At 62.9% G+C, this 56467-nt stretch carries 51 protein-coding genes, 2 pseudogenes and 1 riboswitch (2 of these 54 cut by a window edge); of the genes and pseudogenes, 30 read left to right on the top strand and 23 right to left on the bottom strand.

The features are described from left to right. Positions 1–1209 carry the 5' portion of an MFS transporter gene (locus M1D44_RS21235; protein ID WP_316852371.1) on the bottom strand. The gene continues 48 nt to the left of window position 1, outside the view, so only the first 1209 of its 1257 coding nucleotides appear in the window; the start codon lies at positions 1207–1209; the stop codon falls past the left edge of the window. Continuing rightward, positions 1206–2540: a lysine N(6)-hydroxylase/L-ornithine N(5)-oxygenase family protein gene (locus M1D44_RS21230; protein ID WP_316852370.1), complete on the bottom strand. Its 1335-nt coding sequence runs from the start codon at positions 2538–2540 to the stop codon at positions 1206–1208. Before M1D44_RS21230 ends, M1D44_RS21235 begins: the two co-directional genes overlap by 4 nt. Before the next feature lie 529 nt (positions 2541–3069). Here M1D44_RS21230 and M1D44_RS21225 point away from each other — a divergent pair. Then, positions 3070–3400, top strand: a pseudogene (locus M1D44_RS21225) (IS3 family transposase); the annotation flags it as partial. A 172-nt stretch (positions 3401–3572) separates the two neighbouring features. On the opposite strand, the gene M1D44_RS21220 reads toward M1D44_RS21225, so the two are convergent. Continuing rightward, positions 3573–4070: a hypothetical protein gene (locus M1D44_RS21220; protein ID WP_024978813.1), complete on the bottom strand. Its 498-nt coding sequence runs from the start codon at positions 4068–4070 to the stop codon at positions 3573–3575. 315 nt (positions 4071–4385) lie between these two features. On the opposite strand from M1D44_RS21220, the gene M1D44_RS21215 reads away from it, so the two are divergent. The 5 genes from M1D44_RS21215 to M1D44_RS21195 are packed head-to-tail and all read left to right on the top strand — an operon-like array spanning position 4386 to position 8025. Next, positions 4386–6695 (top strand): heavy metal translocating P-type ATPase, encoded by a 2310-nt coding sequence (locus tag M1D44_RS21215; protein ID WP_461241630.1) that lies wholly within the window; start codon positions 4386–4388, stop codon positions 6693–6695. Then, positions 6692–6931 carry a hypothetical protein gene (locus M1D44_RS21210; protein ID WP_316852368.1) on the top strand — a complete coding sequence of 80 codons (240 nt, stop codon included), beginning with the start codon at positions 6692–6694 and terminating at the stop codon, positions 6929–6931. Before M1D44_RS21215 ends, M1D44_RS21210 begins: the two co-directional genes overlap by 4 nt. Further along, a complete protein-coding gene (locus tag M1D44_RS21205) occupies positions 6928–7230 on the top strand; it encodes a YHS domain-containing protein (protein WP_024978816.1) in 303 nt (100 codons plus the stop codon). The genes M1D44_RS21210 and M1D44_RS21205 overlap by 4 nt, the downstream gene beginning before the upstream one ends. Then, positions 7214–7360 carry a DUF2933 domain-containing protein gene (locus M1D44_RS21200; protein WP_428984629.1) on the top strand — a complete coding sequence of 49 codons (147 nt, stop codon included), beginning with the start codon at positions 7214–7216 and terminating at the stop codon, positions 7358–7360. The genes M1D44_RS21205 and M1D44_RS21200 overlap by 17 nt, the downstream gene beginning before the upstream one ends. Before the next feature lie 2 nt (positions 7361–7362). Next, positions 7363–8025 (top strand): methyltransferase family protein, encoded by a 663-nt coding sequence (locus M1D44_RS21195; protein ID WP_316852367.1) that lies wholly within the window; start codon positions 7363–7365, stop codon positions 8023–8025. Positions 8026–8447: 422 nt separating this feature from the next. Here the strand turns inward: M1D44_RS21195 and M1D44_RS21190 are convergent, their stop codons facing one another. Both M1D44_RS21190 and M1D44_RS21185 read right to left on the bottom strand, forming a co-directional pair. Further along, positions 8448–8690, bottom strand: a complete 243-nt coding sequence (locus M1D44_RS21190) for a hypothetical protein (protein ID WP_024978818.1) — start codon at positions 8688–8690, stop codon at positions 8448–8450. A gap of 161 nt (positions 8691–8851) precedes the next feature. Next, complete coding sequence (locus M1D44_RS21185) at positions 8852–9457, bottom strand: YqaA family protein (RefSeq protein ID WP_316852366.1); 606 nt, start codon at positions 9455–9457, stop codon at positions 8852–8854. Between the two features lie 397 nt (positions 9458–9854). Here M1D44_RS21185 and M1D44_RS21180 point away from each other — a divergent pair, with 397 nt between their 5' ends. From M1D44_RS21180 to M1D44_RS21155, 6 genes are all read left to right on the top strand, one after another. Then, positions 9855–10070, top strand: coding sequence for a hypothetical protein (locus tag M1D44_RS21180; protein WP_037032338.1), 216 nt, complete (start codon positions 9855–9857; stop codon positions 10068–10070). Beyond that, positions 10043–10861, top strand: a complete 819-nt coding sequence (locus M1D44_RS21175; RefSeq protein ID WP_316852365.1) for an outer membrane lipoprotein-sorting protein — start codon at positions 10043–10045, stop codon at positions 10859–10861. Before M1D44_RS21180 ends, M1D44_RS21175 begins: the two co-directional genes overlap by 28 nt. Continuing rightward, a complete protein-coding gene (locus M1D44_RS21170) occupies positions 10858–11559 on the top strand; it encodes an ABC transporter ATP-binding protein (protein WP_316852364.1) in 702 nt (233 codons plus the stop codon). Before M1D44_RS21175 ends, M1D44_RS21170 begins: the two co-directional genes overlap by 4 nt. Next, positions 11556–14045 carry an ABC transporter permease gene (locus M1D44_RS21165; protein ID WP_316852363.1) on the top strand — a complete coding sequence of 830 codons (2490 nt, stop codon included), beginning with the start codon at positions 11556–11558 and terminating at the stop codon, positions 14043–14045. Before M1D44_RS21170 ends, M1D44_RS21165 begins: the two co-directional genes overlap by 4 nt. Further along, positions 14038–15189 (top strand): DUF1302 domain-containing protein, encoded by a 1152-nt coding sequence (locus M1D44_RS21160; RefSeq protein WP_316852362.1) that lies wholly within the window; start codon positions 14038–14040, stop codon positions 15187–15189. The genes M1D44_RS21165 and M1D44_RS21160 overlap by 8 nt, the downstream gene beginning before the upstream one ends. A gap of 83 nt (positions 15190–15272) precedes the next feature. Then, a complete protein-coding gene (locus M1D44_RS21155; protein WP_316852361.1) occupies positions 15273–16979 on the top strand; it encodes an ABC1 kinase family protein in 1707 nt (568 codons plus the stop codon). 21 nt (positions 16980–17000) lie between these two features. Here M1D44_RS21155 and M1D44_RS21150 read toward each other — a convergent pair whose 3' ends face one another. Further along, complete coding sequence (locus tag M1D44_RS21150) at positions 17001–18182, bottom strand: methionine adenosyltransferase (protein ID WP_316852360.1); 1182 nt, start codon at positions 18180–18182, stop codon at positions 17001–17003. 226 nt (positions 18183–18408) lie between these two features. Here M1D44_RS21150 and M1D44_RS21145 point away from each other — a divergent pair, with 226 nt between their 5' ends. The 4 genes from M1D44_RS21145 to M1D44_RS21130 all read left to right on the top strand — a co-directional run bounded on the left by M1D44_RS21145 (position 18409) and on the right by M1D44_RS21130 (position 20845). Continuing rightward, a complete protein-coding gene (locus M1D44_RS21145) occupies positions 18409–19029 on the top strand; it encodes a LemA family protein (RefSeq protein ID WP_024978827.1) in 621 nt (206 codons plus the stop codon). Beyond that, positions 19026–19865, top strand: coding sequence for a TPM domain-containing protein (locus M1D44_RS21140; protein ID WP_024978828.1), 840 nt, complete (start codon positions 19026–19028; stop codon positions 19863–19865). Before M1D44_RS21145 ends, M1D44_RS21140 begins: the two co-directional genes overlap by 4 nt. Continuing rightward, positions 19859–20365: a TPM domain-containing protein gene (locus M1D44_RS21135; protein ID WP_316852359.1), complete on the top strand. Its 507-nt coding sequence runs from the start codon at positions 19859–19861 to the stop codon at positions 20363–20365. The genes M1D44_RS21140 and M1D44_RS21135 overlap by 7 nt, the downstream gene beginning before the upstream one ends. A gap of 198 nt (positions 20366–20563) precedes the next feature. After that, positions 20564–20845, top strand: a complete 282-nt coding sequence (locus M1D44_RS21130) for a hypothetical protein (protein ID WP_316852358.1) — start codon at positions 20564–20566, stop codon at positions 20843–20845. Between the two features lie 131 nt (positions 20846–20976). Here the strand turns inward: M1D44_RS21130 and M1D44_RS21125 are convergent, their stop codons facing one another. From M1D44_RS21125 to M1D44_RS21070, 12 genes are all read right to left on the bottom strand, one after another. Next, the gene (locus M1D44_RS21125; protein ID WP_316852357.1) at positions 20977–22290 is read right to left on the bottom strand and encodes an MFS transporter; all 1314 of its coding nucleotides are present in this window, start codon (positions 22288–22290) and stop codon (positions 20977–20979) included. Between the two features lie 5 nt (positions 22291–22295). Further along, on the bottom strand, positions 22296–24683 hold the full coding sequence (locus tag M1D44_RS21120) for a heavy metal translocating P-type ATPase (protein ID WP_316852356.1): 2388 nt from the start codon (positions 24681–24683) through the stop codon (positions 22296–22298). Next, positions 24680–25330, bottom strand: coding sequence for a DUF6629 family protein (locus M1D44_RS21115; RefSeq protein WP_024978833.1), 651 nt, complete (start codon positions 25328–25330; stop codon positions 24680–24682). Before M1D44_RS21115 ends, M1D44_RS21120 begins: the two co-directional genes overlap by 4 nt. Before the next feature lie 5 nt (positions 25331–25335). After that, positions 25336–26688 (bottom strand): cyclopropane-fatty-acyl-phospholipid synthase family protein, encoded by a 1353-nt coding sequence (locus M1D44_RS21110; RefSeq protein WP_316852693.1) that lies wholly within the window; start codon positions 26686–26688, stop codon positions 25336–25338. Continuing rightward, the gene (locus tag M1D44_RS21105; RefSeq protein ID WP_024978835.1) at positions 26688–26972 is read right to left on the bottom strand and encodes a hypothetical protein; all 285 of its coding nucleotides are present in this window, start codon (positions 26970–26972) and stop codon (positions 26688–26690) included. Before M1D44_RS21105 ends, M1D44_RS21110 begins: the two co-directional genes overlap by 1 nt. Positions 26973–27053: 81 nt before the next feature. After that, positions 27054–28565 (bottom strand): thymidine phosphorylase family protein, encoded by a 1512-nt coding sequence (locus M1D44_RS21100; RefSeq protein WP_316852355.1) that lies wholly within the window; start codon positions 28563–28565, stop codon positions 27054–27056. Further along, positions 28562–29926, bottom strand: a complete 1365-nt coding sequence (locus M1D44_RS21095; protein WP_024978837.1) for an MBL fold metallo-hydrolase — start codon at positions 29924–29926, stop codon at positions 28562–28564. Before M1D44_RS21095 ends, M1D44_RS21100 begins: the two co-directional genes overlap by 4 nt. A gap of 13 nt (positions 29927–29939) precedes the next feature. Further along, complete coding sequence (locus M1D44_RS21090; RefSeq protein ID WP_316852354.1) at positions 29940–30608, bottom strand: methyltransferase family protein; 669 nt, start codon at positions 30606–30608, stop codon at positions 29940–29942. Positions 30609–30629: 21 nt separating this feature from the next. After that, positions 30630–30929 (bottom strand): DUF2933 domain-containing protein, encoded by a 300-nt coding sequence (locus M1D44_RS21085; RefSeq protein WP_316852353.1) that lies wholly within the window; start codon positions 30927–30929, stop codon positions 30630–30632. A 272-nt stretch (positions 30930–31201) separates the two neighbouring features. Then, the gene (locus M1D44_RS21080; RefSeq protein ID WP_316852352.1) at positions 31202–32797 is read right to left on the bottom strand and encodes an oleate hydratase; all 1596 of its coding nucleotides are present in this window, start codon (positions 32795–32797) and stop codon (positions 31202–31204) included. A 477-nt stretch (positions 32798–33274) separates the two neighbouring features. Continuing rightward, positions 33275–34672, bottom strand: coding sequence for a heavy metal sensor histidine kinase (locus M1D44_RS21075; protein ID WP_316852351.1), 1398 nt, complete (start codon positions 34670–34672; stop codon positions 33275–33277). After that, positions 34672–35358, bottom strand: coding sequence for a heavy metal response regulator transcription factor (locus M1D44_RS21070; protein WP_024978843.1), 687 nt, complete (start codon positions 35356–35358; stop codon positions 34672–34674). The genes M1D44_RS21075 and M1D44_RS21070 overlap by 1 nt, the downstream gene beginning before the upstream one ends. A gap of 174 nt (positions 35359–35532) precedes the next feature. Here M1D44_RS21070 and M1D44_RS21065 point away from each other — a divergent pair, with 174 nt between their 5' ends. From M1D44_RS21065 to M1D44_RS21040, 6 genes are all read left to right on the top strand, one after another. Then, positions 35533–37356: a copper resistance system multicopper oxidase gene (locus M1D44_RS21065; protein WP_316852350.1), complete on the top strand. Its 1824-nt coding sequence runs from the start codon at positions 35533–35535 to the stop codon at positions 37354–37356. Beyond that, on the top strand, positions 37356–38429 hold the full coding sequence (locus M1D44_RS21060) for a copper resistance protein B (RefSeq protein ID WP_439004452.1): 1074 nt from the start codon (positions 37356–37358) through the stop codon (positions 38427–38429). The genes M1D44_RS21065 and M1D44_RS21060 overlap by 1 nt, the downstream gene beginning before the upstream one ends. 38 nt (positions 38430–38467) lie before the next feature. Then, positions 38468–38854, top strand: a complete 387-nt coding sequence (gene copC, locus M1D44_RS21055; RefSeq protein ID WP_024978846.1) for a copper homeostasis periplasmic binding protein CopC — start codon at positions 38468–38470, stop codon at positions 38852–38854. 4 nt (positions 38855–38858) lie between these two features. Beyond that, positions 38859–39788: a copper homeostasis membrane protein CopD gene (gene copD, locus M1D44_RS21050; protein ID WP_024978847.1), complete on the top strand. Its 930-nt coding sequence runs from the start codon at positions 38859–38861 to the stop codon at positions 39786–39788. A 22-nt stretch (positions 39789–39810) separates the two neighbouring features. Beyond that, complete coding sequence (locus M1D44_RS21045; RefSeq protein ID WP_316852692.1) at positions 39811–40299, top strand: DUF411 domain-containing protein; 489 nt, start codon at positions 39811–39813, stop codon at positions 40297–40299. An 87-nt stretch (positions 40300–40386) separates the two neighbouring features. Beyond that, the gene (locus tag M1D44_RS21040) at positions 40387–40572 is read left to right on the top strand and encodes a hypothetical protein (RefSeq protein ID WP_316852348.1); all 186 of its coding nucleotides are present in this window, start codon (positions 40387–40389) and stop codon (positions 40570–40572) included. A gap of 591 nt (positions 40573–41163) precedes the next feature. Here M1D44_RS21040 and M1D44_RS21035 read toward each other — a convergent pair. The 5 genes from M1D44_RS21035 to M1D44_RS21015 all read right to left on the bottom strand — a co-directional run bounded on the left by M1D44_RS21035 (position 41164) and on the right by M1D44_RS21015 (position 45689). Beyond that, complete coding sequence (locus tag M1D44_RS21035) at positions 41164–41640, bottom strand: hypothetical protein (protein ID WP_112187918.1); 477 nt, start codon at positions 41638–41640, stop codon at positions 41164–41166. 18 nt (positions 41641–41658) lie between these two features. Then, positions 41659–42354: an FAD:protein FMN transferase gene (locus M1D44_RS21030; protein ID WP_239498072.1), complete on the bottom strand. Its 696-nt coding sequence runs from the start codon at positions 42352–42354 to the stop codon at positions 41659–41661. Positions 42355–42437: 83 nt separating this feature from the next. Continuing rightward, positions 42438–42998 (bottom strand): FMN-binding protein, encoded by a 561-nt coding sequence (locus tag M1D44_RS21025; RefSeq protein ID WP_112187914.1) that lies wholly within the window; start codon positions 42996–42998, stop codon positions 42438–42440. A gap of 35 nt (positions 42999–43033) precedes the next feature. Then, positions 43034–44410 carry a porin gene (locus M1D44_RS21020; RefSeq protein WP_316852347.1) on the bottom strand — a complete coding sequence of 459 codons (1377 nt, stop codon included), beginning with the start codon at positions 44408–44410 and terminating at the stop codon, positions 43034–43036. 37 nt (positions 44411–44447) lie between these two features. Next, positions 44448–45689 (bottom strand): cytochrome-c peroxidase, encoded by a 1242-nt coding sequence (locus tag M1D44_RS21015; protein WP_428984641.1) that lies wholly within the window; start codon positions 45687–45689, stop codon positions 44448–44450. A gap of 395 nt (positions 45690–46084) precedes the next feature. Here M1D44_RS21015 and M1D44_RS21010 point away from each other — a divergent pair. From M1D44_RS21010 to M1D44_RS20975, 8 genes and pseudogenes are all read left to right on the top strand, one after another. Continuing rightward, positions 46085–46969, top strand: a pseudogene (locus M1D44_RS21010) (tyrosine-type recombinase/integrase); the annotation flags it as partial. Positions 46970–47539: 570 nt separating this feature from the next. Continuing rightward, positions 47540–47719 (top strand): hypothetical protein, encoded by a 180-nt coding sequence (locus M1D44_RS21005; protein WP_316852345.1) that lies wholly within the window; start codon positions 47540–47542, stop codon positions 47717–47719. 172 nt (positions 47720–47891) lie between these two features. Next, a riboswitch (cobalamin riboswitch) is annotated at positions 47892–48070 on the top strand. A 96-nt stretch (positions 48071–48166) separates the two neighbouring features. After that, the gene (locus M1D44_RS21000) at positions 48167–49231 is read left to right on the top strand and encodes a HoxN/HupN/NixA family nickel/cobalt transporter (protein WP_316852344.1); all 1065 of its coding nucleotides are present in this window, start codon (positions 48167–48169) and stop codon (positions 49229–49231) included. Continuing rightward, on the top strand, positions 49228–49557 hold the full coding sequence (locus tag M1D44_RS20995) for a (2Fe-2S) ferredoxin domain-containing protein (RefSeq protein WP_024978861.1): 330 nt from the start codon (positions 49228–49230) through the stop codon (positions 49555–49557). The genes M1D44_RS21000 and M1D44_RS20995 overlap by 4 nt, the downstream gene beginning before the upstream one ends. After that, positions 49554–53663 (top strand): cobaltochelatase subunit CobN, encoded by a 4110-nt coding sequence (locus M1D44_RS20990; RefSeq protein ID WP_316852343.1) that lies wholly within the window; start codon positions 49554–49556, stop codon positions 53661–53663. The genes M1D44_RS20995 and M1D44_RS20990 overlap by 4 nt, the downstream gene beginning before the upstream one ends. Then, positions 53660–55603, top strand: a complete 1944-nt coding sequence (locus M1D44_RS20985) for a putative cobaltochelatase (RefSeq protein ID WP_316852342.1) — start codon at positions 53660–53662, stop codon at positions 55601–55603. Before M1D44_RS20990 ends, M1D44_RS20985 begins: the two co-directional genes overlap by 4 nt. Next, the gene (gene cobA / locus M1D44_RS20980; protein WP_112187901.1) at positions 55600–56361 is read left to right on the top strand and encodes a uroporphyrinogen-III C-methyltransferase; all 762 of its coding nucleotides are present in this window, start codon (positions 55600–55602) and stop codon (positions 56359–56361) included. The genes M1D44_RS20985 and cobA overlap by 4 nt, the downstream gene beginning before the upstream one ends. After that, on the top strand, positions 56358–56467 hold the 5' portion of the coding sequence (locus M1D44_RS20975) for a cobalt-precorrin-7 (C(5))-methyltransferase (protein ID WP_316852341.1). The gene runs 598 nt beyond the window's last position; 110 of the gene's 708 nt are visible here — the first part of the coding sequence; it begins with the start codon at positions 56358–56360; its stop codon lies beyond the right edge, outside the window. Before cobA ends, M1D44_RS20975 begins: the two co-directional genes overlap by 4 nt.

The raw sequence follows: 56467 nt of genomic DNA, 5'->3' as shown, positions 1-56467 counted from the left end.
CACGACATTGATGGCCACCGCCCCCAGTAGCGCGAGCAGCATGGCGTTGGGGCCCGAGCGGCGGATCAGATGCCCTCCGATGAACGGAAACCCGAACAGCCCGATGAAGTACGCCAGCGTGAAGATCTGCGAGGTGACGGGCACCGACACGCCCTGTTCGCCAGCCAGGTTGACCGCCATGCCGTTGAGCGTGGAATAGCTCAGCCCGTAGCCCGTGGCGAAGACCACCGTGGCCGCCACGTACAGCAGCGTGTTGCCTGTGTTGGCGATGAACAGCGCCAGCGATGCGGCCGTCGCCACGAACAGCACCAGGGCCAACCGCTGCACCGGCATGCGCCCCATCACGCGTGCCAGCGAGAAACGCAGCGCCACGCTGGTTGCCGTGAAGGCCAGGAAGAACAGATCGGGCCGCAGGTGGCGTGATTCGGCATACACGCTCTGGTAGGTCGACAGCCCCGCAAACACGCACGCGGCAAACACGATCATGGCGATGGGCGCGGCGGTGCGCTCGCTAAGGAGCGCCAGCGTTTCACGCGCGGTGATGGCCACACGCGTCATCGGCAGGCCGGGCGCATGGGCCATAGCACGCCGGGCGGCTTCCACGCAGATCGCCGCCGCAACGCAGGCCGCCGCAAACATCACGTAGACGACCGCCACCGAGCCGGTGTACTGCGCCAGCAGGCGGCTGAGCGGCGTGGCCAGCCCTAGCCCCGCCATCTGCGCGCCCGACACGATGGTCAGATACTGGATGCGCGCGGCTGGCCGCAAGTGGTGGATGATCTGCAGTGGCGCCAGGATGAAGAACACCGACCAGCCCACGCCCAACAGCATGCCGCCCACGTATGCCGCACGCGCATCGACTGCCACACCGGCAAAGCCCAGCATGGCGAGCGCCATGGCCAGCGATGCAACAGCGATGGTCGGCATCACGCCGATGCGCTGGGCCACCCATCCCGCCAGGCAGCAGCACACGATGGTGGCAACCATGCCGCTGGAGATGATGGCACCCGCTGCGGCGCTGTTCATGCCGTGCGCCTTTAGGTAGTCCGGTAACAGGAAGCTGGTGCCATAGGCGGCCGCAATCACGATCGATGCGATCAGGAACGGCACGAAGGCGCGCAGCTCCAGCGTGTCGGGCAGCAGGTCAGCATGTGGAGGCACTGTGATGCCAGGCCGGTTGTGGACAGCAGAGAGCGAAGCAGCGGTCATGCGATGGCGGCGTGGCGGCGCGGGTGGGGGATGGCGTCAAAGCTGAGGCTAAGGTCAACCTCAGCGGCGTCCTCGGCGTGGTCAAGGACGCCGAGCATTTGCTGGTCCGGTACGTCTGGATAGAACGCATGCCCGAGCAGGCTGTTGATGATGCGGCTGTTGCGATACGCCACCAGTGATAGGTTGACGCTTTGCAGCCCGTGCTGCACGCGGCCCTGGTTTTGCAGATAGACCGGTCCGGGCATGCCCTGCTCGAAACGCACGGCGTAGTCGTCGCCGAGGTCGGGCAGGCCGTCCTCCAAGCAGGCACCGGCCAGCAAAGTTTGCAGGAAGGGCGGCGTGCGCGGCTGGAAGCCGGTTGCCAGCACGATGCGGTCGGCCTGGATGCGGCAGCGGTGTGGCGTGGTGAGCGCGGTCAGCCCCACCTGCCAGCGTTCGTCGCGGCGGGTGATGTCTTCCATCACCACGCCTGGCAGCAGGCGGAAACTGCCGGCTAGCGTGCCGGCCACGCTGCGTTCGTACAGTACGTCGTACAGACGGTTGCACAGCTCGGCCGAGATGCCGTCGCTGGTGAGTTTCTCCGCCTCGACAATGGCGCGGCGCTGGCGGATCGGCAGGGCGTGGAAGCGCCGGTTGTAGCCAGGCATGTAGGCTTCGTTGACGAAGGCGTTGTCGTCCATCGCAAACAGGTTGGCCCGCGAGGTGACCCACGTGATGCGCGCCGTCGGCGCCTGCTCGAGCATATGTTCGACCACCTCGGCGCCGCTTTGGCCGCCGCCTACCACCAGCACCTCCTCGCCCGCGCGTAGCGGTGGGCAATCGAGGTAGTTGGCCACGTGATAGACGGTGTCGCCCAGCCATGCGCGGGCGCTGGCCGGGATCTTCGGCTCCACGCCCACGCCCATCACGATGGCTCGCCCATGGAAGGTGCCGGCGTGCGTGCTGACGCGATAGCCGCCAGCCACGGGCGCTATGTCGATCACCTCCTCACCAAAGCGCAGCGTACCGAGCTGTTGCGCAACCCACTGGTAGTAGTCGGTGAACTCTCGCCGCGAGGTGGAGGCGCTGCGCTTGTTGACGAAGCTGTAGAGCCGCCGGTGCACCGCCAGGTAGTTGAGGAACGAGTAGGGGCTGGTCGGGTCGACCAGCGTGACGCAGTCCTTGAGCGGCGAGACCTGTAGCCGACCGTTAGGCAGCATCAGCCCTGGGTGCCAGCAGAAAGCGTTGCGCTTTTCCAGGAACAGTGCCCGCAGCGGTGTGGGCGCAATCAGTGCTGCTAGGCTGAGGTTGAACGGGCCGATCCCGATACCAATTACGTCCAGCATGTCCATGTGGGGCTTCCTGCGGGTCTGGGGATGAGCGACGCCATCGTTGCGCCGCTGCGAGGCGCAGCGGCGCAACGATGGCGGGCGAAAGACGAGATGCGCGGTGCGGTGACGGTGTGTCGAGCGTTCAGGCCGGAGCACATCGGCCGCCGTGCGGCGGCAGGTTGGTCATGACGGCCGCCGAATCAAGCCGCGCTGGATGCGAGGCGCCGCCGGAGGGGTTTAAGGACTTCATGGGGATACTCACCTGTCGGGTGCGCTGCTTGAGGGACAACCGCCTCTGTTCGTGCGCGCAGTTCTTGCGCATCGCTTTTTTTTTTGAACTGCCGCAAAAGTAGAAAACGCGTAAGCCGTCCGCAAGGCGCCGGCACTATGAAGTTTTTTTTCGGCAGAAAAAAATGACGCGCAGCTCCATTGTTCGGTCTACACAGGACGGACAGGGTGTGCATGTGAGGTGACACCGCACCAAGAGACAGTACCGCTGGGACGTGGAGAATTCGGCATGATTCTCACGATTTGGGTTGGAAGACATGCTATGAAGACGAGCAAGTTCACTGAGGCGCAGATAGCGTTCGCGCTCAAGCACGGGGGCGTCGGTACTTCGGAGCTGCGCCGGATGCGTCAGCTCGAGGGGGGAACGCCAAGCTCAAGTGGCTGGTGGCGGACCTAAGCCTGGACTAGGCGATGCTGCAGGACGTGCTGTCAAAAAAGCTCTAAAGCCTTCCCGCAAACGCACGCTGGCTGACGAGTTGCGCGACCGTTATCGCGTGAGCCTGACCAAGGCTTGCGCGCTGTTTCACATGTTGCGCCCGTTATATGGGTATCGCTCGGTTGCCCGCGAAGCGTCCGCACTGCTTGCGCGCATCTGACACGGTTGATCTGCCGCAAATACGGTATGGCCGGCGCCCGCTCGTCGAGCACGACGCCGCCGCTGTCGCGTGCCATTACGGCGTTTGCATGAAGTTCCGCACACGTCTCTTTACGTGGGATTCGGTTGGCGTTGCATCGAGACAGAAACGCCTTCCTCACGTGGGAAGGTTAAGGATTCTTGGGGCTCTCCTGCTGTTTGAGCATTTGCTCCATCATCATCTGCATCATGTCCATGCGGTTTTCCATCATGTTCATGCGCTGATCCGGAGTCATGCCCGGTCCACCCATTCCGGGGGCTCCGGCACCCCCCATCATCCCTTGGCCCCCCATCATCTCCATCATCATCGGGCCGCCCATGCCGTGCATGGATTGCATCGTCTCGCGCATGGTCTGCATGTGCTCGCCCATCAGACGTTGCCGTTCCTTGGGGTCCTTGGTTTGATGGATCTTGTCCATTTGGGCCAGCATCTTCTTCATCTGTTGGCGCGCCTGCTCGAAACGCTTCTCGGTGTCGGCGGGTTTTGCCGTTGTGGCCGGCGGATTCTTTGTTGTTGGCGCGGCAGCAACATCACTGGCTGTTTCAGGGTGATGTGCATCCACCGCCAGTGCCGGCATGCTGCCAATCACGAGAGCGCTTGCGACGAGAGTACCGATACGTTTGACCATGATGATGACTCCTCGAATTGGGAATTTCATTGTGGGATGCATGCGGCACTGCTCGATTGACTTGGCGCAATGAGTCGCATTCGCTTGACCGGTATCAACCTCTGCATTTTGGCAAGGCACACACTGAAATTGTCTACGCCGCCAATGTAGACGCAAGCGTACAAAGCGCAGAAAGAAGAGGCCGGCATGCCAAGCGAATCCATCGAACACCAGCACGGCGCACATGCTAGTGACGGAGCGCACGAACGCGGTTCACTGGCTGCCACCGAGTTGGCGTCGCTCTCGGGGGATTTCGTGCGCGACCCCGTGTGCGGCATGGACATTTCCCCTGCTCAGGCAGCCGGCAGCGAGGAATTCGGCAATAGGCGCTATTGGTTCTGCTCATCGCACTGTCAAGCGTCGTTTCACGCCGACCCCCAACGCTACAGCACTGCTGCGGATTCACGCGCAGGGCCGCTGACGCGGGCGGCTTCAAGTACTGCCGGCACCAAGCAACTTGCCAAGGACCCGATCTGCGGAATGATGGTGGACAAGGCCACAGCCATGTCCACCGAGCGGGGTGGCCGCAAGTATTACTTTTGCAGCGAGAGCTGTCTGCGCACGTTTGAATCGCCGGAAACGGAATTGAAGGCGATGAAGACCCGCGTGACCATTGCCTTGACGGGCGTGCTCGCGCTGGCGGTGCTCCGTGCGGGCGCCTTCCTCGCGCTGGCGGCAGGCGCGACCCTGCTGACATGGGCCCCGATTCCCGCGCTGCCCTGGTTCACCTGGGGCGTGTGGCTCTTTCTGCTGGTGACCCCGGTGCAGTTCATCGGCGGCTGGAGCTTCTACAAAGGCGCGTGGAACGCGATCCGCACGCGCAACATCAACATGGATTTCCTGATCGCGCTCGGCACGTCAGTCGCTTATTTCTATAGCGTGGCGGTGCTGTTCTTCCCGTCGTGGCTGCCGGTGAAGGTGGCCGAGCGGGATGTGTACTTCGAGGTCTCCGCGGTCATCATCGCCTTCGTGCTGCTGGGCAAGTACATGGAGGAGATCATCAAGAAGAAGTCCTCCGCAGCCGTGCGTCGCCTGCTTGACCTCAAGCCTGCCGTGGCCCACGTGATCCGCGACGGCAAGGAGGTCGAGATCCCGGCTGAGAGCATCATGGTGTCGGAGCTGGTGGTGGTCCGGCCTGGCGAGAAGATTCCAACGGATGGCAAGGTGACCGAAGGGCAGTCGAGCGTCGATGAGTCGATGTTGACCGGAGAGTCGATGCCGGTCGAAAAGGCCCCCGGCGCACAAGTGATCGGCGGCACGCTCAACCGTTCCGGGGCCTTCACATTTCAAGCGACCCGAATCGGTGCCGACACCGCGCTTGCGCAGATCATCAAGATGGTGGAAGAGGCCCAGGCCAGTTCCGCGCAAATCCAGCGGCTGGCCGATCAGGTCACCGGCTATTTCGTGCCTGCGGTGGTTGCAGTGGCGCTGCTGGCTGTGGTCGGTTGGACGCTGGCGGGGCATTTCCCACAGGGCTTGCTGGCCTTTATCGCGGTGCTGATCATTTCATGCCCGTGCGCACTCGGCGTTGCGACACCCGCAGCGTTGATGGTCGGCGTGGGTAAGGGTGCGGATTCCGGCATCCTGATTCGCGGCGGCGAAGTCCTCGAGCGCGCCGAGAAGCTCACCACCGTTGTCTTCGACAAGACCGGCACGATCACGCGCGGCGAGCCGACCGTGACGGACATCCTTCCATTCGGGTCGCATCAGGAGGCGGAGCTGCTGACCATTGCGGCAGCGGTGGAGTCAGGCTCGGAGCATCCGCTTGGTGAGGCGATCGTCCGGGCCGCGCAGCATCGCACGCTCGCCATACCGAAGGCCGGCGCAATCGAGGCGTTGTCCGGGATGGGCATCCGGGGCGAGGTGGACGGCCGCAGGGTCTGGCTCGGCAACCGGCGTTTATTCGCCCAGCAAGCCATCGCTACCGATGCGGTTGAGCCTGCGCTGACCAGCCTGGAAGCGGATGGCAAGACCGCCATGCTGGTTGGGGTAGAGGGCGAGTTGATTGGCATCGTTGCGGTTGCCGACACCGTGAAGCCCGAAGCGACCGAGGCGGTCACCACGCTCAAGGCAAGGCGAATCAAGGTCGTGCTGCTCAGCGGCGACAATCGCCGTACGGCGCAAGCCATTGGGCGACAGGTTGGCATCGACCGCGTGATCGCTGAAGTGCTGCCCGACGACAAGGTTCAGCATATCCGCGCCCTCCAGCAAGAGGGCGAAGTCGTCGCCATGGTGGGTGACGGTGTCAACGATGCGCCGGCTTTGGCCGCGGCAGATATTGGTATCGCCATCGGTTCGGGCTCGGATGTGGCCAAGGAGACCGGCAGCATCATTCTGATCCGCAATGACGTGCGGGATGTCGCGGCTTCCATCGAACTGTCGCGCGCCACGATGCGCAAGATCAAGCAGAACCTGTTCTGGGCATTCATCTACAACACCATCGGTATCCCGATCGCAGCGTTCGGGCTGCTCAACCCCATTCTTGCGGCAGCCGCGATGTCGCTGTCGTCGCTGAGCGTGGTGGCCAATTCAGCGCTGCTCAAGCGTGTACGTCTTAGAACAACCGAACGCGAGGTGGCGACATGAAGCGCGCAGCCGCCGGGTTCTGCGCCGCGATCGCGACGCTACTGGCTGGGGGCATTCTCTACTGGTACGGGATTTCACCACTCTCGGTCTTGGTCGCCGCCATTCTCCTCGCCTGTCCGGTCTGGGTGATCTGGATGAGTTTGCGCTTGTCACGGCACACCCAGCGCGAAGTGCAGGCAATGGTTAAGCGGGAACTGGACGCCCGCAGAAAGTCGTCAACGTGGAGGCGGAAATGAATTGGCTCTCGCAAAACCTGATTTGGATTGTTCTTGGGGTAGTCGTGGTGGCAATGCTGTTCCGCAGCCGCGCTGGGCAGCGGCATCACCATGGCGACTTTGCCGGCGCAACGCAAGGCGAGTCGGGGGGTACCAGCGACCCCGTGACCGGTAACAAGGTCGATCCCGCGCATGCCATCACGGCCAACTACGAGGGGAAGACCTTCTATTTCGAATCTGAGAATTCTCGCGCTGTCTTTCAGCAGAACCCGTCCCGCTTCGTGCAGGAGCATCATCGCCACCATGGTGGCTGCTGTTAGCTTGCCCCCGTTCCTGCCCCTTCTTTTGTTTGCCTTGTGCCCGCTGTGGCATCTGGTCATGCACCAGGGGCATGAACATCAGCATGAAGAGGTCGAGTCGCAGAACGGTGCCCGCCCCCAAGGAGCGTGACGATGCAGCACGACACACAACCCGGCTATGGACTTTGGACGCTGGTCATCATCAACTCAGCGATCTTCATCATCTTCGCCTTCAGCTTCACCAAGCCCCAGACATCACGCGACTGGCGCTCATTCGGCGCCTTCTCAGCCTTCCTGGTGGCGCTGTTCACCGAGATGTATGGGTTCCCGCTGACGATCTACCTGCTGTTGCCCTGGTTGACGAAGCACTTCCCAGGCGTCGACTTCCTCTCGCACGATGCGGGCCACCTGCTGGAGATGATGTTCGGCTGGCGGACCAATCCGCACTTCGGACCGTTCCACATCCTGAGCAACGTGCTGATCTTCGGCGGCTTCGTCATGCTGGCCTCCGCTTGGCGCGTGCTGTACCTGGCGCAACAGCAGCACCAGCTTGCGACTGGCGGACTCTATGCACGCATGCGCCACCCGCAATATGTGGCGTTTGCCCTGATCATGCTGGGTTTTCTGGTGCAGTGGCCAACGCTGCTGACCCTGGTCATGTTCCCCGTGCTTGTCTGGATGTATGTACGCCTTGCGCTGACTGAGGAGCGGGAGGCATTGACCGAATTCGGGCAGGAATATGAAGCCTACTGCAGCCGGACACCGCGATTTATTCCGCGTTGGGGAGGCGGCACCTTCAAGGCGCCGATCCATTGAGGAAACATCAAGTCGGATGCAACCAGGAAGCGCTCAGTAGTTGCCTAAGCGCCAACCTGCCAAGAAGTCGCTGAAGCCTTATTACGCGCCGGTGTCACGCGCTTCACACACCTGGCAAGCCGGTGTTTGGTCAAGGTCGCAGTTGGAACGCTCTGCAGCGGGGCATACGACTGAGCCCACACGTATGGCCAAGTCCGTAAAGCTATTGGAAAGACAGCCCAGCAGCCTGAGTTGGAATCGCCCAGGTTACGCATACCGCGTCCAGCGCATCGGATGACTCCATTTCAGCCACCCGGCACCCAACGGCGTCGCCAGTGCGCGCACGAATGGGCTCCCGGACTTGTCGAACAGTCTTACGTTGAATTGCGAAACCAGGCTTACGCGCTCGACTATGCGGTCGTCTTTCGATCCTGTGCGCAGCCTTACTTGGTATCGGGATGGAAATGCCGGGATTTGTCTTTGCGCACGCTACCTTTGGCCGGTGTAACTGCCGGCGTGCTTGAGGCGGCAACACCGGTTCGTTCAGCTGTATGGGAGTGCGGTATGACCTTGCTCGCGGCAGGCGCTTCGGGGGCTACGGGCTTGTCGGCATCGGCGGCATACACACTCGCCGACAAGGAAGATGCAGCGAAAATCAATGCAGAAATGATGACTCGGGGTTCCATTTGTTTCTCCTCGCAGGTGATGAACACTATGCTCAGTCTGTGCCGGTAAAGCCTTCGCAAACATGACCCAGAAATGACATTTCAGTCAGGATCATCGAAGCCGACGCGCAGTCTGATTTTGGAGCCAGCGCCAGTAAAGCTCGCTTGCACAGTGCGGCTCATTAGCGACGCTCACCCCGCGGCGGCGTAGAGCTTTCTCGGTCTTCCTTGCTGTTGCCGAGCACCGCGCGCAACACATCGACATGGCGCTGGCCGTGCCGCATCAGACGCTCCGGAAATCGCGAGGCGAGCCAAGCGTAGACGTGATACTTGGCCAACTTGCCAAGCCACAGCGCAGCAATGACCTCCACGACCGGCAGACGAGAGATCGCTGCAAACATGAGTGCGGGGGTCAGAGGCGCCGGCAGCGCTGCAATGACCAACAGCGAGACGACGCCGTAGTGTTTCAGCCAATGCGTCGCGTCACGCCACGCGGCTGAACGCACAACGTCCGGATAGGCTGCGAACAACCGGCTCCATCCCAGGTGATGAAACACAAGGTACAGCGCGAGCGCACCGGTGGCCGCTCCCAGACTTGCCCAAATCGCAATGGACACCCAGCGGCGCGGCGCCAGCAGCACCGCTGCCATGAGCAAGCTTGCGAACGGAACCGACATCGACAGTTCCGCAGCCAGTGCTGCCCCGGCAACCACCAGCGGATACGCGCGTGAGTCGGAGCACCGCGTCAGGGCACGAAGCAGGCCAGATTGCAGGCTGATGCGAAGCATCGGCTGGTTCTCCTCATTGCCAGACGACTAGCACGCCGGCGGAGATCGCGATGGCCTGGACGGCTCGGGGCCAAAGGTCGAATGGACAAGCATGGTTCATGCGGAAACCCCTTCCATCAAGTTCTGCAGAACACTGGACGGCGTTGCAGCAACGCCGATGCAGTAAATACAGTGTTGCACGTGCCAATGCCTCTGGGTTGATCGAAAGCAGCTCCTGATAGGTGTCAGAGGGTAACCAGCGCTGCGTGGGAATGCATAACGGTGTCAGCGCCATGACGCGTGCACACTTGAAATGACGTCGTCACGCCTAGCCTTGATCTAGATAAAGCGACCGTGCGTAGAAAGGTATAGGGTGATTTATGTGGCACGCGGTGCTCGACCAAGGAGGTGGCTCGTGATGGTTCACTGGTTCGACATGGCTGGATACGGTCTGGCCCATTGGATCACCTTTGCCGTCATGGCGCTGGTGTTGCTTTACCCCATTGGCCGGATCTTGATGCGCATTGGCTTCTCGCCATTCTGGGCGGCTCTGGTCTTTGTGCCGCTTTTCAACCTCATCGGGCTTTGGCTGTTGGCCTTCGTTGAATGGCCACGCTCCAGAGGGCCGAGGTAGGGGCCGCTCCGGCGCCCAGCTTTGCCATGTCCTGCAACGCGATGCTTCGTGCGTTTTGTCTGGCGCTCGTCGTGGTGTGCATGCCCGCCGCCACGCGCGCCGCTGAGCCGGACGGGCGCACGCTGGTCGAACGCGTCGATACCTTGCTATGGGGCAAGACGCTGCAGGGTGAATTCGAGATGACCATCACCACCCCCCGCTGGCAGCGCACCTTGGACCTGCGCGCGTGGATGGAGCGGCCACGCCGCTCGTTTATCCGCGTTCGCGCGCCCGCCAAGGAAGCGGGAATCGGATCGTTGCGCATTGGCGCCGAGATGTGGAATTACCTGCCCAACATCGAGCGCACGATCAAGATTCCGCCATCGATGATGCTGCAGCCCTGGATGGGTTCCGACTTCACGAACGACGATCTCGTCAAGCAGAGCAGCGTCGTGGATGACTACACGCACCGGGTTCTGCGTACCGAAAATCTCAACGGCGCCGCATCCTACGTCATCGAGTCGATTCCCAAGCCCGATGCGCCTGTCGTCTGGGGCAAGATTCTTTATTGGGTCCGGCAAGCGGATTCGATTCCGCTCAAGCAGGAGTATTACAACGAGCGTAATGAGCTCGTGCGTGTCCTGACCTTCTCCAATGTCGGCCCGATGGGAGGGCGCGTTATCCCGACCAAATGGGAGATGCGGCCGGTGAACGAGCCCGGCCATTCCACGACGATTACTGTCAAGTCTGCGCAGTATGACCAGCCGTTCGACGTGGATATCTTTACCCAGCGCAACCTGCAAAAGCCATGAACACCGCTGACGTTGTCGTCAAGCTGGCTGGAGTCTCCCGGCTTTACCGGCAGGGCGGAAGTGCCGTGCGTGCGCTGCAGCAAATCAACTTGGAGATCCGCAGGGGCGATTTCGCCGTACTGGTCGGCCCGTCGGGCTCCGGCAAGACGACGCTGCTGAATGTGATCGGCGGTCTCGACTCACCCAGCGAGGGGCGCGTATGGGTCGATGGCACGGAAATCGGGCAACTGGGCAAGAGCGCGCTCTCGGAAATCCGGTTACGCAAAATCGGTTTCGTTTTTCAGGAATTCAACCTGATTCCTGTGCTCTCGGCGCTGGAAAACGTGGAGTTCGTGATGCTCCTGCAGGGCGTGCCGCCCGTGCAGCGGCGCACGCGCGCCATTGCGCTGCTCAATGAGCTTGGCCTCGACGGGTTGGAGAACAGGCGGCCGCAGCAGCTCTCCGGCGGCCAGCAGCAGCGCGTCGCCGTGGCGCGCGCCATCGCGGCCGAGCCGATCATCGTGCTGCCCGACGAGCCGACTGCCAATCTGGATTCGAAAGCCGGCGCTGCGCTTATGGACATGATGAAGACCTTGAACGAGCGGCGCGGTGTGACGTTCGTCTTCTCCACCCACGATCCGATGGTGGTCGAGCGTGCGAGGCGTGTCATCCGCCTGCGTGATGGCCAGGTCGAAGCTGACGAGCGGCGGTCGCCATGATGCTGTCGCTCGCCATCCGCAACGTGCTGCGTAACAGAAGGCGTTCTGCGATCACGATTTCGTCGATCGCCATTGGCCTGATCGCGATGATCTTCCTCTGGGGGTTCACCGACGGAATGAACCGCGAGATGGTTGAAAACACCACGCGCTATTTCGCCGGCGATGCGCAAGTGCACCTCAAGGGGTATCACGACGATCCGATCCTGGATCTCGCGATGCCAGATTCGGCGCCCATCCTGCGCACCGTGCGCGATGAGGCGGGCGTTGCTGCAGCCAGTGTCCGGTTGGAAACCAAAGCACTGGTGAGCCGTGGCGACAAATCGCGCGGCGTCATGCTGGTGGGTATTGAGCCGGCAGACGAAGCGCAGGTGACGATCCTCTCCGATGCAATCGTGTCCGGTCGGCCGCTGGAAAACGAGACGCCTGGTGTCTTGATTGGGGAGAAGCTCGCCGAGTCGCTCGCGGTGCAACCTGGTCAGGACATCGTGTTCGTGGGACAAGGCTACGATGGCTCGATATCGAGTGGCAAGTACCCCGTGCGCGGTATTTTCCGCAGCAAGATCGACGATCTCGATGGCTACGTCGCCGTGATGCCGTTGCCAACGGTACGTGAGTTTCTCTCCGCACCCGGCGGCGCCACCGCGATTGCGCTGCGGCTACGCGATCGAACGGCGCTGGATTCGGTTGGCGTCAATCTTGCGGCCCGTCTGGGCGACCGTTATGAAGTCGTGGGGTGGCCGCGGCTGCTGCCGATGGTAGCGGTCAGCTCTCGCTTTCACGAGGTCACAACCTACGTGGTGCTGCTGGTGTTCTTCGTTGTCGTGGTATTTGCCGTGGCGAACCCGGTGCTCATGTCCGTCATGGAGCGCACGCGCGAGTTCGGCATCATGCTTGCCGTCGGCATGAACCGCGCGCGCGCCCTCCGGCTGGTCCTCTATGAATCGATGCTGCTGGGCCTCGTGGGGCTGGTTGTTGGCAACGCGGTCGGCTGGTCGATCAACGCGTATTTCGCGCGTGCGGGTATTCATCTCCATGCGTTCGAAGCTGGGCTGCGCACGATGCCCGGACTCTCTGATGTCGTTTATCCGGTGGTCAGCGTCGAGCGCGGCATTGTGCTGTCGGTGGCGGTCTTCTTCATTGCCGGGCTCGCAGCGCTTTACCCTGCAGCCAAGGCTGTGCAGCTAAGGCCTATCGAGGCGATTCGTGGGCTCCCGGCTGCCATGCGGGTGTCCTCGCATGACACAGGGGGGCTCGGCTTGCCGGTGTTCGTGCTGCTTGCGCTGCGCAATCTGCTGCGCAATCCACGACGCACCGTTCTCATGGCCGCAGGCGCCGCCTTCGGCATCGTGGGCTTTGTGTTCATTCTGGGGTTCTTCGACGGCTTTTTCGATCAGACCATCGAGAACTCCACGCGCTACCTGACGGGGCACATCCAGATCGAGCGCAAGGGCTTTCGCAAGGACTACGCCCCAGAGCTTGCCATCGACGGTGCCGCCTCGCTGCTGGACGCCGTCCGTGGCACGCCCGGGGTGACTGCCGCCGCGCCGCGCACCCAGACGCAGGCGCTGGCGAGCACCGCCGCGAAATCCGAAGGCATCATGCTGATCGGCATCGATCCGGTGGCGGAAGCCGAGGTCACATTCATCGCCCGCACAGTCGTCCAGGGCCGCGCGCTCGCACCGGGAGCCGATCGCGAGATCATGGTCGGGCGCAAGCTGGCCGACAAGCTTGGTGTTCGACTGGGCGAAAAGATCGTCGTCATGGCCCAGGCCGCCAACGGTGAACTCGGAACGGCAGCGTATCGCGTGGGCGGCATTTTTTCGACGGAGAGTGCCAGTTTCGACGGGGCGTTTGCGTTCGTGACGCTACCAGCCGCGCAGTCGCTGCTGGCGCTCGGTTCGCGCGTCTCCACCATCAATATCCGGCTTGAGGATCGCGCGCGCGTTTCGTCCGCCATCGCCATGCTGCGCGAGCGTATTGGCGCCGCCGACCCGACGGTCGTACCCTGGCAAGAACTCCTGCCGCAGCTCGAAGACATGAGTCGGCTCCTGCGCGTGGTGAGCAATATCATCCTGGCCGTGCTGCTTCTGGTGATCACAAGTGCGGTCATCAACACCGTCTTCATGGCTGTTACCGAGCGCACACGCGAGTTTGGCGTGATGCTGGCGCTCGGCACATCGCCGGCAGCGTTGCGGCGCATGGTCGTGTACGAGACCGTTGCCTTGCTGCTGCTGGCTGCGGCCGTCGGCTATGGTGCCGGTATCGCGCTGGTGCTGTATCTGGGGCATGCCGGCATAGACCTGTCGAGCTTCTTTGCCGGATATTCCGCAATACCTGGGCTGACGGGCATCATCTACCCGCGCGTCGTCAGTGCGACAGTGGTCCCGCCAGGCGTTGCCATGCTGGTCGCAGGCGTGCTGGTATCGCTCTATCCCGCAGCCAAAGCGGCGCGGCTCGATCCTGTGCAGGCGATTCGCCATGTTTAAGCAGACTGTGCTGCTCGGGTTGGCCGCCACGGCAGCGCATTCTGCGATGGCACAGGAAGCCTCGGCTCCCAGCTCTGGGGTGAAGTTCTCCGGCTATTACAAGTCCCTTCTGGAAGGTTCGGAAACAATCCTGCCGGCAGGGCAGCGCTACGTGTTCGACCTCAATCGCCTGCGGCTGGAGGTCAAAGGCAACGTTTCCGACCATGTTGCCGTCGATCTGCAATACGACAATGAAGTGCTGCTCGGCAGCTATTTGCGCACCGCTCAGTTTGGAGCCCAGCAGAGTTTGGCTCCGGACCAATATCTGAATCTCGACGGCACTTACCTCAGGGGCCGCTCGTATGAAGGCAGGCAGCGCCTCTATCGCGGCAATGTCACGCTCTCATCCGGAGACACGGACCTAAGGGTCGGGCGGCAGCGTATTGCGTGGGGGACTGGCCGGTTCTGGAGCCCGCTTGATTTGCTCAACCCGCTCAATCCCATCGCCCTTGAACGCGAGGAACGTGTCGGCGTTGATGCAGTTCTTGCTGAGCACAAGCTTGGCCCGCTTTCCCGCGTGAGTGCGGTGTACGCACCGGAGCACGGCGGCGCACGTTCCAGTGCGGCGCTCAACTGGCACTCGAATGCCGCCGGTGTCGACTATTCGCTGGTCGGGGGCCGCTTCGGAAATGAAGAAGTAGCGGGCGTCGATGTGGCAGGCCAGATAGGCGCCGCTGGCGTGCGCGGCGAGTTCACGCTTGTGCATGCAACAAATGGGGCCAGTTATCAGCGCGCGGTGCTTGCGCTCGATTACGCCTTTGCAAATACGTTGACGCTCAGCGGTGAGCTTTACTACAACGGCGCCGGTACGACCAATCCTGCCGCCTACGATTTCGCGTCCCTGTTCGCTGGCAAGGTTCAGAGTGTTGCCAAGCATTATTTGGGCGGCTACGTGAGCTATGAGATCACTCCGCTACTCAAATGCGAGGGCTATGTCGCGCAGAATCTCGACGACAAGAGCCGGTTCCTGTCACCCGTCCTGAGATATTCCGTTAAGACGAACCTGGACTGGTCGATCGGCGCCCAATTCTTCATGGGCGGCGGCAGTAGCGAGTACGGTCATCTTCGCAACATTTACTTTACCCAGATCCAGTGGTTCTTTTAGCCGACAACACTTGCATTTCCTCAGACTGACCGCCGCAAGCCGGGCCATGAACGGCGGCGTTTCCGAGGACAGTGGAGGGGCCCATGAACGCAACAACCCAGGCAGGTCAGGATCGCGATGAAGGCAACGCAGCGGCTACCGCCGCATTTCCGCGACTGCTGCAGATACTGCGCGCGCTGGCCGGCACGGGCTGGGCGCATTATGTGGAGCGGTTGCATCTGCGGCGCACGGTGTTCGACAGCGCACATGAAACCGCGAAGACCGACTTGCGCGACGCGAAGCGGTTTCGTGAAATGCTGGAGGGCCTCGGTCCGGCATTCGTCAAATTCGGCCAGCTTCTGAGTTTGCGGCGCGACATGCTGCCGGAGAGCTACATCGAGGAGTTACAAAAGCTCCAAGACGACGTCGCGATATTTCCCGGTGACCAGGCGCGCGCCATCATCGAGCGCGAACTGGGAAAACCTGTCGAGGAATTGTTTGCCGAATTCGACGAGACGCCTCTTGCCGCCGCATCGATCGGCCAGGTCCATACGGCGCACCTCATGGACGGCAGTAGCGTTGTGGTCAAGGTGCAGCGCCCCGGCATTGAGCCGATCATTCACGCCGACATCAACATCATGCGGTTTCTTGCCCGGCGGCTGGAGCTCCATGTTCCGGAGGCTCGCCGGTTCGGCCCGTCGGATTTGGTCGAAGAATTCGCGCGGCTCATCAGCGATGAACTGGACTATCACATTGAGGCGCGAAACGGCGACCGCTTGCGTGAGAACTTCGAGGGCGATCCCGATGTCGTTGTGCCGCGCATCTACTGGGACCTGACCAGCCGTCGCGTCCTGACGATGGAGCGCAGTCTCGGCCACAAGCTCGCGCAACAACCTGCGGACCTCGCGCATCGGCAGCAAGTCGCGGAAAAGCTGATGCAGTCATTCCTGAAACAGGTCTTCGAGCACGGGTTCTTCCACGGTGATCCGCATCCTGGCAATGTGTTCCTCCTCGACGATGGCCGGCTATGCCTGCACGACTTCGGCATCATGGGCGAGTTGTCGGCGCATGATCAGGAAGCGCTCGCCCAGCTCATCCTGGCTGTCAGTTCGGCGGACATTGCGTGGATGGTGGACGCTTATTTCGAGATGGGTGTCGCTGCCGAGGGTGTCGACCGCGAGGCCTTCACCCGCGATGCCGCCAAGGCGCTCAGCGCGTATTACGAGGCTGCGGGCAAAGGCTATTCGTTTGGCGAGATCGTGCGGCAGTTCGCACAACTGAGTCAGCGTCACCAGATACGGCTGCCTCGCCAGTTCCTGCTGGTTTCGAAGGCCTTCATGCTGATCGAGGCGCAAGCGCTGACCATGGACCCCAGTTTCAATGCCTTGATGTCGCTGCACGACTATGTGCCGCGCTTGCTTGGCCGCCACGTGTTGCAGGGTCTCAATCTTCCGCTTGCCGATATCAGCCGAGGTTTTCGCACGCAGCGCTCATTGCGTCACGCTGTGAGCAACCTGCCCGACATGTTGAACCGCGCAGTCGAGGTCTTGAGCAGCGGGAAAGCGACGCTTCATATCGAACACGATCAATTGCAAGGCCTGGAAGCGCACATCGACCGGGCGAGCAACCGGTTGAGCCTGAGTCTGATTATCGCCAGCCTTGTCATTGGCTCGTCCATCGTCATGACGTTCCACAGCGGGAACGGGCCGCACTATTGGGGGATTCCGCTGCTGGGACTTGTCGGCTTTGTGGTTGCGTCCGTCATGGGGCTTGCGTGGGCCATCGCCATCCTGCGGTCTGGAAAGCTATAAGGGACGCAGGTGGCAGTTGACCTAGAACACGCTCAACGTGCCGCTTACCAGCTCGCTGACTAGGTCCGGAAGCGCAGTCAACTCTTGTTTGGCGAGTTCGCGGATTTGCCGCTGCTGTGCCGGCGAGAGGCCGCCCGCGGCGACCACGTCGATTGCTGCCAGTTGAGGCTGGTCGATGGGCCGGCCGATTGTCGAGAGTAGGTGGACCGTCACGGCGTTGACGCCATCGACGCCGGCATGGATGCGGCCCGCTAGCCGATGCGCCAGCACGTTGTAGAGCTTGCCGACATGCGCTGCCGGGTTCTTCCCGGCGGCGGCCTCCAGCGACATGGGCCGGTAGGGGGTAATCAGGCTATTGACGCGGTTTCCCCGGCCAACTTCGCCGTCGTCGCCGTGCTCCGCGCTCAAGCCCGTGACGGTCAGGTAGAGTTCGTTCTCGCCGCGCGCTGCAGGGTTATCGAGCGTATTGATCGCGATTTTGCACGCAGGCAGGCGTTTGGCAAGGTAGGCGGAAATCCGGCCCTTCAGCGTGAAGTAGTCTTCGGTGTCTTGCACGCATCGGTCGACGAGTGCAAGTGCAACCGTCAATCGCAGATGCGTATCGTGACGGCTGCCCATGATCTTGTAATCCAGTCCGGCTACCTCGAAGGCTGTTCGAAAATCGCTGGAACGCAAGATCTTTGCGGCACGGAGCACCGCGTTTTCGAGCGAGGAGAGCGGCGCGTAGCCGACTCCAAAAGAGGTGTCGTTGGCCAGCGGGAGCGAGGAGGGTGACGTGACGCGCTGAAGGTTCGGGGCCGAGGGCCGGAGGATCGGCTCAATGCCGATCGCGTTGCCGATGTTGCCCAAGGTCTCGATCAGGTAACCACGGATCGCTTGCTCGACCACCGCCTGGACCGGCGTCGACGGCAACTCCGTCACAGGGCCCGAAACGATCAGCCGCATGGGGCGCAGCACGTCACCGCCACCGAATTTTGGCCGGCTGATGCCGCCGATCAGCAGCGCCTTGTCCAGATTGAAATGCTGGATGGCCCCATAGCTCCCAAGGTATGCCCGGCATAGGGCACGGGCGGCAGCCTCGACCGCGCCGTCGCAAAGGCTGTCGGGGTGACCGATGCCCTTGTGCTCGCACATTTCGGTCTGCGTGGACCATTGCGACGGCACGGCTGTGACCGACAGTGCAATCTCTTCCAGGGCTGGCATAACGGTGCCCCCGTTCTTGTGTCGCGTGATGTTGTCATTCTATGCGTCACGCTCCGTCGATCCAGGGTCCTTGAGGCGTATCAACAGACGCGTCACTTGAGCGACTAGACTGGGATCAACCCAATCCATTGCCTAATGGCGCACACGCTGCGCTGGAACGGTTTTCGGCGCGTCGCGGTGTTCTCCAGGACCTTCCTGCGATCAGATCATGAAAACGACATCTTCCATGCGCAAGCTATGGCTGCCATTCGCGACAATGCTCATTCTGGGTCTCACCGGTTGCGGCTATAACACCATTCAATCCCAGGACGAGCAGGTCAAGGCCGGCTGGTCGGAAGTGGTGAACCAGTACCAGCGCCGCGCCGACCTGGTGCCGAACTTGGTCAACACCGTTAAGGGATACGCCAGCCACGAACGGGAAGTTCTGACGCAGGTGACCGAGGCTCGCGCCCGTGTCGGCTCCATCCAGGCGTCGCCCGCGCTGCTCAACGACCCGCAAGCGTTTGCCCAGTTCCAGGCCGCCCAACGGCAACTCTCAGGGTCACTGTCCAGGCTGCTTGCAGTGTCGGAGAACTATCCCCAGTTGAAGGCGGATGCCGGTTTCCGAGATCTGCAGGCGCAGCTCGAGGGCACGGAAAACCGGATTGTCATTGCACGCAACCGGTACATCCAGGCGGTGCAGAACTACAACGTGACCGTGCGTTCGTTCCCCTCGAATCTGACCGCCATGGCCTTCGGCTATAAAGAAAAGCCCAATTTCACGGTGGCCAACGAAGAGGCCATTGCCAAGCCACCGCAAGTCGAGTTCGGTACCGCGCCCGCAAGCACTCCGGGGATGACGAAATGAACCTGCTCAGGGCCGCGCGCGGAATACTGGTGGCGGTGACGGCTTTTGTGGCGCTCGGCGTCGCGGCTGAGGTGGCTATTCCACCCCTGACAGCGAGGGTGACTGACCAGACCGGCACGCTGACACCGGAGCAGCAGGCCACGCTGGAAGCCTCCCTGCAGGCTTTTGAGGCGAAGAAAGGCTCGCAGGTTGGGGTGCTCATTGTTCCCACTACCCAGCCGGAGACGATCGAGCAGTATTCGATTCGTGTGGTCGAGCAGTGGAAACTAGGCCGCAAGCGCGTGGATGACGGAGCGTTGCTCATCATCGCAAAGGACGATCGTGCGGTGCGCATCGAAGTCGGCTACGGCTTGGAAGGCGTCCTGACAGACGCGGCAAGCAAGCGCATCATCAGCGAAGTGATTGTGCCGCAGTTTAGGCAAGGCAACTTCTACGGTGGCGTGGCGGCAGGCGTCAGCAGCATCCTTGCCGTGATCGAGGGAGAGCCGCTACCGCCACCGACGGAACGGAATGGCTACAGCCCCAATTCGATTCGGTCGTATATGCCTGTCATTCTGCTTCTCACCCTGGTGTTGGGCGGCGTGTTGCGGGCAATGCTGGGCCGCTTTCCTGGGGCGGTGGCGACGGGCGGCGCGGTCGGCCTGCTCGCATGGGCTCTTTCGGGCGCGATGTTCGTCGCCGTTTTTGCCGGGGCCATCGCGCTCATGTTCACGCTGCTCGGCGGCGGTATGGGCGCCCATGTGGGCTCGCGCAGCATTGGCGGGCGCATGGGTGGTGGCGGATTCGGCGGCGGCGGCGGGGGTTTTGGCGGCGGTGGAGCTTCGGGCAAATGGTAAGGGCAAATATTAGGCGCATGGTGAGCCATCTGCCGATGACCCATTGGCAGGTCAGACGCGCATTCCCGCGCGAGACGATGCATGCAATCGAGCAGGCCATCGCGCAGAGCGAGTCCTCTCATGTCGGGCATCTCTGTTTTGCCGTGGAGGGCGCGCTGAGTTTTCCTGCCTTGCTGAAGGGGCTCTCGCCGCGAGCGCGCGCGCTTGAAGTCTTCTCGCAGCTACATGTCTGGGATACCGAGCTGAACAATGGCGTCTTGATCTATCTCCTGTTGGCGGACCGCTCCGTTGAGATCGTGGCTGATCGCGGTATCCATGCGAAGGTTGGCGCCCACGGGTGGGAGTCGATCTGCAGGCAGATGGAGACGGCGTTCCAACAGGGTGAGCACCAGCGCGGGGTTATTGAAGGCGTGCAGGCTGTCATCCAGAGTCTGACGCTGCATTTTCCGGCGCGCGATCGTCGCCGAGACGAATTACCCGACAAGCCCGTGATTTTGTGAGCGCCGAATTCAACGCTCCAATCCCGGTGCAGTCGCGTTAGGAGGTCAACATGTTCCATCGCTCCCCTGACTGCGTGTCGCGCGACCTTCCTCCCGAATGACGAACTCGTAATTTCAACGTCATCGCCCAGTCAGGGGCTGATTCCTATAGTGGCTCGCAAAGCAAGTTTTTTAACTCAGCCACATTAGGAGAATGCGATGAACCGAATCAAGAAGACTTCTGTGATTGCCGCTGCGCTGCTCGCTCTCGGCGCGAACATTGCTACCGCGGCAACCTTCAGCAGCGGTGCAAATGGTCAACGTGACGTCTACACCGACGGCGGGCGCATGACACGCGACGCCTATACAGACGGCTCGCGTTCGACGAGCACGCGCGATCCTTATACCGACGGCGGCAAGGCGGGGAAGTTTGAAATTTATTCGGACGGGGCGTGGGCTGGAGACACACGCTATCCTTCCAGCGAAGGCGCATCCACGTAACGGGCGAACCAGGGAAGTGAACATTCCAGACATGAACTTCCCGTCTGGGCTTTAGACATTCGGCCCTCGGCGAAAAGGTCAGAGGGCGTTGAATCACAAGGGTGGGACCCGCCGCATTGGAGGTATCGCCGTCACGCGCGATGCCTTCCCTTCGCAGTTCGTCTAGTACCGGGTCGTGGGGCTTGAGGTGGCGCAAGACTACGCTCAGCCTGCCGGGCTACACCCCACCAGCGCAACGCCGCCAGGGAACCGAGCAGCAATATGGCTGCCGCGGCCCAGAACGGCGCGAGCGGATTCCACCCGAACAAGCTGCCGGCCCCAACTGAGCCCAGGGCCTGCCCCAGGTTGCCCGCGGCAGCCTGCCGTGCAAGCAGCGACCCAGCAAAGGTTCGATCGCGTTCCAGCAGTTCGTACGACAGCACGGGCCCGATCATCCCGATGCCGGTGGCTACCACCGCAATCAACAGCCCGAGTGCGCCAGCGCCCGGCACCAGCGCGGCAAATCCAAGTGCGGCGGCCGAGGCGATGAAGGCACCCGCGACCCAGCGCTGGTCGATGCGCCGACGTACCGCGGGGAACAGCAGCAAGGACTGCGCACCCAACATCGCGAGGCTGCAGGTGACGAACATGGCCGCCATCGTCGAGTTCGACAGTCCCAGCGTCTGGCCGCCAAACAGGCTAAAGCCCACTTCGAATGTCCCTGTGGCAAACGACGCCAGCGTCGCCAGCAGCATGGAGGCGCCGACGAATTGCCGGCGCTCGCGGCTCATGCTGCGCAATGTACTGATTCCGGCGTCCGTCGGGCGCGGCGATTGCAGGCATCGGGGTGCCGTCAGCAGCAGCGGCAGACCGACGGTCACGACTGCCAGCGCCGGCCAGTTGACCATGCCTGCCATTTGTCCGGCGCGCACGCCCATCACGGGACCCGACAGCCAACTCCCGAAGGCGGGCCCCGCCAGGAAGCCAACGGACGCAGCATTGCCGATGAGTACGAAGCGCCGGCTGCGTTGCACGGCGTCGCTGATGTCGGTTACGTAGGCCTGGGCCCCCGGCACGATGGCGGCCGCGCCAGCACCGGCGATCAACCGGCTGACATAGATCATGGCCAGGCTGGGCGTCAACGCGGCAGCCGCGGTCCCGAGCAGGTACGTTGCAAAGCCCGCGATCAAAACCACCGCCCGGCCATGCCGGTCGGATTGGCGGCCCCACCACGGCGCGAAGACGAATAGGGCGAGCGTGTAGACGCCGCCCAGCATGCCGACATGCCACGCGAGCGTCTGCCGCGTGACGTTGCCCAGATACTGCGATAGGTACAACTGCAGCAGCGGCAGCCCCGCACCGTAGCCGAGCGCGACGACAAACACCATCGCCAGCAGCACCACCAATGTGGGCCATACAGCCCGCTCGGTCGGCGGCGGAAGGGGAGCAGTTGGGACGTCGCGCATGCTGTTCAGCTTGTACTCTGGGCTGCGGCCGATTCGGAGATGCCGTTGCGCACCGTTGCCGCCGTAGCGCGCCGGATGCCGGTGAGCCGGGTGCGCTTGAGCATTAGTGCGTTGACTGCAACCAACGCCGAACTGCCCGACATTGCAAGAGCCGCCACCTCCGGGCTGATCGTGAACGGGTAGAACACGCCGGCCGCTAGCGGGAACGCAATCACGTTATAAGCGACCGCCCACCACAGGTTCTGGTGCATCTTGCGCAAGGTCGCGCGCGATAGCTCGATCGCGCCAACCACATCGAGCGGGTCGCTCTTCATCAGTACGACATCGGCGCTTTCCATCGCGACGTCAGTACCGGCGCCGATAGCGAAGCCGACGTCGGCCTGCGTCAACGCAGGGGCATCGTTGATGCCGTCACCGACCATGCCGACCTTCTTGCCTTGCGCTTGCAGCTCCTTGACCTTCGCGGCCTTGTCGCCCGGCAGCACGTCAGCCAGCACGATGTCGATGCCGAGTTCGTGCGCAATGCGCTCGGCCGTTGCTTGGTTGTCGCCAGTCAGCATCGCCACCTGAACGCCCCTGGCATGCAGCGCTTTGACAGTCTCCGCCGAGGTTGGTCGCACGGCATCTGCAATCGCGATGAGGCCAATGAGGCTGCCGTCGTGGGCTACGTGCACGACCGTGCGGCCTTGGCCCTGCAGACGCTCGGACTCGCCGGCAAGTTCGCCGAGGTCGATGGCGTTGGCCTCCATCAGGCGCCGATTGCCCAGCAAGGCGAGGTGGCCGGCGACCGTGGCCTGCGTGCCTTGACCATCGATGTTCGTAAAGTCGGTGATCGCCTCCGACGCGAGTGCCCCTGCGCGCTTGAGGATTGCGACCGCGAGCGGGTGCTCGGATAGTTTCTCGACGGAGCCAGCGATGCGCAACAGCTCGTCGACGGTGACATGGCGGGCCACGGCCATGTCGACCACCTCGGGCTGACCGAGCGTGAGCGTGCCCGTTTTGTCGAAGATCACCACATCAAGCCGTGTCGCTTCCTCGAGCGCGGAGGCATTCTTGAAGAGGATGCCGTTCATCGCGCCAAGACCGGTGCCGACCATCACCGCCATCGGGGTGGCCAACCCGAGTGCATCGGGGCAGGCGATCACGAACACTGTGATCGTGAGTGTCAGGGCCAGAAGCACCGGCTGGCCAAGCGCGAAGTACCAGGCGACGAACGTCGCCACGCCGATCACGAACGCAATCACCACCAGCCATTGGGAAGCCTGGTCGGCCAGCAACTGTGCCGGCGCCTTCGAGTTTTGCGCTTCCTGCACCAGCTTGACGATCTGCGCCAGGGCAGTGTCCGCGCCGATCTTGGTCGCGCGGTAGCGGAAGCTGCCGCTCTTGTTGATCGTCGCGCCGATCACCTTGTCGCCGGCGGACTTCTTCACCGGCATTGATTCGCCGGTGAGCATCGATTCGTCGACCTGCGATGCGCCCTCCAGCACTTCCCCATCGACCGGAATTTTGTCGCCTGGGCGGACGAGGACGACGTCGCCGAGCAGCACGTCCGCAGTCGCTACCGTCAACTCCCGACCGTTGCGGAGCACCGTGGCCTTGGGCGGAGCGAGGTCCATCAGCGCGCGGATCGCTTCCGAGGCGCCCGCGCGAGCCCGCATCTCCAACCAATGCCCCAGCAGGATGAACACCAGCAGTACCGCAACTGCCTCGTAGAACTGCGCCCCACCGAAGACGAAGGTGCTACCCACGCTGAATGCATACCCGGTGCCGACGCTCAGCACCACCAGTACCGCCATGTTGAGCACGCCATTGCGCAGCGCCCGCGCGGCGGCTACAAAGAAGGGCCACGCCGGGTAGACCACCGCACCCGTGGCCAGCAGGAACAGCCAGATGCCGAGGTTGATTCCGAAGGGCGGCTTCAGCTTGATGAAGTCCATACCCATCGGGGCATAGAGAAAGATCGGCACCGCGAACGCCAGGCAGATCCAGAAGCGGTTGCGCATGTCGAGCGCCATCGCCTTGGCGTCCATGCCGGGTCCATGCCCCATCTCGTGGGCCATCGCCTCCATGCCGGCATGATCCATGGCGGCGTGCTCGGGCGGATGACCGGCAGGCGCGTGCTCATGCGCTGCGCGATGCATGGCGTGCTCCATCGGGCCGCACAGGTGATGGGGTGTCAGTTCCCCGGCGCAGTGGTGGCCGCAGTCCGTGATCGCCACCCGGATGCGTTCCGAGTCGGTGCGCCGCGGGTCGTAGGTGACGGTGGCCGAACCAGCCACCGGGTTGACTGAAACCCGCTCGACGCCGCGCATCTGCGCCAGATGCTTCTCGACGCCACGCGCAGACAGCGGGGACAGCAAGCCGGTGACCTCAAAGGTAGCTGTTGTGCTCATATAAAAATCCGTGGGGAGGATAAAGACCGGCGTGCGATGAAGTGCAGCGCGACCGCAACGCTCAGCACAGCGGCGAAGAAGCACCACACCGAGATGAACCAACGGGCATAGACAAGATAGGACACGAACGACGAACCGAGCGCCAGCAGGCCGAATACCTTGACCCAGGTGTGGCTGGAGAGCAGCAGGCTGACCGTCGTGGACAGCAGGTACAGCGTCATCGATGCAGCAATGTAGAAGTGCGGCGAGTGGTAGTCCACATGGCCACCCACGGGATGCGCCTGGATCGGGTTGGTCGCCAGGCTATATAGCAGGTAGGCGCTCACCGCCAGCCCGCCGGCCATGAAGGAGCACAGCGCGCGGCGTCGCGGGCCGCTCGGTTCCATCAGCCATGTCGCGACGGGCACGTACACTGGCCACAGCACGTGGGAGAAGAACGAGTAGGCCTGTATCGCGGCGAAGTTGAGCCCGGGCGGGCCGCCAAAGGTCAGCCACACCGCGCCTTCGATAAACTGCTGGAGCGCGAACAGCAACGGGATGGCCGCGTACGGGCGATCGGCTGGCCGTCGCGCCATGGGCAGAGTCACGGCACCGATAGCCAGCAGCACCGTGCCGGCCGAAAAGCTTGCCGTGGCGGAGAAGCACATGGCGCTCAGCTTCCCCGGGTTAGTTGCTGCCGGCTGCGGTACAGGTCGCGCCGGGTCAGTGGGACCGGCCACTGGCTGCGGTGGCCGCAGGGACGGTTCGAGGCGAGAATCTGGTAGACGCCGCTGCCCCCGGCCTCGAACTCGAGCGCGCAGGCTGCCATGTACAAGCGCCAGACACGGTAGGCAGCTTCGCCGACTTCGGCAACCGCCGCCTCGCGCTGCGCTTCCAGGCGCCGTACCCAGTGCCGCAGGGTCATTGCGTAGTGCGGACGCAGGCCCTCGACATCATGGATCTCGAAGCCCGCGCGCTCCATGCCGAGCAGGATGTTGCTGACGCAGTCGAGTTCGCCGTCCGGAAACACGTAGCGGTTGATGAACTCCGTGGCGGCCGTCTTGTTCCAGCCTTCCTCGTCATGCGTGATGCCGTGGTTCAGGAAGAGGCCGCCTGGCTTGAGCACGCGGCGCACCGTTGCGTAATACGCCGGCAGGTTAGCCAGGCCGACGTGTTCGAACATGCCGATGCTGCTGACCTTGTCATAAATGCCATGGCCTTGCAGGTCCCGGTAGTCGTGCAATTCAACCGTGACGTGGTCCTGCAATCCCTCGGCTCGGATACGCTCGTGCGCGTATTCGAGCTGCCGCTCGCTCAGCGTGATGCCGTGGGCGTGCACGCCGTGCTCGCGAGCAGCCCAGCACGCCAGCGCGCCCCAGCCGCAGCCGATGTCCAGCAACCGCTCGCCGGGCTTCAGGCGCAGCTTGCGGCAAATGTGCTCGAGCTTGTTGCGCTGCGCGGTGTCCAGCGAATCGGTGGGCTGCTCGAAGTAGGCGCAGGAGTACACCCGCTCCTCGTCCAGCCACAGGCCGTAGAACGCGTTGGAGACGTCATAGTGGAAGGAGATTGCGGCGCGGTCGCTGCGGCGCGAATGCTGGTGCGCGAACCGGCGCGCCACTCGCGACGCGAAACCGGTGTTCGGTTTGACCTCACTGGGGCCCTGGGCGGGCAGTTTCAGCGCGTCCAACAACAGTGCCAGCTTGTCTCGCCACGACAGGTTGATCGCTTCAAAGTGGTCTTTCAGGCGAAGTGCGCTGAACAGATCCCCCTCGACATCGAGGGTGCCTCGAAAGTAGGCGTCGGCCAGCAGGATCGGGTCGTGCCCGATTACCAGTTGACGCAACAGGCTAGGATCGCGCACCACCAGAGTGAAATCGGCCTCGGTGTCGTATCCATACCGCGATTCGTTCCACAGCCGAAGCGCTGGCGGCCTTTCCATTCCATCAAGCAACCGGCGCAGGATGCGCAGTGCCCGCTCGGTGTCCGCCGGGTGCAAGTGGCGGATGACATCTGTGGTCGTGTTCATCATCTGGCCTCCTGCTCGGTTGGCGGTTCGTTGTCAGAGGGGGAAATACTCGCCTTCACGGGCGTACCTCTCGGCGCCTGCAGGAGTTCGCGTACCGCATCTGCAAGATCCGGGGCGATGGAGATGGTGTTGGAAGGCTGGGCTATCGTGTCGCAGCTTACGATGCTGCCGGCTCCCGCCGTCGTCAGGTCCTGCACCGCGCTGCCCGAGAACACTGCGTGAACCGCGATGCACACCGGCTTGACCAGGCCGCCGCGGCGCAGGTGGCCGATGGCTTCGATCACGGTGCGGCAGGTGGAGATGATGTCGTCGGCCAGTACTGGCGTATGTGCTCGCCAAGACCGGCATTGCCAATAAGAGCGGTGTCATCGTGGCTCTCCCACGTCGATCAGTGGGTGGGCCTTCAGGTAGTCCAGCGCGTACTCCAGTTCCCCAGGGGCCTCGGCGTGCAGCGTGAACAGCGGCATGCCCCGTTCGACCCGATCGCCAAGCCTGACCTGCAATTCCAGCCCTGCAGTGGGCGCTTTGGGCGCGCCGGCCAGCTTGGCTACACGCGCCAGCCTACGGCTGTCGATAGCGCGCACCAAGCCGTCACGCTGCGCCAGTACGGGTTCGTGCAGTGGCGACAGCGCCGGCTCGCGCAAGCCTCCCTGCGCTTCGCAGATCGCCTGAAACTTGGCCCACGCGGTGCCGCTGTCGAGCAGGTGGCCTGCGGTCGACGCGCCGTCCCCCGGTGCGCTGTGCCCACAGAACTCCAGCAGGCGACCAGCGAGCCCGATGGCACGCATGCGCAAGTCTGGCGGCGCGCGCGCCGCACCCCGCAGGACGGCGAGCACGTCGAGGGCTTCCAGCGCCGGTCCGATGCCACGCCCGACCGGCTGCATGCCGACCGTACGTACCACTTGCAGGTGCAGGCCGCACGCCTGCGCGACCTGCTCCAGCAGCAATTTCAGGCACTGGTAGTCCGCGTCGCTGCGCACCTTGGCCGTCGGGCCAACCGGCACGTCGATGACCGCGTGGGTGGCGCCGGCCGCGATCTTCTTCGACAGTACCGACGCGACGAGCTGTGCATCGCTGTCCAGATCGAGCGGTCGCTCGACCCGGATTAGGATGTCGTCAGCCGGACTGAGCGCCAGGGCGCCACCCCACACGACGCATCCGCCTTCGCGCTCGACGACGCGGCGCATGCGCGCGACGTCCAGTGCTACAGGTGTCATCGTCTCCATCACGTCGGCGGTGCCGGCAGGCGAGGTGATCGCCCGCGACGAGGTCTTGGGCATCGTGAGCCCGGCCGCCGCGACGATCGCGACAACGATGGGGGTCGTGCGATTGCCCGGCAACCCACCAACACAGTGCTTGTCGGCAATCGGCGAGCGTCCCCAGTCAATGTGCTCGCCGGCGGCGACCATCGCCCGTGTCAGGTCGATGGTTTCTTGCAGGCTCATCCGGCCACCGGCGCACGCGCTCAGGAACGCTGCGATGTGGGTGTCCGGGTAGCGGCCGGCGGCTACGTCCTCGACAATCGAGTCCAGCGCGGGTCCGTCGAGTTGGTGCCCATAGACCTTCGCGCGTACGTGGCTCATCGAATCCAGTACCGGCGCGTGCAAGACTTCAACGCGGTCACCCGGCACGGGCGCAAGCGCGCGCCAAGCGCTCTTGGACAGACCCGCCTCGCCCAGCACAAGCAGCGGCGGGTCGACAACGTTCAGCGTTGCGATGATTGAGCGGCCGTTAACCCGCAGCAGGACGCGCGCCTGCGCTTCGAAGCCTTCGGAGCGGCAGACATGGCAGTCGCGGTGCATATAGACAACATATTCCTGCTGCGTCTCAATGCCCATGGGTCGTACTGTGAGGGAGGTGTCGACGTGCGCCCTCATGTGGTGATCTCCACGTGCTGGCCCAGCATGGGTACGCTGGCGGACCACCTCAATTCCCGCTCGATGCGCTGACGCATCGCGTCGGCCGGTCCAGGTTCTCCGTGAGTCACAAACACCGAGCGTGGTGCAACCGGTGCGCTGCGCAGCCACTCGATGATCTGCCGTGCATCGGCGTGCGCCGACATGCCTTGCAGCGAGATGACTTCGGCCCGCACGGCGACGTCTTCCCCGTGAATGCGCAGGCTGCGCTCCCCGGCCTGCAGACGGGCACCGCGTGTGCCGCCAGCCTGGTACCCGACGAGGATGATCGCGTTGCGCCTGTCCGGCGCCAGATTCTTCAGGTGGTGCAGCACCCGCCCGCCAGTGGCCATGCCGCTTGCGGAGATGATGACCGCTGGGAACGTCAGGCGGGCCAGCGCGCGCGACTCCTCAGGAGTACGGACCATGCGCGCGGCCTTGTACATGCCCATGCAGTCTTCGAGCGACAGCTTGTGCTCCGCGTGGTGGCGATGGTAGATCTCAGTGGCGTCGACCGCCATTGGACTGTCGAGAAACACCGGCAGGTCCGGGATCGCACCTTGCCGCTTGAGCCGGTGGATCAGGTACAAGAGTAGCTGCGCCCGGCCGACCGCGAAGGCAGGAATGACGACCATGCCACCGCGTGCCGCCGTCCGCGTGATCGCCTCGCCGAGCGCGGCTTCGGCCTGCGCTTCGGGTTCGTGCAGGCGGTCGCCGTAGGTCGATTCGACAACGATGTGATCGGCCTTGTGGATCGGGGTAGCTGGGCGCATCACCAAGTCATCCGAGCGCCCGATGTCGCCCGAGAAGAGCACGGTGGTGCTGCCTGCGGTGAGCTCGACCGATGCAGCGCCCAGGATGTGACCGGCGGGCCGCAGGTTCACCGACAGGCCCTCAGCGATCTCCACGCTGTCATCGAAGCGCACCGGCTTCAGATGTTCCAGCGCCTGGCGTGCGTCGTCCTCTGTGTACAGCGGCAGCGCTGGAGCATGCTTGGACGTGTGATGCCGGTTAGCGTAGGCCGCGTCCTCCTCCTGAATGCGGCCGCTGTCTGGTAGCAGCAACTGGCACAGCTCGATTGAGGAGCGCGTTGCCAGAATCGGCCCACGGAATCCCTCTCTGACCAGCAGCGGTAGCGCACCCGAATGATCCAGGTGCGCATGCGTGAGCACCACCGCGTCGATGCCGGCAGGATCGAATGGCAGCGGCTCCCAGTTCATCAGCCGCAATTGCTTGTATCCCTGGAAGAGGCCGCAATCCACCAGCAGACGCTTCCCCTGGTGTTCCACCAGGTACTTCGAACCGGTCACCGTGCCGGCCGCACCGAGGAAACTGAGCTTCATCGGCCTCACCTTGTCATGCGTGGTATTGGCGGTCGGTCTGGGTGCCGCCGAAGCGCGGAATGAAGCGCGGCGTGCGGGCCGCGTAGGCCTTCCATTCGTCACCGAAATCACGCTCCGCCCACTTCTCCTCGTTGATCGACAGGCGCACGTACATGAATACCAGGATCGGGAACATGACCACCGTGAGGATCGTTGGCCACTGCAGCAAGAAACCGAACATGATCAGTACGAAGCCCACATACTGCGGGTGCCGGATGCGCGCGTAGGCGCCGGCCGTGGCCAGCGTGTGGCGGCGCTGGCAGTGGTACAGCACGCGCCAAGCCGCGGAGAGCAGCCAGAATCCGCCCCCGATGAACAGGGCGCTTAGCAGGTGGAACGGCCCGAAGTGCGGGTTGGCGCGCCAGCCGAACATCAGCTCCAGTAAGTGTCCAGCGTCGTGCGACATGAAGTTCACGCCCGGGAACTTCGAGCTCAGCCAACCCGACAGCAGGTAGATCGTCAGCGGAAACCCGTACATCTCGGTGAACAGCGCCACCAGGAAGGCCGAGAATGCGCCGAACGAGCGCCAGTCGCGGGAGCTTTGCGGCTTGGCGAAACTGAATGCAAAGATGATGAAGACCAGGGAATTGATGACCACCAGCGACCACAGGCCGTAGGCAGGGGTGGATGTGGACTGATCCATGGAGTGCTCCTCGGGAAGCCCTTAGTGGTGGTGATGCGAGACGTTCTGGGTCGGCGACTGAGGGGCCTTCGCCGTGGATGAGGCGCGGCCCTCCTCGGAATCGTGCGCATCCTCCTCGTGTCCGACGTGGTTCCCGTGTCCGTGGAACAGATGTAGCAATGGGCACGCGAGCAGTAGCAGGAAGGGCAGCCACCCGAACAGGTGCGCTCGGTGCTCGGTGAACAGGAAGAACAGCGCGATCAGGGCAAAGCCCACAAAAACCGGGCCGGAACCGACGCGACCGGCCTGCCTGCGCCGCGTGGCGATATGACCGTTGGTCATGAGGACTCCTTTGGCAAGTTGGGATGATGGGCGAAGCGGCTCTGCTCGCCATGTCTCAAGATTGGCACCGGCAAGCAGGGGAGAGCGATGAGCAGTGGCAGCAACTGCGGCAAGCGCGCCGGCTGCACTCGGGTTGTCCAGCGATGAAGGGGGCGGCGGTGGAGGGGCATGACATCCGCTTGCGCAATTCGATTGTGATGAATTCAGCCTAGGGCCGGGCGCCGACGCCTAATTGACGTGGGTCAAGCGCTGACGCTGCGTTGCCCCGTATTTCAAGTCATCAGGGTTTTCAGGCCCGCCAGCGCGGCTACCGGATCAGCGACGCCGTGATAGATCGCCGGAATCTTCTTCTCCAGGCCGAGCAGTCCGTAGACGGCGTGCATTGCGCCGCGCACCGAATACTCCACGGTGAACACCACGTCCTGCGGAATCTCAACGTACTGTCCCAGCAAGGCGAAATTAGTCGCGCCATGCGGGATGACCAGCGGCCGATCGGACGGCTCGCGGCGCTCGAACTCGCTCGTGATGTACGGCATCATCACCGGGATCACGGTGGTCGTTTTCCGCACCTCGTCTAGGATGTCCTCGAAGCGCAGGTGGTGCATCAACTCGGTCAGGATCTCTTGGCCGGTCGCCTGCGCCATGGTCTTGTCGATGTAGTCGCCCTTGTTGTCCACGAAGAGGCCATAGCCCCAGAGTGTGTAGACGTCCTCGGGCTGCCCGACGAAGTGCGGTGCGTGGGGCACGACAATCGACATCAGCCAGCTCGAATCCTTGAAAGTCATCAGCCCGCCCGTGCCGGGGGCGTTGCCGGTGAAATCCTCGATTCGCCGCACCAGCAAAGGGCTGCGCATCGTCAGCGTGAACGACTCCCACTTACTTTCGTCCACGTTGCCGCAGAATGCGTTGGGCCGGCCGAGACCCGGTACCTTGCGCGCCATCGCCTCCCACAAGGTCCAGGCACCGTCTCGCTTGTCGCGAATGAGCTTGGGCGCGTTGTGGTCGTCGCCGTAGGTCGCATCGGCGGTCATGGAGCCGATCGTGAAAAGGGTGAGATCGTCATCGCCTACGCTGTAGGTCTCAGGCAGCCCGTCACGCACCGCGTGCAGCCGCTCCACGCGCCGGTTGTCGCCGCTCTGAATGAAGTCGACGTCGACGATTCTGGTGCCGTACTCGAACACGACACCGTGCTGCTTGAGCCACTGCTCCATCGGCCGAACGATGGCGTCGTACTGGTTCAGCGGTGTGCGCCGCACGCCGGCAAGTGTGTGGATACGCGGAAATTCCTGGAGGAAGCGCAGCATATAGCGCTTGAGTTCGATCGCGCTGTGCCAGTTCTGAAACGCAAAAGTCGTACGCCACATTGCCCAGAAGTTGGTCTCGAAGAAGTGCGGTGAGAAGCAGTCCTCGATGCGCAGGGTGTGCAGCAGTCGCTCAGGCGTGACGAGCAGGCGCATGATTTCCAGGCGGTCCTGCAGGTCGAAGCCCAGGTTGCTGGCGTCGAGGATGCGCCGCTCTCTATCGATTAGCCTGGCACGTGCGTCCGAGCGCCACTCGGCGTTGAATGCCCAGGCTTGTTGCTTGACGCTGGTCTGCGGATCATCAAGCGTCGGAATGCTGTCCAGCACGTCCCAAAGACAGACGTACGTCTCCTCGGTAAACATGCGTCCACCGCGGGTCACATAACCCTTGTCAGGGTCGCCTGACCCATCGAGCGCTCCGCCTGCAACCCGCTGCTCTTCAACGATGCGGATGTTCGAGCCTTTGAAGCCGCCGTCACGGATCAGCAGCACGGCCGCCGACAGTGACCCGATGCCGCCGCCGACCAGGTAGGCCTTCCGGCTTTCATTATTCGCTGCTTGGCTCATGGACTTGTCACGTGATTAGTGTTGGTGTTTGACGGAATGCATATACGACGTATCGCGGCACCAGCCAAGCCCTACGCGTTCAAAGCCGCGATGCTGGCGTGTCGGTCTTGCGCGGAAGCTTCTTCAATGTTGATGATAGCGACGGTGGCCGTTCATCAGACCCATTCTAGGTACGCTCCAGGCCGGCCTTTTGCGCTAGCTCAAGGGGCTGGCCTATGTAATCGACATGTAATGAGGGCGCGAGGAAATCGCGATGGCATTCGCCATGCACGGGGCACTGGCGCTTTGAACAGCGGACAGCTCGGGGAGGCGTAATCGTGGGACCGAGATCCAAGCAGAAGCTACAGGAGGCAGCAATTGCGCCTGACTCGGGCCTCGTTTTGAATGGCGCGCAGTACAAGTGGCTGCGCTGTCTGCCCGAAGGGCGTACACCTTGGGTACGCTAGTGTGAATGTACGCTCGTCGGCCGGCGTCCGATCAGGCCAGGGCTTCAGCGTTTTCGGCGGGGTGGGGCAATCGGATGGAGAAACGAGTGCGTCCGTCGACGCGGGCCACGGCAATGGTGCCGCCGTGTGCCACAACAATCGCCTTGGTGATGGCCAGTCCGAGGCCGGAGCTTTCCGACTCAGGTCGTGCGCGCGACTTATCCGCCCGGAAGAAGCGCTCAAAGATGAGCGGTAGGAGATGCGGGGCAATCTCGTTACCGTCGTTGTCTACCGAGATCACGACGCCTTCGCGCTCAGCGCTGACCGAGACGGTCACGTGGCCGCGTCGCGGTGTATAGCGAATCGCGTTGGATAGCAAATTGCTCAACGCGCGGCGCAGCATAAGACGGTCACCCATGACGTGGCCATCCCCACGTAATTCGAGCTGAACGCCCTTGTCTTCGGCGAGCGCGTCATAGAACTCAAACAACGCGCGGATCTCGTCGGCGACGCGAATGTTCTCAGCGCTCGGCAAGGTCAGGCTGTGCTCCATCTTGGCGAGATACAGCATGTCGGACACCATGCGTGCCAGGCGTTGGAGTTCTTCGGCATTGGACGTCAGGACATCCCGGTACTTGGTGCCTTCGCGGGGCTGCGAGAGCACAACTTCCGTCTGTGTGAGCAGGTTGGTGATGGGCGTGCGCAGTTCGTGTGCAATGTCGGTCGAGAAGTCCGAAAGCCGGCGGAAGTCGTTCTGTAGCCGCTCCAGCATGGCGTTCAGGGTGGCGGCCAGATCGGCCACTTCTTCTGGAACGGTTTCAACCGGCATGCGCTCGTCAAGCTTGTCGGCCGTCACTATGCGCGCTCGCGAAGCCATCGTGCGCAGTGGCGCCAGTCCTCGGCGTGCAGCCCACCATCCGAACAAGCCAGAGGCCAGTACTGCTACCGCGATGTAGAAGGTCAACGTACCGCGGAACGTATGGAGAAAATGGGCATGGATGTCGGTGTTGATGCCCAACAGGATGTCCAGGACGCCCGATGAACCATCACGCAGCGGGATGACCGCGTGCATGCCCCGATACTGCTGGCCGCCTTGCTCCCAGACTAGGGCGTCGGCGTTACGACGTCGCTGCGCCAAAGCTTGCGCCGCAGCCTGGAAATCAAAGTCCTGAGTCTCATACAGGATGTGTCGATCCGGACCTTGGATGCGGGCAACGAGATCGGTGCGATGTTGCAGCGCTTCACGGATGCGTTCTGGCACCTGCGGGGCCGGGCTCGACTCGACGATCTTCTGGATGACGCTGACGTTCTCACGCAGCGCGGTGTAGTCCTCAACCGCGAAGTGCTGATCCATCGCCAGCGCAATCACAATGCCCAGTCCCAGCAGGACGGCGGCTGAGCACAGCGAGAAGTACGCGGTCAGCCGTGTAGTCAGCGAGAATTGCCCCATCAAGCCGCTTCCTCGGGGTCTTCGAGCACATAGCCCATGCCGCGCACCGTGTGGATCAGCTTGGGCTCGAAGTCGTCGTCGATCTTCGCGCGCAGGCGCCGAATGGCGACGTCGATCACGTTGGTATCGCTATCGAAGTTCATGTCCCAGACTTGGGAGGCGATCAGCGAGCGCGGCAGAACCTCGCCACTGCGGCGCGCGAGCAGCTCAAGCAGGGAGAACTCCTTGCTTGTGAGCGGAATTTTTTGTCCACCTCGTGACGCACGGCGACGGGCCAGATCCAAGACGAGATCGGCCACCTGGATGCGATCGGCCGCGACGGCGCCGGTTCCGCGGCGCAACAGCGTGCGTACCCGAGCCAACAGCTCGGCAAACGCGAATGGCTTGACGAGATAGTCATCGGCGCCCATCTCCAGCCCCTTGACGCGATCCGCGACGCTATCGCGCGCTGTCAGAAACAGCACCGGCACTGTCTGTTCTGATGCCCGCAAGGACTGGACGATCTGCCAGCCATCGACATCGGGCAGCATCACGTCGAGCACCAGGAGGTCGTAGTCGCCGGTCATGGCCAGGTGCAGGCCGTCGATGCCGCTGCGGGCCAGATCCACCACGAAGCCGGCTTCCGTGAGGCCTTGTTGAAGGTATTCCCCCGTTTTGGGTTCGTCCTCGACGACTAATAGCTTCATAGCGCGCCCAAATCACCTTTTGTTGCGGATACGTGGGCTGTAGAGTACCGCGCTGCAGGCAAGATCACACGAACATGACCGATTTGTAATGTTTCGGTCAGGTGCGGGTAGCCTAGTGCTGGGTAGTCTGCACGCAGCTTTCAGCGTCGGACATTACGTAAGGAACATTCGATCATGCGCAGCAATCGTGCATCCGGCCTCCTACTACCGAACCTGCCACGTCGCCGGTTTGTGCAAGGTTTGGCCGCCGGCGGAGTGATTGCCGGTCTGGGGCTGGGTGGCTTCACTTCATCGCTGGCGGCACAGGCCGCGTCCACCGCGTTGGGTACCGCTCCGGTGCTGCGCGGCACCGAATTCGACCTGGTGATCGACGAGACGCCGGTCAACTACACCGGCAAGCCAGCGATGGCGACCACGATCAACGGCATGCTGCCTGGCCCCACGCTACGCTGGCGCGAGGGCGACACTGTCACCCTGCGTGTTACCAATCGCCTGCGGGCGCCGACATCGATCCACTGGCACGGCATCATCCTGCCGTTCGAGATGGACGGCGTGCCCGGTATCAGTTTCCATGGCATCCCGCCCGGCGAGACCTTCACGTATCGGTTCAAGGTCCAGCAAAGCGGCAGTTACTGGTATCACTCGCACTCGGGCTTCCAGGAGATGACCGGCGTGTACGGCGGCCTCATCATCGACGCCGCCGATGGAGACCCAATCCGCGCCGATCGCGACCATACCGTCCTGCTGTCGGACTGGACCGACGAAGACCCCATGCGGGTCCTCTCCAAGCTCAAAACGCAGAGCGATTACTACAACTACCATCGGCCCACGGTGGTGGACTTCTTCCGTGACGTCTCCAACGACGGCTGGAAGGCGGCCATGGACAAGCGCTCCATGTGGAACCAGATGCGCATGAGCCCGACGGATCTGGCAGACCTCTCCGCTGCTACGCTCACGTATTTGACCAATGGCGTTACCCCTGCCGGTAACTGGACGGGGTTGTTCTCGCCGGGCGAGACGGTGCGGTTGCGCTTTATCAACGGGTCAGGCAACACCTTCTACGACGTCCGCATTCCCGGGTTGAAGCTCAAGGTTGTGCAGGTCGACGGACAAAACATCGAACCGGTCACGGTGGACGAGTTTCGCTTTGGCCCCGGCGAAACGTGCGATGTGCTCGTGTCACCCAAGGACGACGCCTACACCATCTTCTCGCAGTCGATGGACCGGTCCGGATACGCACGCGGCACGCTGGCAGTTCGCCAAGGTTTGCAGGCGGAAGTTCCCGCGCTCGACAAGGTCGAGTGGCTGTCCATGGCGGACATGATGGGAGACATGGGCGGCATGGACCATGGCGGCATGCAGATGATGGGCGACAGCGGCGGCATGACCATGATGGACTCCGGTGAGATGACCATGATGGACCATGGTCAGCACGCGGAGGCTGCTGGCGCAGCGGACAGCTTGAAGGTGCCAAGCAAGAAAGCCCGGCACGCACGTACGGAATACGGCCCGAGTACGGACATGCGGGTTGACACGGCCCGTACCAATCTTGATGACCCGGGGATTGGGCTGCGCAACAACGGGCGACGCGTTCTCGTGCTCGCCGACATGCACACCATCGGCGGCCCCATGGACAAGCGCGGCCCGCAACGCGAAGTGGAACTGCACCTCACGGGCAACATGGAACGCTACACGTGGTCATTTGACGGCGTGGAGTTCGGCAAGTCGACGCCGGTGCATTTCCGCTACGGCGAACGGCTGCGTGTCATCCTTCACAACGACACGATGATGACGCACCCGATGCACCTGCACGGCATGTGGAGTGAGTTGGAAGCGCCAGACGGCACGTTCCAGGCGCGTCGACACACAATCCCGGTCCAGCCTGCCCAACGGATCAGCTTTCTTGTCACGGCGGATGCACTCGGCCGCTGGGCGTGGCACTGCCATTTGATGCTGCACATGGATGCGGGCATGTTCCGCGAAGTGGTGGTGGCCTGATGCTCGACTTTCACAACAGACCGATCATGCGCAAGCACGCAAAGGCACTATTGACGGTAGCGCTGGCCATCGCCGGTATCGGTGCCGCGTCGGCCCAGGACATCCAACTGATGAATGGGGAGACCGCGCCAGCATCGCAATCCGAACATCAGGGCATGGACCATGGCTCAATGCAGGGCATGGACCACGGCTCAATGCAGGGCATGGACCACGGCTCGATGCAGGGGATGGACCACGGTTCGATGCAGGGGATGGACCACGGTTCGATGCAGGGGATGGACCACGGTTCCGCGCAAGGCATGGACCATGGCAGTATGAAGATGCAAGGCGGCTCGGCACCGGCGGACGCCCGCGACCCTGACGCCTATTCGGGCGGCTACCAACTGGGCAGCGGCAAGTACGCGCTAGGTGACCCCCGCCACGCCATGATGATGGCGGACGAACACAACTTCGGATCGGTGCTGGTGGACCGGTTGGAGTGGGTGCACGGCAGCGACGCCAATGCAACGGCCTACGAGCTGCAGGCCCGTTTCGGCAGCGTGTATAACAAGGCTGTCCTCAAAGCTGAGGGCGACGTCTCGAAAGGACGCTTCGAGGAAGCACGCACCGAGCTTCTTTGGAGCCATGCCGTGGCAACATTCTGGGATACCCAACTCGGGATTCGGAATGACACAGGCTTCGGCCGCCCTGCGCGCAACTGGGCGGCATTCGGGGTGCAAGGCTTGGCCCCGTACTGGTTTGATGTCGAAGCGACGGCCTATGTTGGAAACAGCGGCCGCACGGCATTGCGCCTGTCCGGTGATTACGAACTGCTGCTGACGCAGCGGCTGATTCTGCAGCCGCGCATCGAAGCCAACTTCTACGGCAAGCGGGACCCAGATCTCGCCATTGGTAGCGGACTGTCCAACGCGACGGTCGGCGTGCGCCTGCGCTATGAGTTCAGCCGTCAGTTTGCCCCCTATATCGGTATTGAGCGCAGCCAAGCATTTGGCAGTACAGCCAACATGATTGAGGCAGCCGGTGGGCGCCGTGGCAACACGCGCTTTGTGGCCGGTGTGCGCCTCTGGTTCTAGTTTTCTCCTCCCAACCTCCCCAACAAAAAAGGCGCCCTATGTTCACCTCTCGTTTTGCTACCAAGGCCATCATCGGCACCTCCATGGCACTTCTGGCATCGGCCGCGTTCGCGCATCCGAAGCTTGTCTCCTCGACGCCAGCAGACAAAGCGGAAGTTGCCGCGCCTGCCAAGATCGAACTGCATTTCTCCGAAACGCTTATGCCGCAATTTTCGGGCGCGAACCTTGTGATGACGGGCATGCCTGGCATGACCGACCACGCTCCGATGAAGGTGGCCACCAAAGTCTCGGGCGGCGAAGATGGCAAGACCATGGTCATTACGCCCACGCAGCCGTTGTCGGCAGGAACGTACCGCGTTGATTGGCGTGCCGTGTCGTCGGACACACACAACGTGAACGGCAACTTCTCGTTCCAAGTGAAGTAAGCCGATGCCAGATGATTGGCTGGTAGTCGCGCTGCGGTTTGCGCTCTACCTCGATTTGATGGTGTTGTTCGGGGTGCCGCTGTTCAGCTTACACGCCATGCGGCCGGATGACCGGACTTCGGCGCTGGCGTGGAAGTACGTCCGCATTGTGGGCTTGGCCGCCGTGCTCGGTATCGGTCTGTCGCTTGTCAGCATGGTGATGATGGCCAAGACGATGACCGGGGCCAGCGAATATGCCGAGCTGACTGCCCACGTCTTCGGCATGATCATGACGGGCACATCGGTCGGTTTGGCATGGACGGCGCGCATCGTGGTCCTATTGGCTGCGCTTGCCCTGATTGCCGCACTGCGCACACGTCCCGCGCTGCGGTTCGGCGCGTTGGCAGCGCTCGGCGCCGTTGCGCTGGCGACGGTCGCTTGGGCCGGTCACGGCGCGATGGACGACGGTACGCGAGGCGGGCTGCATCTCGCCTCGGACATCGCGCATTTGCTGGCAGCCGGCGCATGGGTCGGAGCATTGTTTGCCTTCGTCGTTCTCTCGAACGGCGCGCGCGGTGCCTCATCCGAAGTCGCCGATTTGCTGGGTCGCGCTTCGAACGGCTTTGCCCACATTGGCACGGTGATCGTCGCCACCCTGGTGCTGACCGGGGCGATCAATTACCTGCTGATCGTCGGCCCCACGGCAGACGGCTTACTGACCACGGCCTACGGTGGCCTATTGGTCGCGAAGCTGGCGTTGTTCGCACTGATGTTGGTTCTAGCGGCGGCCAACCGGTATCGGTTAAGTCCGCGTCTTGCAGGAGCGCTGAAGGATGGCAATCACGCTGAAGCTGTGGCAGCCCTGCGCCAGAGCCTGCTCACTGAGACCTGCCTGGCCATATTGATTCTTGCTCTGGTAGCCTGGCTGGGAGTGCTGTCTCCCGCGGGAACCTGACACCTTCTTGTTCTATGACGTTATGACCACGACCTCGCAAGCCAAACCGCTGTCCCGAACTCGGCGGACTTTTGCCCTGGGCCTGGCGCTCCTGCCGGCCATCGCTTTCGCGCAGAAGTCGGCATCGAAACCTGTTGTGGAGGTTTGGAAGACGCCGACCTGCGGCTGCTGCAAAGATTGGCTCACGCATTTGCGCGACAACGGTTTCGATGTTGCCGCGCATGATGTCCAAGACACCGTTGCGGCCAGGAAAAGGGCGCAGATGCCCGAACGCTACGCCTCTTGCCACACGGGCATGGTTCAAGGGTATGCCTTGGAAGGCCATGTTCCAGCGCGTGAGATCAAACGGCTGCTGCGCGAACGGCCGAAGGCGGTCGGCCTCGCGGTGCCGAGCATGCCGCTTGGCGCACCAGGAATGGATGGGCCTGCCTATGGTGGACGGCGCATGGCTTACAACGTGCTGCTCATCGGCGCCGATGGCCAATCTACCGTGTATCAGGCATACGACTGATCGACGGGACACTCAACGGAACCTGCGATGAGTGAGCCAGCAAAAGCGTTCGCACGCGTGGTGAAGTGAGGGGATTCGATGAGAGGAATGTCTCCCACCGATCTGCCGGCCAGTATTCAAACGGCTATGGCGCTGGTTCTCATTGCCTGGATCGGCGTCTTGATCGGCTTTGCGTGGTATTTGCTCCGCAAACACGGTGCTGAGCGACGGTCGGCCGAGCGCAAGAGCCTGCGTGGACATCGGCCGTCAAATAAGCCACGCCGCCGCAAGTGACCTTCGCGATTCAGCTCCTTGGTCGCGCACCATTTCGAGGTTGATTGATTGGCCTTGCTTCGCCATTTTTCAGACGGGGTATGCGCTGATTGCACTTGCTGTGCGCAAGTTTGAAGCGCATGGGATCAAGTCGGAGTATTTCCGTCGACCTTCGTGCAAGAAGCACGCCATCTTCCAAACTAGACGGCCCGGATGACGTTCTCTGTGCTTAGTTTTTCCGAACCGTTCGGTGATTGGATCCAGTACCGCGTCATAGATCGCAATGAGGTCAGCCTTCGTCACGCGTTCCCAGTCTTCACTCATGGTCTGCCCTATACAGTGCGGTGCGGTACCTAGGCCAAGTAGTAGAGCGGCGACGCTAACAAACCTTGGCAAGAATCCTGCCAGAGGTCTGGGGCGCAGCAAGCCCAAGATGGTATCGGACTCTCGACTGGGGCAGAAGGCGCAAAGCGGTATCTGGACCCGAAAAGAGCTAGCGCGGATCGCGCTGTGTCGCGTTATGTAGAGAAGTGGAGCTCGTTTTGGCGGTGCGTCAGCTCACTTGAGCGCGGACAACGGGGAATGCCGTTGCTCGGCCGAGCGATACGCCGCTCATATTTGAAAAGGGGGCGTCTTGCGCTTGCGCCGTCCGATTGAGATGTGGATCCACAGGGCGATGCACACCACCATGCCCGCTGACCAGTGCAACACTTCTGCACTTTGACGCACCAGTTCTCCATTGACGTAGTACAACGCATAACCTGTCAGTACCAACGCGATCGTCAGGATGACCAGCATTGCGCCAGCTGTGCGATTGCGCTGTCGCACCCACGCGTTGCGGATGTGCGGGCCCCACAGCATGCCGAACAGATACAAGCTCATCATGGCGGCGGCGCCATGCAGCTTCATGCTCCACGCCAGCGCTAGCGTGCCGGTGTCGCTGCCTTCGTCGAGGAAATGCAGTGCGAGCCAGGCCAAGCCGGTGATGAAGAGCACAGCAAACACGCCATACACCATCCACCGCCGTCGGCGGCTCAGGCGAAACGCGCTCTCGCGCACATGGTGGGGAAAACGCGGAGAAACAGACATGGTCTACGAGGCAGCGAATTAACCGGGCGAGTATACGGTGACCGCCGCACCGTACTGGGCAAGGAGCGGACTCGCGGCGTCGCCGGTGGCCAGCACGATTTTGGTCAGCGCATCGGCCAGCACGCAGGTGGGTGCCCGCACGGTTGCCCCCGCGAGAGCCGGAAGCGCGAGCCGGTCCGCGTTATGAATTCGGGATGGGCTATCGGGGCCTGCGCCAAGCCCGCCAGCACTGGAGGTGGCGAGCGCCGTATTGTCGAGGCGCACGGTTGCAGCGATCCGCGCCGCACTGCGTGGGTCACGTACCTGCACGGTGATCGGGCGGGCACCGTGGTGCCGCAGATCGCCACCTGCGTTGACGACTGCACTGTCTACCGCCAAGCCTCGCATCTTTTCAATTGCGCGATCGACGGCATATCCCTTGGCGATACCGCCCAGGTCCATCCGTGCGAACGTCTGCTTGCAAACGACATCGCCAGCAAAGGCGACAGGAAAACGCGTATCGGCCAGTTGCTCAGGTGTGCCAACCCGGCAATCGAATGCGCGCGCGGATGCGTCGTGCAAGGTGCAGGCCAAGCGCAGTACGGTCAACGTTCTTGGATCAACGCGCAGTCGTGTGCCCGGCACCGCGAGGTTGATCGCTTGCAGCTCGCTGTCTGCAGCATGAAAGCTCAGCAGCGCGTGAACGGCGGCAATCTCGTCGAACGCTGCCGCCACGGCGGCTTCGGCCTCCGGCCCTTCAGCCTGCACGTCGACCAGTGTGCCGAGCAACGGCCGCGCGCGCCTGCAAGTTGCGAGCATCAGCGTTGGACGAGCGCCAGTTGTGCCATCACCGCAATGCGCCGAATGCCGTCGGTCAGGTGCGTGCACGACAGCGTTGCGCCGCTGATGTTGTTGATGTCGTCGCCCACACGCAGCGGCGATTTGGCGGACTTGCCGAGAAACTGGGTCCGCCACGGCTTGTTGCGGACTTCGTACCCGTGGCTTTCGCGGTAGGTGAGGATTTCAACGCCGCTGATCTCGCCGGCTGTGTTCAGGGCCACGGCGTAATTGATGAGCTCGAATTTACCGATGACGGCGTCGGTCACGAAGTAGCCGAGCGTCTTATCTCCTTGTTTGGCTTGCCATGCGCGCCACGCACCCGGCTTGGCCGGGCCGCCCGCACGTTCGGCCAACTGCCTGAGTTGGTCGGCTGAGAGCGTGAGCGGTACCGGTTCAAAGCCCGTTGCGTCGGGAAACATTGCTTTCTGGGCCTCGGCAGCGGACAGGTAATCCGCCGCAAACGCCTTAGTGACAACGATGCCCGGCGCCCCCACGGCGGCGGCACAGACAAGAACAATGGGCACTGGCTGGTAACGCATGACTTGCACCTCCTTGGATTTGCCGCTCCCGCAGCTTAGAACGACACGCCCAGGCCCAGATCCACACGCGAGAAATCGCGGTTCTGCTTGAAGCGCTGGTAGTCCACTTTGAAGACAACGTTCGGGTTCAGATAGAAGTTCGCGCCGATGGTGTACACGGTGTCGGACAGCGAAGGCCAACCGGCGGGGAAGGTGAAGCCCGGTGCAAGACCTGCGTACTTTTCACCCATGTTGTAGCGCTCGTAGCGGACGAACGGAGCGAAACGATAGTCGCCCTTTTGCCACATGTTGTACGCCGCTTGCATGAACCAGCCGTAGAACGCCGAGGGCATCGGATTGGCTGCGCCCGGGTTGGCCTGATTGACTGTCTCGGTGTTGCTGAGCGTGCCGCGTGCGTACAGCGCTGACAGGTCCCACTTGCCGGGCGTCCAGCGAGCGTGCGCCTCATACAGCGTGGCGCGCTGCTCCGGTAGCGGTGCGTCGGTACTCGAGCGGCTGCTCTTGCCCGTAAAGATAGAGCCGCCGAGCGTAAGGCCGGAAATGCCCGTGTAGTTCAGCGCGACGTATTGCGACAGGTTCTTCGCACTGGCCAGCCCCAGCTCCTGGTGCGTCTGCTGCAGCGGACCGGCACCGTTGTTTTGCATCTCCAGGGCGGAGTTGAACAGCGGGTTTTCCGGGTTGAAATTCCACTTGGCGAGGTTCAGACCGGTGGTCAGGCCAACGTTCCAGTTCAGACCGAAATCGGTATCGCCATACAGCGAGAGACCGCCCTCGCGCCACGTGCTCGGAATGATCAGCGTCTCGACAAAGTTGCGATGAACGCCGTAGTAGTTGGTCGGCTCGTGGTTGCGGTTGATAAAGCCGGTCGGGATCAGGAACAGGCCCGCATTCAGGCCGATCTTGTCGGTCAGCTTGTGATCGATGTAGAACTGCTCGACCTCGAATTCTCCCGAGTCAGACGAGGAGGCGATGGCATGCTCGATCTCGAACTCGGAGTTGAAGCGCGTCTTGTCGTTGAACTTGTAACCAATGCCGAACACTGCGCGCGCGAGGTCCATCTTGGTGTCTTCGGAGCGGCGCGTCGGGCGGCTGTAGTTGACTTCGCCGTAGCCCCACAGCGTGAGGTTGTCGAGCGGCGACGGCCGGCTCGAGGCGAGCTGTGCCGTCTGCACAGTCTGCTGCACGTCTTGCAGGGCAGCGCTTTGCTGTGCCTGTGCCTTCGCCTGCGTCTGCTGCTGGGTTGCGAGCGTCGCGTTCTGCGCCTTCACCTCCTTCAGCTCCGCCTTGAGCGCTTCAATCTGCGCGGCCATGGCGTCGAGTTTCTGTTCGAGTTGCGCGGTGGTGGCGGCATTGGCTGCGCCGGCCCCCATCACCGCAATAGCGGCGGCTACCGACAAGGCGGTTCGTTTCATGGTGTGACGCTCCCTGGTCTTGGAATTTTGAATTGGCTTAATTGCGTGCAGCCGTCTTGCTCAGCGTGGCCCCGCTGGCAGAGACAGTCTGTATACGGGCGGCACCCACGCTGGCTGCGGTAGAACCGCATTGCGCCGGTACGCGATAGGCCGACGGGTTGGCCGGATCGAATCCATCGGTGAGCGTGCACAGGAAGTGCACGAGATCGCTCATTTCCTGGTTCGTCAGCGAAGGCGCGGTGCCTGGGTTGTATGGCACTTCGGCCACGTTCACATTGGCATCGAAGCCAACCGGCAAATCGTTGTACGGCACATCGGGCGTGCCATCGGCCTTGACGTACCAGCGGCCCGGGTCGGTATCGCGCGTGATGTACCACGCCACCACCTGATCAAGCGTCTGGAACACGCCGTTGTGGAAATACGGTGACGTAAGCGCGATGTTGCGTAGCGTCGGCACTTTGAACTTGCCGCACGTCGAGCCACCCACGCGAAAGTCCGTACGCAGCGGTCCGCAAATGCCGAGGTCGTAGTAGCTGTAGTTTGGACTGCCTAGCGCCAGGCCGTTCTTCGGCACGTACGGCAGCGTGGTGCCTTCCTGATTGGCGGTGATGCTCCAGTTGCGTGGAATACCGACGTTGTCGTACGTGAAATCGGTAAACAACGCCGGCGTGCTGCCCTTGCCTGTCGAGATATGGCAAGCGTTGCAGTTACCCTTGGTCGGGTTGTTGAACAGCAGCAAACCGCGCGTCTCGGCATCCGTCAGCGTTGTCTTGCCGGCGAGGTAGGCGTCGAATTTGCTGTCGAAAGTGTGGAAGCTCGGGTCTTCGGATTGGAAGGCCGCCAGCGCGCGGCCGATGCTTTGCATGGCCGCCGCACTGTCCTGGATGCCGGTTTTGGTGAACACCGCCGTGAACTGGTCGAGATACGGGCGCGTCAGCAACGTCTTGAACACGTCATCTGCCGAGGCGTTGGCCATCTCGAATTCATTGGTAAACGGCTGCTGCGCCTGATCCGCCAAGGATGCCGAACGGCCATCGCGGAAAAAACCGCCGGAAGCCTTGCCAGCACTGTCGATTTTGAAGTTCGGCGTGAACGAAGCGTAATTTAGCGACGGCGTGTTTCGCAGGCCGGGCAAATCGGAATTCGGCCCCCCAATCGATACAGACAGATTGTTCGGATCCGTGAAAGCGCGCGATGGGTCGTGGCATGACGCGCAGGACTGCTTGCCCGAGGCGGAGAGCGTCTGGTCAAAGAAGATTTGCTTGCCGACCTGTGCCATAGCCGACAGCGTGTCAGTCGATATCGAAGCCGTCGACGTCGTATTGCCGCCGCCATCCCCGCCGCCGCATGCGCTCAGCAATGTCGCCGCAAGCAGCCAAGCCGCGCCCGATCCCACCCGCGTCACCTTGCTGGCGCCACGGGTTCCTCCTCCACGTTGTCTTTCTTTCATTTCCCTGGCGCGGTGGGCTCTCGGGCCCGCTCAAGCGACTCGATTAATGGTAATAGGAACAATTCGCGTTCGCATTCTAAGCGAATCGTCAGGGGAAATCACGCGTTTTGTGACGGGCGGCGCCCGGCATTGATGAATGCCAAGGTCGGCGTTGCCAATCCGTTGTCGCCGACCGGTGTAAGGTCGTGGCATCGGGCCAATTCCCTCGGGCGCTGGGCTTGTGCCGGTTGGTACTACGCCGGCCGACGCCGCGGGAGCGCTGGGTCGGTCCGGCCCGCCCGCGCACGTCCGTCGAATGGCGGCCGTTCACGGATGGGCTGTCCACGCGTTCGATTGCGTATGCCTTGTCCGTGCTGGGAGCCATGTTCCGTTGGTTGATCCAGCAGCGTTACGTGCTGGCCAACCCGTTTGCTGGCGTAAAAGTGCGCGGGGGCGGACGGACTGCGGCCCTGGACGCCTCGCACATATTCACAGAGGGCGAATGGGCACTGGTGCGCACCATTGCTGATGGCCTGGAGTGGTCGTATGGCTGGGAAGCGCCGGCGGCGCAGCGATTGCGCTTTGTACTGGATTTTGGCTATGCGACAGGCCTGCGGGCGAGCGAACTCGTTTCTTCTAAGCTCGGTGACCTCGCAACGGACCGGCAGGGCGATCACTGGCTCAATCTGATAGGGAAGGGGAGTCGTGCTGGCAAGGTTGCGCTGCCGCCACTGGCGCGTGCGGCGCTGGATCATTATCTGCTGGAGCGCGGGCTGCCGGTCACCCAGGCGCGCTGGAATCCGAAGACGCCGCTAATTGGTGGGTTAGGGTTGGATCCCGAGGCGGGAATCACGGGAACGCGGTTGTGGAGCGTGGTTAGAAGGTTTTTTGAGACCGCAGCCGACACCATCGAGATCGACCATGCAGCTCTGGCTGAGAAGCTGCGCAAGGCCAGTCCGCATTGGATGCGCCACACACATGCCACCCACGCGCTCGCGCGCGGCGCGGAACTGACCACCGTACGCGACAATCTGCGCCACGCCTCGGTTTCGACCACCTCGATCTACTTGCACAGCGATGAGATCAAGCGCGCGAGACAGCTTGGGGAGGCCTTTGACGCCCGAAAATGAACGGTTAGCCGCTGCCTGCTATGCCATGAAGGTTCAGTTGTGATGCCTCGCTACACAGTTGCAGTCGCCCCCTTCCTCACAAGTCTTTCGGCTGTCCTGTACGTAACCATTTTCCGAGCAGTTCCTTCACGCAGCGCTGGCACAGGTCGAGACTAACCACGTTGCCGTCACCAAAGACAGAATTGACGCCGCAGGAGTGGTCAAGCGATAGTCACTCTTGCAACTCACCAGGCTCCTCAGGGGTCAGCCGACGCTGGCACCGATCACAGGTGCATGCGGTCAGCTCTTGGGCAGTATTTGGCCAACGAGTGAATAGGGCTACCTCACGAAAGTGAACAAAATTGCTTCCGTCCGCCAGGAGCACTGCAGCGTCTGCATGTCGCCGCTGCGTTATCTGCAAGCCTCCTTTATTTTACATAAGACAAATTATGCGGGAATTTAGGTGCTAGAGCCAGGTTGTGATGTCCGGTTAAAGCCAAGTCCAAATGTCCGAGTGCTCGACCGACCGAAGAACCTCCAGGCGCTCACGGATGGGCACCTCAAGACTGGATTGCTGCTGCCCGGCTTGGTGTGAGCGCCCGTCAAGCGTTGCGTTTGTTGCGACGCTATCAGGTTCAAGGTGCAGCGGGTCTGCAGAACCGACATCCAGGCCGACCGGCCAACAACCAACTGCCGCCCGGTCTGGAGTTACGCATGCGCGGGCTGATTCGGGACAGCTATGCGGATTTCGGCCTGAAGCTGGCGGCCTAGAAGCTGCGTGAGTGCTGGCCACCGAGACGGTGCGCCAGATCATGACTGACGCCGGTTTCTGGGTGCCAAGGAAGCGACGGCCGGCCAAGGTGCACCAGCCGCGGATGTACGGAAGATTCACGCGCATGACTACGCGCTGCGCGATGTTCACATGCCCAGCCTCATCGCGTATGATCCGGCGACGAATGATGGTGCCCTTGAAGGGTGAAACGGGAACACGGTGTGAAGCCGTGGCTGCCCCCGCAACTGTAAGTGACGAGCCCGTATCAAAGTGCCACCGGAGGGTTCCGGGAAGGCGATGCGCGGTGATGACGCACAAGCCAGGAGACCGGCCATCATCTCTTGTCGACGTGGGGTCAATCCGGGCGGGGTGTACTGGGGGATACGAAAAGCGGCCAAGCCGTTTTGTCCTGTCTCGCGGCGATGCATCTCGCAAAGAGGCCTTCCGTGGCATCGCCGCTCTCGCGCCGTTTAACCTCCCCGTCCCGTACGCCAGTCAGCCTGCTGGCAGTACTCATTGGACTGAACCTACTGGCCTGGGCATGGGCGCTCACCGCCTTTGCCGGACAACCCGGCTTGCTTGGTACCGCACTACTGGCCTACCTGTTCGGGCTGCGCCATGCAGTCGATGCCGATCACATCGCCGCGATCGACAACGTGGTGCGCAAGCTGGTGCAGCAGGGCCAACGCCCCTTCGCAGTGGGTTTCTTCTTCTCCACCGGACATTCGACGTTGATCGTGCTGGCGGTGTTCGTCGTTGTTACCGCGAGTTCCGCCATGGGTGCACGTCTTGGCGCATTCAGGGAAAGCGGCGGTGGCATTTCGACGGCCATCTCCGCCCTCTTCCTGCTTGTCATTGCGGCAACCAACCTCTTCATTCTTTGTGCGGTGTGGAAACAGTTCGTCCGTTTCAGGAAGGGAGAAGCGATCCGTGACGAAGACATCGACACGCTGACGTCCGGCAATGGCGTCATGGCGCGGCTGTTTCGCCCGATGTTCCGGCTGGTCACCAAGAGCTGGCATATGTTTCCGCTCGGTTTCCTGTTCGGCCTCGGGTTCGACACGGCCACGGAGATCGGGCTGTTTTCAATCTCAGCGGCCCAGACGCCCAAGGGCGTCCCATTCCTGTCGGTCATGGTCTTCCCCGTTCTGTTCACCGCAGGCATGGCCCTGATCGACACGCTCGACAGCATCCTGATGGTCGGCGCCTATGGCTGGGCCTTTGTCAACCCGATGCGCAAGCTCTGGTACAACATCACGATCACGTTGACCTCGGTGCTGATGGCGTTCGTCATCGGCTCCATCGAGGCGCTCGGTCTGGTGGCCAACCGCCTGAGCCTGCACGACGGGCCGTGGGCATGGGTTTCCGTACTCAATGAAAGACTGGCGGAGTTCGGCTATCTGGCCATCGGTCTCTTCATCCTGAGCTGGGCCATTTCAGCAGGCATCTATCAGTGGAAAGGCTACGACCGTCTACCCTCCCCTGCACTGATGAAAGGCGGCCCGCAATGAGAACGCACGATCGGCATGTATTGATGTGTACGGGCCCGCGCTGTACGGACAACGGTGCCTCAGCAGAAGACATGTTCAAGGTGCTTGGCCAAGCAATCGACGCGTGCGACGGTTTGCGCGTCAAGCGGACCCGCACCCATTGCTTCGCGGTCTGCAAGCAGGGACCGATCATGGCGGTGTATCCGGACGGCATCTGGTATCGCAATGTGGACGCCGCCGCCATCGGCCGCATTGTCAGTGAGCACCTTGCGGGCGACTGCCCGGTCGAGCCGCTCATCTTTCACCGCCTAGGTGTTGGCGACGTGGAACCGGAGGCCGAAGCATGACAGGCAACATCTCGCCCCGTGTCGTGTTGCTCAGTCACGCCGGCACTGACCTGACCGCGCTGGTCCGTGCGCGTGCCGCCCTCCCCGGTGATTTCGCTGCGGTCGAAGCGGTGAACCTGCAGACCATCGACAGCGCTGACCGCATGAACATGCTGCTTGCGACCACATTGCTTGAAGCGCGCGTGGTCGTTGTGCGATTGCTCGGCCGCGCGCATGACGTGCCGGGCTTCGATGCGCTGCTCAAAGCCGCATCGACGCACCACCAGGCGCTGATTGTCGTCAGCGGCACCGGCGAGCCAGACCCCGAGCTGGCAGCGCTGTGCAATGTCCCTCCAGCCTTGCAGCATGAGGTGACGGCCTACCTCCAGGCTGGCGGCGTGGGCAACATGGCGCAATTGCTGCGTTGCTTGTCCGACCGCCTGTTGATGACCGGCTTCGGTTACCAGCCGCCGGCGGCACTCCCCGAGCACGGTATCTACCACCCCGCGCTGCCGCTGCAGACCACGCTGGCCGATTGGGCCGCCGATACCGCGGCCTGCAACCCCCAGTGGCCGACGGTCGGGATTACGTTCTACCGGGCTCACTGGCTTAGCGGCAATACCCGCTTTATCGACATGCTCGTCGATATGCTGGCCGAACGTGGCCTCAACGCGCTGCCGGTCTACACCGCGTCGCTACGCGCGCTGGATGCTTCCGGCCAACCCGCCGCACTGGGGCTGTTTGTTGCCGATGCAGCCTGCCGCATCGACGCACTGATCAACACTACCTCGTTCGCGATGGGCGACGTCAGCGCGGATGGCCCGACCCTGCCTGGCTGGTCGGTGGCAGCACTCGGACAGTTTGGCGTCCCAGTGATCCAGGCCATTGCCAGCAGCATGACGCAGGCCCAGTGGGAAGCGTCCGAACGTGGCCTCAACCCCCTCGATACCGCGATGAACGTCGCACTGCCAGAGTTCGATGGCCGCATCGTGGGCGTACCGGTCTCATTCAAGGACAGTCAGGGCGACATGCGGGGCGAGACCCACTACGTGCCATTGGCTGACCGGATGCGCCGGCTGGCCGGCGTGGTGGCACGCCAGGTCGCGCTACGCCGCACGCTGCCGGAACACAAGCGTGTCGCCTTCATCTTCACCAACAGCAGCAGCAAGGCGTCGCAGATCGGCAATGCGGTGGGCCTGGATGCGCCGGCCTCGCTGTTTGCCCTGCTGCACGCCATGCGGGCCCAGGGCTACCGCATTGAAGGCCTGCCCGAGTCGGGCGATGCGCTCATCCACGACCTCATCGACCGCGGCGCCTACGACGAGGCCTACCTGAGCGCCGATCAACTCCGGCACGCCATTGCCACCGTTCCCACAGCGCGTTACGCCGAATGGTTCGGCCAACTGCCGCACGTGCTACAGCAACGAATGCGCGAGCGCTGGGGTGAGCCGCCGGGTGGCGCCTACGTTCATGAGGGCAAACTCGTGTTTGCCGGCATCGAATACGGCAACGCCTTCGTCGCACTGCAACCGCCGCGCGGCTACGGCATGGATCCGGATGCGATCTACCACACGCCCGACCTGCCGCCCACACATCACTACTACGCCCTGTATTGCTGGTTGCGTGATGACTGGCAGGCAGACGCCATTGTTCACGTTGGCAAGCACGGTACGCTGGAGTGGCTACCAGGCAAGGGCGTGGGCATGTCGCAGGACTGCTTCCCGGATGCGCTGCTGGGCGACATGCCGATGCTCTACCCGTTCATCCTGAACGACCCGGGAGAAGGGTCGCAGGCCAAGCGCCGCGCGCATTCGGTGATCGTTGACCACCTCACTCCACCGATGACCACCGCCGACACGTATGGTCCGCTGGCGCAACTGACGCAACTGGTGGACGAGTACTACCAGGTCGAAATGCTGGACCCTGCCAAGCTGCCCCTGCTGCAGCAGCAGATCTGGGACCTGATCAAGGAAGCTCAGCTCGACACCGATCTGGCCGCAATGCGCGGCCACGAGAACGGTCACCATGACCATCCCGCGCACGCCAGTGCACAAGCGGCCACCGCCGGCAAGTACCGACCGATGCCAACCGCAGGCAAAAAGACAGCCGTGCCGAAGCACCGGCTGATGCCCACCGGTAAGAAACATCACCCCCATGGCGGCCACGGTCATCACCACCATCATCACGATGACGGCCACGGTCATGACCATGATGATCACCACCACGACCACAGCCACACGTGGGATACAACGCTGAACAAAGACGGCGTACCGCTGACGCTGGCCCAGATGGAGGGCGTTGACGTCGCGCACCTGATCGAGGACATCGATGGCTACCTGTGTGAACTGGGCGCGGCACAGATACGCGACGGCCTGCACGTGCTGGGCAAGGTTCCGGCCGGGGATGCACTGATCGACATGGTCTGTGCGCTGGTGCGCCTGCCCAACCTCTCGGTTCCAGGGCTGCCGGCCGGCGTGGCTGCCGCGCTCGACATCGATTGGGCAGCGTTGCAGCACGACAAGGGCCACCGGCTGGATAGCATTCCGCCCACGCTCGCCCGACTCGCCGCGCGTACGCTCGTCACCCGCGCCGATGCATTCGACGCGATCACCGCTCTCGGCCGGCAGTTGGTGGCCAGGCTGGCCGCGTGCCATTTCGATGCCAACGCGATCGACGCGACGCTGGCCGATGTGCTGCCGGGCACGATGGGCATCGAAGCCATCCGGCAGACCCTGGCCTATGTCTGCCGCGAACTGGTGCCCAATCTCGCACGCACCTCGGAAGAGATCGACAACCTGCTCAAGGGCCTTGCGGGGGGCTACGTACCCGCCGGGCCGAGTGGCGCACCGACTCGCGGCATGGCGCACGTGCTGCCAACCGGCCGCAACTTCTACTCGGTGGACCCGCGCAGCCTGCCGTCGCAGGCAGCATGGCGTGTCGGCTCGGAGTTGGCCAACGAAGTCCTGGCGCGTCATCGCAGGGAGACCGGCCGGTTGCCTGAGTCAGTCAGCATCAGCGTATGGGGCACCAGCGCCATGCGCACCCACGGTGATGACATCGCCCAAATCTTCGCCCTGCTGGGCGTGCGCCCCCGCTGGCAAGCAGAGAGCCGGCGCGTGACCGGTGTCGAGGCGATTCCGTTGTCCGAACTGGGCCGCCCGCGCATCGACGTGACGGTACGCATCAGCGGCTTCTTCCGTGACGCGTTCCCGCACCTGATCCACCTGGTGGACGAAGCCGTGCACATGGTCGCCAGGCTCGATGAGCCGGCTGAACAGAACTTCCTGCGCAAGCACTACCTGGCTGACCTCAAGCACGACTTGTTCCGCCAACTGCAGGGCGATAGTGCCGAGCAGCGCGCGCTCTATCGCGTCTTTGGCTCGAAGCCGGGAACGTACGGCGCGGGCATCCTGCCCTTGATCCAGGAACAGAACTGGCAGGAAGACGCCGATTTCGCCACGGCCTACATCAACTGGGGCGGCTATGCCTACGGTCGCGCAGACGATGGCACCGATGCGCGTGCCGATTTCCGGCACCGTCTGTCGGGTGTCGAAGTGGCCCTGCACAATCAGGACAACCGCGAGCACGACATTTTCGACAGCGACGATTATCTGCAGTACCACGGCGGCATGATCGCCACCATCCGCAGCCTGACCGGACGCCAGCCGCGCCACTACTTTGGAGACAGCCATCAGCCGGACAACCCCGCCGTACGCGGGCTGAAGGAAGAAGTCCTGCGCGTCTTCCGCGCGCGGGTGGCCAATCCGAAGTGGATCTCCAGCATCATGAAACACGGCTACAAGGGCGGCCTTGAGCTGGCGGCCACGGTCGACTACCTGTTCGGCTACGACGCCACCGCCCATGTCGTGGATGACTGGGTGTACGAGCAGGTGGCCGAAACCTATGCCTTTGCACCGCAAATGCAGCAGTTCTTTGCCCAAAGCAATCCCTGGGCACTCACCGCCATTACCGACCGGCTTCTTGAGGCCGCACAGCGCCAGTTGTGGGCCCAACCCAAACCGGAAACCCTTGCTGCGTTGCGAGCGCTGCATCTGCACGGTGAAGCCATGCTCGAAGCGCGCGGAGAGGTTCGCACACCAGGCCACGCAACAGCCCGCAAACCATGAGACACCACTACCCGTTCACCGCCATCGTCGGCCAGGCGCAGCTCAAGCGTGCGCTCCTGCTGTGCGCGGTCGACCCGACCTTGGGCGGCGTGCTGATCCGTGGCGACAAGGGCACCGCCAAGAGCACGGCCGCGCGCGGTCTGGCCGATGTCCTGCCGCCGATCCAGCGCGTGGCCGGCTGCACGTTCAACTGCGAGCCGGAAGCCCCGCTGGCCGAATGCAGCGTATGCCAGGACAGCACGCGCGACATCGCCAGTGCACCCGTGCCGTTCGTCAACCTGCCGCTCGGTGCAACGGAAGACCGTGTGCTCGGCAGCCTCGACTTCGAACGCGCCCTGAAAGACGGCAGGAAAGCCTTCCAGCCCGGTCTGCTTGCCGCTGCCCATCGCGGGCTGTTGTATGTGGATGAGGTCAACCTGCTGGCCGACCACCTGGTCGACGTGCTCCTCGACGTTTCTGCCATGGGCCGCAACACGGTGGAGCGCGAGGGTCTGGCGATCAGCCATCCGGCGCGCATCACGCTGCTCGGCACCATGAATCTGGAGGAAGGGGACCTACGCCCGCAATTACTGGATCGCTTTGGCCTGATGGTGGAGGTAAGCGCGCCGCGCGACCCAGCCGTACGCGCCGAGGTGGTGCGTCGACGGCTCGCGTTCGAGGCCGATCCGAAGTCATTCATCGCCGCGTGGCAACCGGAAACCGATGCTTTGCGCGCGGCCATTCGCACCGCGCAACAGCAGGTGGCCAGCGTGCGGCTTCCCGACTCGCTGCTCGCCTTTATCAGCCAGGTGTGCTGCGAATTCGAGGTCGCGAGCCTGCGCGCGGATATCGTGATCCACAAGGCAGCGCGCGCGCTTGCCGTGCTGAACGGCCGCGACGTGGTCACTGCCGAAGACGTGCGCGAAGCCGCCGAGCTGGCGCTGCCGCACCGCCGCCGGCGCAAGCCCTTCGAGCAGAGCGGCCTGGACAGCGAGCGCCTGGATGCGTTGACGCAGCAACAGCAGCAGCTTGCCCAACCGCCCGCCCCGGCAGATGACACCCGCGCAACGGGTGACGGCGAAACAGCCGAGTCAGAACTTGCGGACAACCGCACCGATGACGTTGACAACGCACCGCAATCCAATAGCGCAGCCGAGCGGTTGTTTATGGCCGCCGCAGCGGATGCGATCGGGCGCATCGACGTGGTTGCAATGCAGGCGCATGAGGCCAGTGGCCGGCGCAGCCGTATCGTGGGTGCCCGCCGCGGCCAAGCCATCAGCGCCGTGCCAAGCCAAGCCCCGAACCAGCTTGCGGTAGACGCCACGCTGCGTCACGCGCTGATGCGCAACCCAACCGAGTTTGAGGTGACCCGCGCCGATCTGCATGACAAGGTGCACGTGGGTCAGCAGTCCAACCTGATCCTGCTGGTGGTGGATGCCTCCGGCTCAATGGCGGCACGCCGGCGCATGGAGACGGTCAAGTCCTGCGTGCTCGGCCTGCTGCAAGACGCTTACCAGCGCCGCGACCAGGTTGCCGTGATCTGCTTTCGCGGCGAGCGTGCCGAGCTGGTGCTGCCGCCCACCCGCCAGGTCGAGTTGGCCGAACTGGCTCTGCGCGAGCTGCCGACCGGCGGCAGGACGCCGCTGGCGCATGCGCTGCATCTGGCCGCGTCCACGCTGGCACAGCACGATGGCGCCACACCGCTCCTGGTGGTGCTCAGCGACGGACGCGCCAACATCGCTCTGAACGAGAGCGCCGATCCGTGGCAGGAATCGCTCGATGCGGCCCAGAGTCTGGCAGCGCGGGGCACACCAGCCCTGGTTCTGGACACTGAGCAGGATTTCGTGCGCCTGGGCCGCGCCCACGAGCTCGCGCAAGCGCTGCATGCAGATTGCCTACCCCTGGACCAGATCAGCGGTGAGCAACTGCGGCTGACCATCCGCGAAAGGCTGCCGCGATGAACCCGCGTGGCAAGGTGTACTTGATCGGCGCCGGTCCTGGCGATGTCGAGCTGCTGACGCTCAAGGCGGTGCGCCGCCTGGCGCTTGCCGACGTCGTGCTGATCGACGATCTGGCCAACCCGGAGGTGCTGCAATTCGCGCCAAAAACAGCCGAAGTGATCCACGTCGGCAAGCGCGGCGGCGGTGCCTCCACCCCGCAAGCCGACATTGAACGCCGCATGTTGGACGAAGCGCTGGCAGGGCGATGCGTTGCCCGCGTCAAAGGAGGCGACCCGTTCGTCTTCGGGCGCGGGGGCGAAGAGATGCAAGCCCTGCTTGCCGCCGGGATCGAAGTGGAGGCGGTCAACGGCATTACGGCCGGTCTCGCGGTGCCGTCCACACTCGGCATCCCGCTCACGCATCGTGATCATGTGCACGGTGCCATCTTCGTCTCCGGCCACAGCCTCCAGAATGACGAACCCGATTGGCCGTTGCTCGGCCGCAGCGGCATGACGCTGGTGATCTACATGGGCATCGCAAACCTCTCGCACATCAGCGCACAACTGCAACAAGCCATGCCGCCCGACACACCGGCCGCCGCGATCCAGCACGGCACCCGGCCAGAGCAGCGGCAGGTCTTGAGCACGCTGGCGCGCCTGGCCGACGATGTTGCGGCGGCCGGCCTGGGCAGCCCGGCGCTGCTTGTGATCGGCTCAACCGTCGGGCTGGCCAGAGACGTGCCGCGCCTTGCGGCGACACAACATAAGGAAACGCAATGATCATCTGCATCGGTGCCGGCCCCGGCGATATCGGTTACCTGCCGCAACGCTCCGCCGAATTGATTCGCAACGCCGACGTCGTTGCCGGATTCAATGCCGTCGTCAA

This window comes from Ralstonia sp. SA306, assembly GCF_054792405.1.
Note: the sequence above shows the minus strand (reverse complement) of the source record. Positions and strands in the feature narration are given on the sequence as shown.

What these genes read in the sequence shown, in the direction of transcription:
- M1D44_RS21230 (WP_316852370.1), bottom strand. Translation starts at nt 2,540, where the DNA reads ATGGACATGCTGGACGTAATTGGTATCGGGATCGGCCCGTTCAACCTC.
- M1D44_RS21220 (WP_024978813.1), bottom strand. Translation starts at nt 4,070, where the DNA reads ATGGTCAAACGTATCGGTACTCTCGTCGCAAGCGCTCTCGTGATTGGC.
- M1D44_RS21215 (WP_461241630.1), top strand. Translation starts at nt 4,386, where the DNA reads ATGGACATTTCCCCTGCTCAGGCAGCCGGCAGCGAGGAATTCGGCAAT.
- M1D44_RS21210 (WP_316852368.1), top strand. Translation starts at nt 6,692, where the DNA reads ATGAAGCGCGCAGCCGCCGGGTTCTGCGCCGCGATCGCGACGCTACTG.
- M1D44_RS21205 (WP_024978816.1), top strand. Translation starts at nt 6,928, where the DNA reads ATGAATTGGCTCTCGCAAAACCTGATTTGGATTGTTCTTGGGGTAGTC.
- M1D44_RS21200 (WP_428984629.1), top strand. Translation starts at nt 7,214, where the DNA reads ATGGTGGCTGCTGTTAGCTTGCCCCCGTTCCTGCCCCTTCTTTTGTTT.
- M1D44_RS21195 (WP_316852367.1), top strand. Translation starts at nt 7,363, where the DNA reads ATGCAGCACGACACACAACCCGGCTATGGACTTTGGACGCTGGTCATC.
- M1D44_RS21190 (WP_024978818.1), bottom strand. Translation starts at nt 8,690, where the DNA reads ATGGAACCCCGAGTCATCATTTCTGCATTGATTTTCGCTGCATCTTCC.
- M1D44_RS21185 (WP_316852366.1), bottom strand. Translation starts at nt 9,457, where the DNA reads ATGCTTCGCATCAGCCTGCAATCTGGCCTGCTTCGTGCCCTGACGCGG.
- M1D44_RS21180 (WP_037032338.1), top strand. Translation starts at nt 9,855, where the DNA reads ATGGTTCACTGGTTCGACATGGCTGGATACGGTCTGGCCCATTGGATC.
- M1D44_RS21175 (WP_316852365.1), top strand. Translation starts at nt 10,043, where the DNA reads ATGGCCACGCTCCAGAGGGCCGAGGTAGGGGCCGCTCCGGCGCCCAGC.
- M1D44_RS21170 (WP_316852364.1), top strand. Translation starts at nt 10,858, where the DNA reads ATGAACACCGCTGACGTTGTCGTCAAGCTGGCTGGAGTCTCCCGGCTT.
- M1D44_RS21165 (WP_316852363.1), top strand. Translation starts at nt 11,556, where the DNA reads ATGATGCTGTCGCTCGCCATCCGCAACGTGCTGCGTAACAGAAGGCGT.
- M1D44_RS21160 (WP_316852362.1), top strand. Translation starts at nt 14,038, where the DNA reads ATGTTTAAGCAGACTGTGCTGCTCGGGTTGGCCGCCACGGCAGCGCAT.
- M1D44_RS21155 (WP_316852361.1), top strand. Translation starts at nt 15,273, where the DNA reads ATGAACGCAACAACCCAGGCAGGTCAGGATCGCGATGAAGGCAACGCA.
- M1D44_RS21150 (WP_316852360.1), bottom strand. Translation starts at nt 18,182, where the DNA reads ATGCCAGCCCTGGAAGAGATTGCACTGTCGGTCACAGCCGTGCCGTCG.
- M1D44_RS21145 (WP_024978827.1), top strand. Translation starts at nt 18,409, where the DNA reads ATGCGCAAGCTATGGCTGCCATTCGCGACAATGCTCATTCTGGGTCTC.
- M1D44_RS21140 (WP_024978828.1), top strand. Translation starts at nt 19,026, where the DNA reads ATGAACCTGCTCAGGGCCGCGCGCGGAATACTGGTGGCGGTGACGGCT.
- M1D44_RS21135 (WP_316852359.1), top strand. Translation starts at nt 19,859, where the DNA reads ATGGTAAGGGCAAATATTAGGCGCATGGTGAGCCATCTGCCGATGACC.
- M1D44_RS21130 (WP_316852358.1), top strand. Translation starts at nt 20,564, where the DNA reads ATGAACCGAATCAAGAAGACTTCTGTGATTGCCGCTGCGCTGCTCGCT.
- M1D44_RS21125 (WP_316852357.1), bottom strand. Translation starts at nt 22,290, where the DNA reads ATGCGCGACGTCCCAACTGCTCCCCTTCCGCCGCCGACCGAGCGGGCT.
- M1D44_RS21120 (WP_316852356.1), bottom strand. Translation starts at nt 24,683, where the DNA reads ATGAGCACAACAGCTACCTTTGAGGTCACCGGCTTGCTGTCCCCGCTG.
- M1D44_RS21115 (WP_024978833.1), bottom strand. Translation starts at nt 25,330, where the DNA reads ATGTGCTTCTCCGCCACGGCAAGCTTTTCGGCCGGCACGGTGCTGCTG.
- M1D44_RS21110 (WP_316852693.1), bottom strand. Translation starts at nt 26,688, where the DNA reads ATGAACACGACCACAGATGTCATCCGCCACTTGCACCCGGCGGACACC.
- M1D44_RS21100 (WP_316852355.1), bottom strand. Translation starts at nt 28,565, where the DNA reads ATGAGGGCGCACGTCGACACCTCCCTCACAGTACGACCCATGGGCATT.
- M1D44_RS21095 (WP_024978837.1), bottom strand. Translation starts at nt 29,926, where the DNA reads ATGAAGCTCAGTTTCCTCGGTGCGGCCGGCACGGTGACCGGTTCGAAG.
- M1D44_RS21090 (WP_316852354.1), bottom strand. Translation starts at nt 30,608, where the DNA reads ATGGATCAGTCCACATCCACCCCTGCCTACGGCCTGTGGTCGCTGGTG.
- M1D44_RS21085 (WP_316852353.1), bottom strand. Translation starts at nt 30,929, where the DNA reads ATGACCAACGGTCATATCGCCACGCGGCGCAGGCAGGCCGGTCGCGTC.
- M1D44_RS21080 (WP_316852352.1), bottom strand. Translation starts at nt 32,797, where the DNA reads ATGAGCCAAGCAGCGAATAATGAAAGCCGGAAGGCCTACCTGGTCGGC.
- M1D44_RS21075 (WP_316852351.1), bottom strand. Translation starts at nt 34,672, where the DNA reads ATGGGGCAATTCTCGCTGACTACACGGCTGACCGCGTACTTCTCGCTG.
- M1D44_RS21070 (WP_024978843.1), bottom strand. Translation starts at nt 35,358, where the DNA reads ATGAAGCTATTAGTCGTCGAGGACGAACCCAAAACGGGGGAATACCTT.
- M1D44_RS21065 (WP_316852350.1), top strand. Translation starts at nt 35,533, where the DNA reads ATGCGCAGCAATCGTGCATCCGGCCTCCTACTACCGAACCTGCCACGT.
- M1D44_RS21060 (WP_439004452.1), top strand. Translation starts at nt 37,356, where the DNA reads ATGCTCGACTTTCACAACAGACCGATCATGCGCAAGCACGCAAAGGCA.
- copC (WP_024978846.1), top strand. Translation starts at nt 38,468, where the DNA reads ATGTTCACCTCTCGTTTTGCTACCAAGGCCATCATCGGCACCTCCATG.
- copD (WP_024978847.1), top strand. Translation starts at nt 38,859, where the DNA reads ATGCCAGATGATTGGCTGGTAGTCGCGCTGCGGTTTGCGCTCTACCTC.
- M1D44_RS21045 (WP_316852692.1), top strand. Translation starts at nt 39,811, where the DNA reads ATGACCACGACCTCGCAAGCCAAACCGCTGTCCCGAACTCGGCGGACT.
- M1D44_RS21040 (WP_316852348.1), top strand. Translation starts at nt 40,387, where the DNA reads ATGTCTCCCACCGATCTGCCGGCCAGTATTCAAACGGCTATGGCGCTG.
- M1D44_RS21035 (WP_112187918.1), bottom strand. Translation starts at nt 41,640, where the DNA reads ATGTCTGTTTCTCCGCGTTTTCCCCACCATGTGCGCGAGAGCGCGTTT.
- M1D44_RS21025 (WP_112187914.1), bottom strand. Translation starts at nt 42,998, where the DNA reads ATGCGTTACCAGCCAGTGCCCATTGTTCTTGTCTGTGCCGCCGCCGTG.
- M1D44_RS21020 (WP_316852347.1), bottom strand. Translation starts at nt 44,410, where the DNA reads ATGAAACGAACCGCCTTGTCGGTAGCCGCCGCTATTGCGGTGATGGGG.
- M1D44_RS21015 (WP_428984641.1), bottom strand. Translation starts at nt 45,689, where the DNA reads ATGGCACAGGTCGGCAAGCAAATCTTCTTTGACCAGACGCTCTCCGCC.
- M1D44_RS20995 (WP_024978861.1), top strand. Translation starts at nt 49,228, where the DNA reads ATGAGAACGCACGATCGGCATGTATTGATGTGTACGGGCCCGCGCTGT.
- M1D44_RS20990 (WP_316852343.1), top strand. Translation starts at nt 49,554, where the DNA reads ATGACAGGCAACATCTCGCCCCGTGTCGTGTTGCTCAGTCACGCCGGC.
- M1D44_RS20985 (WP_316852342.1), top strand. Translation starts at nt 53,660, where the DNA reads ATGAGACACCACTACCCGTTCACCGCCATCGTCGGCCAGGCGCAGCTC.
- cobA (WP_112187901.1), top strand. Translation starts at nt 55,600, where the DNA reads ATGAACCCGCGTGGCAAGGTGTACTTGATCGGCGCCGGTCCTGGCGAT.